The sequence below is a fragment of the Gelidibacter maritimus genome (genome assembly GCF_014062315.1).
Taxonomy (GTDB): domain Bacteria; phylum Bacteroidota; class Bacteroidia; order Flavobacteriales; family Flavobacteriaceae; genus Gelidibacter; species Gelidibacter maritimus.
Genome location: NZ_JACGLT010000009.1, coordinates 132,646 through 174,736 on the forward strand (window position 1 = coordinate 132,646; position 42,091 = coordinate 174,736).

Sequence of the window (42,091 nt, forward strand, 5' to 3'; positions counted from 1 at the left end):
TTGACAAGATCTACAGGCTTAAACTCTACCGGTCGTTCTGCTTCCAAAAAGCCTTTCGTCTTTTTAGGAATAACCTCACCAAATTTATCTAAAATCTCCGTCCAACTCATTAACTCTTCTGGTTGTTTGATTGATTTATTAATTTCTATTTGATGATTATAGCCCTCTTCAATTATTTGGAAAGAAGCAGAAAGAATAAAAATGGTCAAGCCGTTTTGTTCCGCAGTTACCCGTCTTACCGAAAAACTACCACCATCCCGAACGATACTAACGTTATAAACTATTGGCAACTCCAAATTCCCAGCCTCCAAAAAATAGGAGTGCATGGAATGAAGCACACGTTTGTTAGTAATTGTTCTTGAGGCCGCATTAATGGCTTGAGCCAGTACTTGGCCTCCAAAAACGTTAGGGCTACCGACGGATTTGCTAAGGCCTTCAAATTGAGTCTGATTGATTTCCTTTAAATCAAGAAGTTCAATTAAATCTTGAACATTGTTCATATCATGTATTTTTAGCTTTTCAAAGGTATCTAAATGAACTTAAAATGAAAACTAAGACGTCTATTAAATCGTGAAATCCGATGTGTTTGAAGATTTCAGCTTTGCCATTCGATGTTCGATTAGGGATAAATCGTGGTCGTTTTTTTGATTTGCAATAGCATCTTGGTGTAAGTTTCTAATTTCCTCAATGATTTTCTCTTTATAATTTGGATCACAAGTTTCGGCATGCAGCAACAGAAACTCCAGCATCATAAATAATTTTTGGACAACAATAACATCATGCTTACAGTACGTACGCAATGCTGCCATAACGCTGTACAGCAGATCTTCAAATTTCACGGTTTTTATGCTCAAAAACGCATCGTCGTCATCGTCAAACAAATAACTACTGTCTCTTTTCTTCATCCGTAACGTAAACAATTCAGTCATATAGTCAATGGCGTTAATGGCCGTACCCGGATCATTGATACCTGGCGACATGGCTTTTACGGCTATTTCGGTAATTTGTTTAAATGCCAAAACATAGTTCTCTTCTATAAGTTCGTTTTTTGAAAAGTGAAAACAATCCAAAACCTCATCTTTTGCATCGTCATCCAATGCCTCTCCAGAATACTTAAGAAGCGGCAACCCTTTCAGGATATAAGTACCTTTGATTTGCACGATTTCAATTTTAACGTTTTTTTCCTGTGCAAATTCTGCCAAAGCGTTTAAACTCACATCTTGGAAATAACCTGATTTTCTACAATCTACAGGCTTCCAATCTGATGTATCCGGAAACTCAATTTCTGTTGATTTCTCATTGTCAATCAAAGCACTCAATCGTTCGGAAGCCTTATCAAAAATTTTATCCATAATTGTTCCTACCTGTATTTGTTGCGATATGGAATGGATAAAATATATAAATGCAGCCAAACAAACGGTCATAAATACAATGGCCAACAATACCGAAAACCCAGGAAGCTGATATTTGTCGCCGTGTGGTGTTATCGATACCAAAATGAAAATACAATAGAGTAGTGTCGAATTATAAATCCCTAAAATGACTTGATGTCTCCGGTTTGAAATCAATCCCGGAAGTAAACGAGGCGAAAAATTACTGGAAGCCTGATTCAGCAAAATCATCACTAAAGAGAAGCTAAACACCATAATGGAAATCAATCCTCCAATAAACGTGGTCAAAAGATCTCTTGCGGTATCAATATTATTGATGACCAAAAGCGGGGCGTTCTCTACTAAATATTTAGACACACCCCAGCTTTCAAGATAATACATGAAAAAAGCAAATAACAATCCAGCCAAACTGATCAAGGAAGGATAAAACGCAATATTGCTCTCCAATTTGATAATATATTCGAGAAGATTATAAAAATGTTTTTTCATAGATTATGCTAATGTTTGTCTAAATTTATGACAGGATGTTTTTATTAAAAATTCAAACCTAAACCAAATGAAAACCTGGTTCCGTCTTCACCGGTAAAGAGGTTAATTGTTCCAGAAAGCGATTGGGCAGCGGTAATTCTTAAACCCCCACCATAATCATTATGCCATTTTTTGGAATAATCGCCTTTCCACCATACACGCCCGACATCTCCTCCACCAAAAACCGTAACTTGCAAGGGTAATAAACGGGTCTTAAAAGAAGGAAAACTATAACGTAAATCAGCACTTGCTACCATTGAATTCCGTCCTGTAAAACGTTCTGCTCTATACCCTCTCAGACCGGATTCTCCACCAATATTTGCCGCCTGATAAAACAAAAAGTCATTTCCAAAACGAAACTGAGTGCGTACATCCGTTTTAAGGACCAGAGTATTGTCTTTAGTCAGGGAATTATAAAATCCAATATTGGAATTGATAAATCCATAAACCTCATCCACATCTTGAAGATTGGTTTTGGCACCTATATGCAATTTAAAAGTCATCCCTTTGCTTGGATTGATACGGTTATCCGCCGCAAAATAGTCGTACTCCCCCTCCAGACCACCAAAATAATGTCTGTCATAAAATGCTTCATTACTTGACGGTTGATAAGTTTCAATATAGCGGTCAGGAGCATCCTTAACTTCAATACCTTCAAAAAGCGCTCTAAATCCGTAATCACTACCAAAGGCCGATCGTTTCAAAATTCCCACATGTCCGCTATAAATGCTTTTTTTGACGCGATTGAAATCAAACCCATCGGCATCATAAGCGGATTCGTTCCCGAAGCCAAAGAAATTAGTGGTATAAGCGTTGTTTGTGATGGTTCCGCCTACGTTTAAATTCCAGTCATAAAAGAAATTCGCAAACTCACCTTCATAATTCAACTTAAAACCACCGGTTGCGAAAGCATATTTGACATTAAATGCATGTTGTTGAGAAAATGGATTCCGCTGAAATCCATTGACACTATAAACTACTGAACCTCCCAATAAAAGGCCATCATCAGGGTTGTAACTCAAGTTGGGCGTTAGCGCAGTACCAGTGGTTCTATTCTTTTGAAAATTAAATAGATTTAAATTATAAACATCCGTAAACTTAATTTGCGCTCCATTTCTTGCAAGTACCGTATTATCCTTTGATCTATGGTCATAGACCTTAATGCGCCTTCCTTCTTTGATATTGTAGATGTCATTGCCCTGTCCACCTATGATTCGGGTAAAGATTAAATTATTGCCTTTTCCATTGACCTCAAATTGATCATGATCATTTAGACCGTAAATCCAAAGCTCCTTGGTGACGTTCCTATCGAAAATTTTATCTACAAAGGGCTCGCTTATTCCACCATCTTTAAGTCTTGAAATTTTCACCCGAGTCAAACCTTTATCCATACGAGTAATTTCAAAATAATCGTCTTTATCGGTACCGGTCAATACCACCAATTCATTTAAGTAATCATAATACCTATTGGCAATATCTTCCATATTGCCCCGACGTCCTTTCAACTTCACCTTAATATCTTCAATAATACTATCTTGGACTTCTACGGGCACTTTGGTAAAGGCTTCCTCAATCACTTCATCGGTCACATTATCCATTAAAAACTTAGCTTGTTTTATCCAAACATCTCTATCAGATTCTTGAATTAGCACGCGGTCTAATTTTACGCCGGCACTGTTCATCCATTTGATATCCGCCAATTCTTCATCGTACACCTGAAGTTGTCGTGAGGATCCAGAGATAGCTCTTACAATATCCAATAAGGTTCCGTCAAAGTTTGAAAACACCTGATCTCTATCTCGTGGAATAGGCTTATACAATTTATCACCATTTTCTTGGTTAAATTGCGCCCAACGCCACTGGTCCTGATGTCGATCCCAATCGCCAATCAGCATATCAAATAAGCGTGCTCGGATATAGGCATTTTCATCTATCTTATATTTCTCATCTTCCCTTACTTTTTCAATAATATCGTAAGTACTTTCAATATCATCAGCATACCCAAAATTACGTTCATCTGTATAATTTTCTTCAGGGCGCTCTTCAATCATATATAATTGCCCACCATACTCGCTATTGAATTCACCTAAATGTTGATGCTTAGGAATATAAAATATGCTAGGATTGGTATGGTAAATTTCTGCCGCGTGGGCCAAATCCGGAATGGCCATAAACGCATAGGGATGCGCCGCCGTATAGAAGTCCAAAATGAGCGTTTCAATTTCAGTACGCTCAAAATCATCAGCAACATAAGTGTTTTTAAAAAGTACTTTCTCTAAATATTGGGTCGCACTTTTTCGTAATGCTCTCATATTTAACTCTCTTCCATCTTTTGTCTTTAGTCGCAAGGATTTTGTTTGATGACCACCCCCTGCACGCACTACTTCCAGACCTCCATAAAGTGTGTCTAAGGTTGCTACCGGTACCTTAATGGGTTTGCTATAAACACTCCTATAACGATCTCCCAAGAGCATTTTATACACCGATGACTTATCTGTTTCCTCATCTGTATAAATAGAAACTTCAACCTCCTCCGGAAAAGTATCCGCTAATTTGGAAAGGTCATAATGTTCTGTGGGCGGATAGACCTCCTTCTGAAACAACAGATGTGGCTGATTATTTTCTGATCCAAAGTATTGCACCCATGAACTTCCGTCCTTAAACACGGTAAACACTGCAAACCCTTGTAGGCCATAAGCAAATACGCCGTGTGCCTTGAGGTTAACTTGACCTGTTTTTGAACCGGAGCCAGAGACAATTTGTTTGATATTGCCGTTGTCAATGTATTGCAAGGTATGTTCATGACCGGATACAAAAATGATATTGCCATTTTCTGTCGCCAGATTCTCCAATCGATTCATCAAATTGTTATATAGCTCGTTGTATCTATCCTGAATGGAAACGCCACCTTGAGATCTAATCTGTGTGACCAAGGACGCTAAGCCTGGCATCGGAATTCTGTTTTGCATAGGAAACAAATGCTTTTCCAACGCAAATTGACCGCCATGTGTACTGTTGGTGTACATGGGGTGATGCATCGCAAAGACAATGGTTTTTCCTTGGGCTTTTTTAATCTCACCTTCCAATTCAAGCATCAACCGTTCTCGTGTTTTAATGACACAATCTTCGTTTATCGTGGGATGCTGGTCCCAATTTACAAGATACCATTGGGTGTCGATGATTATCAACTGTATGGTTTCACTAACATCAATACTTTCAAGAGGACAGCCATTTTCAGGAAAAAAACTATTTTCGCCGAGCGCGTCCTTAATGTATTGTTCTTGTAAACGGAGTCCGGTTAGCCCATCAGAATACCATTCATGATTGCCCGGAATGAAAATTGTTTGTCCGTCAAAATTTTCAACTGATTTGACTTGAGCATTCAGCATGTTTTCAGCAGCGCCTCTGTACTTATGTTCAATATGAGGTAGCCCAGAAGGGTAGATATTATCTCCCAAAAATAAGGTATAATCGTCTTTGGTTTTTTTATCTGAAATATAGCTATGAAATGCAGTCAAGCCTTGAGACATCCCATTCATTGGCGATAAGCCCGCGTCACCAACTAAATAAAACACTTTGTCCACCTCCTTTTCAGGAAATACATTTTGTTGGTCGTTCGGGTCTAGATATTGCGCTTTAAAAGAGGCACATGCATTAATAAATAAGACGGTGGTAAGAATTAAAAAAAGTTTTTTTATCGTGTTCATTAAGAGTCTATATGATTTTCAGCAGTGCCTTCTGCCTTTAAAAGATTTAAATTAATTTATTTCATGGACATATCACTTGATTTAAAGCTATTTATCAAGAAATTATTTCTGTGTCTATAACAATTTCACTCAATAAGGTTCTATGAACCGGACATCTGGAGGCTATCTCTTTTAATCGTTCTTGTTGCGCAGCGTCCAGGTTACCAACGAATTTAAGTTTCTTTAAAAGGTGATCAAAACGTGTCGGTTTTTCTAAATCGCGCATTAAATCCTCACTATGTTTTTTAGAATAAGTTATGTAAACAAACACTTCCTGAAGACCCCATTCCTTGCGTTCTGCGTAGAGTTTTAATGTCATTGCTGTACATGAGGCTAATGCTGCGCTCAAAAAATCATAAGGTGAAGGACCAAAATCATCACCTCCAAAAGACTTTGGTTCATCTGCTATAAAACTGTGTTTTTCCGTTTGCATGTAGGTTGTAAACTTGTCTTCCAAAAGATTCAAATGCCCTACCAACTGCTCGTCTTCCGTATCTAAAATAGCATGGTTACTGGTATCAAAATAACCTTGAACCCATGCGCCTATCAAATTACCCACATAATTACTATCTTTTTCTTTCAATAATAAATGATCGGCATCATCCAAACTGACAAAACTTTTAGGATGGAATGCATTTATAAAGAGTTCTTGTGCATTATCAATCCCCACGACCTTGTCAAACGGCGCGTGCATAATCAGCAAGGGTCTTCGAAGTTGTTTAGTAATGGCAGGCAAGTCAGTTTTATCAAAATCATCCACAAATTCTTGGTTAATTTTAAAAGGTCTTCCTCCGATATTGACCTTGACGTCCCCTTTTTCTGCGATCTCATCAAATTGATGCGAAAAATGTCGTTTTACATGTACTGTGGTTGAGGGCGCGCCAATAGTGGCGACAGCTTTGACATTATCAAGTTGTGAGGCCGCAACAATAACTGCCGCCCCACCAAGTGAGTGCCCAACAAGTAGTGACGGTGCTTCATAATGCGCTTTTAAATAATCATTAACTGCCAAAAGATCTTCCACATTGGCAGAGAAGTGACTGTCCGCAAACTCACCTTCACTTTGGCCCAAGCCCGTAAAATCAAAGCGCACAACACCAAAACCATGGGCGGTTAAAGCCCTACTGATATTTATAACCGGTTTTAAACTGCTACTACAAGTAAAACAATGAGCAAAAATAGCATAGTTATTAGGCTTTTGATTTGGAGGAAGTTCCAAATAAGCTTGCAATTGAAGACCTTTGGAATTCTGGATATTGAGCTTTGTACTTTTCATAATAAGTTGATTTATTGTTGTAAATGCACCACTTTATCAGGGTTTACGTATTGAGAGAATTGTTGTAATAGCAATTTCAATTTTGGATCGATAAAGGTCTCACAAAATGGTTTTTTAGGATTTTTAAAATAGTAATTTATGAAATTTTCTCTTGATGCTTCAAAATACCTAAACGGTAACACCTTTGTAATTAATTTTTCATTGAAATGATTTTGAAATTTTACCATTAAAGAATTTACAGCTTCTTCTTGACTTGTGTCAAAAGTATAAATTGCGGAACGGTATTTTTGACGCATGGAATGACTGGAACGACTGCTGTGCGTTAACAAATGTATTTCGATTAATGTTTTAAGCGTGATGCATTTGCGATTAAAATGAACGATAACGGCTTCTGACAAGCTATTATTTGAGTTGATAGACGCCACAAATCCCTGTTCCACTTTCTCAACACCAACAAGCGACTGAAAAATGGCTTCAGTACACCAATGGCACCCGCCACCAAAACCAATTTTAGATCTGTTTATGACCATTAAGTTTTATGATTTGATTTCAACACCTTTCCAAAAGGCCACGTAATTTTCTATGGCCTTAGCTTTTTCTGAAACTTCAGGGTAAAACCAAGCAGCATCTTTATTCTGTTTGCCGTCAACCTCGATAGTATAGTAGGAAGCTTCGCCCTTCCACGGACAAGTGCTATGGGTTTTACTTGTCTTAAAAAACTCTTTTTTGATGCTCTCATGCGGAAAATAATGGTTGTTTTCTATGGCCTCTGTGGCATCACTTTCTGCAATAATTGTATTGTTCCATATAGCTTTCATATTCACTTTTTTTATATTTTAATTTTGAATGGACCGCGTTGGCCGCATAGACTTGACGCAATGTTCTCAAAAAATAATCTTATTTGAAACATGAGAAGTCTCAAACGTCAAAATCAGAAAAACGGTTGCTCAAATCGTTCGTAATGACAGGTATAACCGTCTGGTTTTCTCAACAGATAATCTTGATGCTCCGGTTCTGCTGGCCAAAATTTGGAATACGGCTCTAAGGTAGTCACCACCTCGCCATCCCATCGATTGGAAGCATTTACAATATTGATAACATCTTCTGCCTCAGATTTTTCTTCATCATTCTGAAAAAATATGGCAGAGCGGTAACTCGCTCCAATGTCATTGCCCTGCTGATCAACGGTTGTAGGGTTATGGATTCTAAAGAAATAATCCAGAATATGCTTGAACGAGGTCACACTTGGGTCATACGTAATTTCAATACCCTCAGCGTGACCAGGATGGTTTCTATAAGTTGGATGCTCGTTGTCGCCTCCAATGTATCCAACTTCGGTATCTATGACTCCAGGACGGACCCTAAACAAGTCTTCCATTCCCCAAAAACAGCCGCCGGCTATATATGCTTTTTTATTTGTACTCATGATTTGTCTATTGAATTGTTAATTAATTTAATTTTGTTACGCTCACAATGTTCTTAAGAACTACAGGACAACATGGAAGAACCTACTTTGTGTCGTGCCCACTCTGGGCGCTTTGCAAACCATTTCTGATATTCAGGCTGCTCTTCATAAGGCTTTTTCAACATTTGAAATAATTCATCGATGAGTGAATAATCCTCTTGTTCTGCCTTGTCAATCACTAATTGCGCCATATAATTTCGAAGCACGTATTTTGGATTGACGGCGTTCATTTGGGTTTTTCTTTGCGAATCGGACAAGGTTTCTGTTTGTAATCTTTCTCCATACCGATTAAACCAAGCATGCCATTGTTGACGGATGGTATCAGATAGTTCTTCGGGCACATAAAATGCTTCGTTTATAATTGTGAGTCCCTCAGAAGCTCTATCCCTTTTAAAATCACTTAAGTTTCGGAAGAACATGGTCATATCAGTTTCCGTTATTTGTAATAAATCTTCTAAATCCTGCATCAATAACGCATCTGATTCCGATTCAATTCGCAACCCTAATTTGGATCGCATCATCTTTAACGACTGCGATTCAAAATCGGTTGTGTATTTTTTCAAAATAGCTTCCATAGCTTTTGCATCCTCAATCAACGGAAAAAGTGTATTGGCAAGCTGGTATAAATTCCACAGTCCCATATTGGGCTGATTCCCATATCTGTAACGTTTATTCTGACGATCAGTAGTGTTTGGCGTCCAACCAAAATCGAAGCCTTCAAGCCATCCATATGGTCCGTAGTCAATAGTCAAACCAAGTATGGACATATTATCCGTATTTAAAACACCATGCACAAAACCAACCCGTTGCCAGTGGATAATCATATCTAAAGTACGCTCAGAAACCTCAGCAAAAAATTGGAGATAGGTATCTTTGGACGGTTCCCCCAAATGTGAAAAATGCTGATTTATGGTGAAGTCAAGTAAAACTTTCAAATTCTTATGATCTTGTCGAGCGGCGAAGATCTCATAACTTCCAAATCGCAAAAAGCTTGGTGACAACCTACTTACGATTGCTCCCTTTTCATACGCTGGATTTCCGTTGTACAACACGTCACGCAACACCTGATCGCCGGTCAAAGCCAATGATAAAGCTCTGGTTGTAGGTACGCCTAAATAATGCATGGCTTCACTGCATAGATATTCCCTGATTGATGAGCGCAATACAGCCAAACCATCGCCAGAGCGGGAATAGGGTGTTTCTCCAGCACCCTTCAATTGCACCACCCAGTTTTGACCCTCATGTTCTACTTCAAATAAATTAATGGCACGACCGTCTCCCAACTGACCTGCCCAATTCCCAAATTGATGTCCACCGTAACACATGGCGTAAGGTGTGGTGTTTTCCAAAACCTTATTTCCCGTCATGACTTTTAAAAAGGCCTCAGACTTTGCATCAGCTTCTGAAAGGCCCAATTTAGTCAACATGTCAGGCGACACATGCAGCAATTGAGGTTTCGAAGTCGGTTTAGGAGTCACGTATGAAAAACACGCTTCAGTGACTTGACGCCTCGTGTTTTCCAAATTAGAATCTGCCGGTAGTTGAGCGGTGAATTTATCTTTAATATTGAGTTTCATTAATTATATTTTATCTTAAGATCTTTTTGTGACGAATGTCTAGTGAATCAAACATACGCGTCCATTTGCATATTGAAATGTGGGATTTTTGTCATAATCAACAACCTCAAAGTAGGCTCACGAGGCATGAATATGAAACTGTCATTTTTAATCGACGAAAACCTCGAAGCATTAAAGCCCACTGGTGGGAATAGTATTTAACCAATAATGGGATTCCATTTTTCACTATCTCTGGCAACCGATTTTATATAACCACAAACAGCAACGGCTTCATATCCTTCTTCGGTCAACTTCTCAAAAGTTTTTTCAACGAGTATTTTACCAATCCCCTGTCCGCGAATATTGAATGGCACTTCACTGTACTCCAAATACATTTTTCCGTCTTTTAGCGTATAGTCCACAGTTGCGTTTTCGCCATCAACTTCCATTATATATTGCTGATTTTCTTTATCGTGATTCACTTCCATATTTCTGATCTTTTTAATTAAACCTACAGGATGTCCACCTTTCCTCCGAAAGCGGGATATGGTGCAGGTTGAGATTGGACGATTTTATCGGCATACATTTTCCGCAATCGAACCAACTTAGGAGTTATGACTGCACTGCAATAGCCAGCTGTTGGATTGTTGGCATAATAATTTTGGTGAACTTCTTCTGCCTCATGAAATTTTTCTACAGGACTAATTTCCGTCATGATAGGCTTATCATAATACGGCGCGATTTCATTGGCCACAAATCCGGCAGTTTGCTTTTGTTTTTCATTGTGATAATAAATAACAGAGCGGTATTGGGTTCCTACATCTGCTGCCTGTCCGTTCAAAGTGGTAGGATCATGACTGGTCATAAAAATGACCAATAAATCTTCATAACTGATCATAGACGGATCAAAACTTACCTGAACTACTTCAGCATGACCTGTCAACCCAGAACACACTTCTCTATAGGTAGGCGTTCCAGGAACAGTACCACCCATATAACCGGAAACCACGTTCTCAACGCCGTTTATTTCATTGAATATTGCTTCAATACACCAAAAACAGCCACCACCAACCGTCATTAACTGTAAGTTTTTATCTGACATATTCTTCCTTCAATTATTTAAATTGCCTTCTTGGATGTATCCAAAACCATGGATTCAGAATTGACACAATAGCGCAATCCGCTTGGTTCTGGTCCATCAGGAAACACATGTCCTAAATGGGCATCACAAACATTACACATCACTTCTACTCTGACCATTCCGAATGAGGTATCCCTTTCATATTTTATGGCATTCTCCTTAATAGGCTGTGTAAAACTTGGCCACCCTGAGCTGGATTTAAATTTTATAGTGGAGTCAAACAATGGGGTATTGCAACACAAACAATTGTATTGACCTTCATCAAAAACATTGCAATGCGCACCTGTTCCGGGAGCTTCGGTTCCTTTTTGTCTTGCCACTCTATATTGTTCCGGGGTTAACAATTCACGCCATTCAGCTTCTGACTTTTCAACTCTCCTTTCTGGTTTAGGATTTCCTTTTACGGCAAATTCCATCACATTCTTCCATGTAAGCATATCGTTAAAGTATTTTTCTTAAAGTTAAAAAATATTATACGGATTTGGTCGGGTTTTAACGTTTTGCATTACAAATAGTCGTCAATGAATCCAAATTCCTGATTAATTTTTTAGTACTTTGTATGAAAATTTTTTAGATCACATTTATGGCTGATATCATCACAAAAACTGAGGATTTTGTATTTAATCTGTTTAAGGAAGACTTACCCAACACGTTCCTTTATCATAATTTCACGCATACTAAACGTGTATTGCGAAGCGCGAATGAGATCATTGATAATTCTGAGGTTACTGCTGCTGATTCCAAAATCCTCCAACTTGCTGCTTTGCTTCACGATACTGGGTACACCAAGACAAGAGAGGACCATGAAGAAGAAAGTGTTAAGATAGCTACCAAATTCTTAGAAGAACAACAGGTTGAAAAGTCTATTATTGAAGCCGTCAATAAATGTATTATGGCGACTAAATTCAAGGATACCCCAAAAACTGAACTCGAAAAAATAATAAGAGATGCCGATGCCTCTCATTTTGGAAAGGACTATTTTGATGAAGCGAGCGAGTTCTTACGCAAAGAATTGGAATTACAAGACGTAATAACTTATACGACTTCAGAATGGTTGGCCGAAAACATTGAGGTATTGTCACAAAAACATCAGTTTTATACAGATTATGCCTTAAGAAATTGGCAGCAACAGAAAGAGATTAATTTAGCTGAGCTCATCAAATCAAAGAGGAAAGAAAAAAAGAGACATAAGAAAGAACAAATGAAGGCGCGGTATAAGGCAAAAGCCAAAGATGCGAGTCCAGAGCGTGCCATTCAGTCATTTTACAGAACATCGTTGCGAAACCATATTAAACTAAGTGATATTGCAGATACAAAAGCTAACATCCTGTTGTCAGTCAATGCCATTATTATCTCATTAATGCTCTCTACCCTATTTTCAAAATTTGACAATCCAGCCAATCAATTTTTAATTGTACCTACTATTATCTTAATGCTCTCCAGCATTACCTCGATGATTCTATCTATCGTCGCAACACGCCCAAACGTTACCAGCGGCGAATTCACAAAAGAAGATGTAAAGAACCAAAAAGTGAATCTGACCTTTTTTGGTAATTTCCATAAGATGAAACTAGAAGATTTCGAATGGGCAATTACTGAGCTTTTAAAAGATAAAAATTACGTCTATAGTTCGTTGACAAAGGATCTTTACTTTTTAGGAAAGGTACTGGATCGGAAGTATCGCATTTTAAGGGTGACCTATACCGTCTTTATGGTGGGCATGATTATATCCGTAATTGCTTTTGCAGTTTCCTTTAAGTTCTCTCCAAATGCCAATATTGATAATGTTTTAAAATCAGGAGATCAGGCAATAAACATCATAGAACCTCAGCAGAAAACATCCCATAACTATTTTGTTTAGGATTCGATTTCATTCATCAAATCATTATAGGTATAATAATAATCTTCTTTATGGTGATTATATAGGATAGGCACACGTATAGCCTTTAAACCAGCAATACCCTGAAGATCTTCAAGTTCGAGCAATTCAATGGGCGAACCAAATACCTTTTTAAATTGCAGGAACTTAATGTATTGCAAATAAGCTTGCTCGTCCTCTTTTTGAGAGTAAATGATGGTCAATTTGCCATTTACGGTCACACGCTCATTAGTACCTCTTATGAAGGCTTTATCCACACGCTTTTTAATTACTTCATAACTTGCGTTATAGGTACCATAGACATCAAATTGCTTTTCATCTGTTCTAAATTGGATGGTCAAAGGCTTATTGAAGACTAAAATCATTGACGCCACATCAACAGATGAAGGATAATTCTGCCTATTTCTATAAAATTCATTCTCCATTTCGCACATCACCTGGAGTTGCCATAATCGCAAATTATAGAAATAGATGTCATGAAAACCTTGCTCTTTGGTAATAGATTCACCAATATACATATTGTGTTCCACGCCATCCGTTTTATAACGATCAAAATAATGTGGATACATTTGTTGTGCTTCCTCCTGTTTATGATCAAGGATCTGCGTCATGTCTTTATTAATCAAGGCAATGGTGTCGTCATATTTTTTTCGATAGAAATAAATGAGACTTAAACGTTGGTCTATTTTAGCAAAGTAGTTCTCAATATCACCGCGGAGCATCCCATTTTTTTGTTCAATAAACTCGAACAGAGGATGAATTTCGTTTTCAAAAAAACTGCTAATTTCTTGCTCACTATCCACTATGAAATGATGGTCTAAGGTATTCAAAAAGATTTCCAACCGATGCAACAATTGCTCATAAACAGGTAGGTTTTCAATTTCTAATTGTGCTTTAACTATTTCTTTGGACAGATTCAGCTGCAAGGACAAATCCTGTCGGGTGGCTTCATTCCTTGTTTCAGAAGAGCCCATAACGTCAATTTGGCCAAAGAGCGGATAGACATCCTTAAAAGTTATTTCTTCAAAAGCGACATTTTTGCCTTTGGTTCTCCTTTTATCAAGAAAAACCCGGGCCGCCTCTTCAAACCTCCAGGATACACTCGGGTGGATGGACGTGCATTCTTGCTGAATAACAGCCTCTATCAAATGCTTTTCCTCTTCCTTTGACCGCAACAATGAAGACACAATAAAAGGCATGACGTCTCTCAATAAATTGGCATTAACGCTGTTGAGTTCTCCTACTTTATGGGAAACGATTTCAAGTACACCCATCAATTCTCCTTCGCTGGAGATGGGCGCGAAGATGGCACTTTTGATGTTCTGATCATACAGGTTTTTATAAAATGGCTCCTGCGATTTGTGATAACATTGCTCCACATCTAAAACTGAAAAATATTCCTTCTCGGTAATAAGTGATTTGTAAGATTCACCACAGAGCGCACTTTGACAAGGAACGATGGCAGTATCCGTAAGCAGATAACTCTCAACAATCTCTCCTTCAACACGTTCAAAAGTCTGACTTTCCTTATTGTACATTACAAAACCCACTTTCAGGTTTTTAATATTGAATAAAGATTCAAAGGTGACTTGAAAGTCATCAATAAAATTATCATTCTTACGTTTTCCGGAGATCAGCAAGGTGGACTTGATATCAGAAATGGCCCGATCATCGGTAACATCAAAAATATTGTTAATTGTAAACCCTTTATAAATATAACTTTGGGGAGGAAATTTCTCACGCCATAAATCAATATCCTCAAAATTACTCAACAACAATCGGTAGTCTTCTTCTGTAATCTCGGGTGCAGATTCTGTTTTAACAACCTCGGCAAAATCAGCATTGAACAAGATTTTATAGGTCCTTAAAATACCATTGACATCCGGAATCTCATAGAACAATGATCTTCTAAAGCTCATCTGATATCCATAATAGAAATATAAAATGATCGTACAGGCCACCCTGTAATGATCATCCTCGGGCATATTGGAAATTTTTAGTTGAAAATCCGGACCGGCATTTTCAACGATGGATTTGAAGCGGGCGGAAGCGTTGAAATTCAAATCGTGCAAGGGCATAGAGGCCGTCTTGATTTCGTTTAAAGTAAGAACCTGGCTGAAAGAGTCTTCAAGAATAATCTGGATTTCCTTTTGATAGGTTTGCAACAATTTAGGATCACTAAAACCAGCTCTTAGCTCAGGAATTGAATTCCCTGCTTGCAGCACACGCTGCGCTTTTTTGACCTTGAAGGGATCATCACTTTGAGCAAGTGTCTCATAACGCTGCAATAGCTTGTCGAAACTTATTTTGAGCGCTAGCGGTGAATCCAAACCATCATTAATATCTTTCATAACGTTTACGTCTTCTCAAATTTACGACATTTTGAGGAAGCTATAAAAAAGAATCGTGTCGCACTAAGTAAAACTCCACGATTCTTTGTTCAGATAAAATTAATCTATAATAAAGCTCAGCTCTCAGGGCAATGGCTGTTATTTTAATTCCAATAACACGATATCAAATTCAGAGTCTATCAGAACCTGACCATTTTCAACAACTACATCTTGATCAGAGTAGGCATCACGCAAAGGCGTACCATCTTCAAACACTCTACCCACGTTTAATGTTTTAGAACTCTTTGGAAGGTCTAAACCCACAATAACCAAATCTTCATAGTCTTCTTTTTTGTAGCTTCTATAAAACACATACGGACTTTCGGTTATCATTTGATGGATGCCTGCACCAACGGCAGGGTGATTTCTTCTGAATTGCCCCAATTTTTGCCAATGGTCTATAATTGATTTGGTGTTCTCGTCTGATCCAATCTGATCCCAATTCATAAAAGATCTTAAGGTGGCATCACCAACAGTTCCTTCTATTACCAAGGGTCTTGCCGATTCATCGCCATAGTAGGTTTGTGAAGTGCCTGGTGCCAACAATAGTTTTGTGGCGGTTTCAAAGGGTTTTTCCCGTGTGGCATCAAAAGGTTCGCCATCGTCATGTGATGATAAATAGTTTAAAACACCAAAGTCCTTTAAGGGTCCATCAAGCTTGTTCGTGTACTTATTGAATAGGCCTTCATAGTCAAATTTTGCCGCATGGTATTTGAATTCAAAATTGATCAAGCTGTTAAAGGCCTTTTCAAAATAATTAATAGAAGTCCCGCCAAGATCATAGGCTGTTCCAGTCGAAATGCCATAACCATAGACCTCTCCAACCAAATAAAATTCGTTGTCGTCCATCACCGCTTCCGGGTTATTGGTTTTCCATTGGTTAAAAGCAAAATCACATTCTGCTCTGAATTCTGACCAAACACTTTCTTCAACATGTTTTACCGTATCTACACGATAACCATCAATTCCAAACTCAGTAATATAATCAGTTAGCCATTTTATGATATAAAAACGAGGTGCTCTGGGGTGGCCAGTTCGTTCAAAGAAGGCATCCAACTCGGCAACTTCCTGCTCATAACGTCCTTCCGACTTCCATTTCTCAACAAGTTGTGGTGGCAAGTCAACAGGGTCATCGCTTTCTGTTTTAATATCTGGAAGATTTTTGACCAACGTGCATGAAATGGTGGAATCATAGGACGTATAATCACAAGTTGGATCGGTACGCACCCACTCGTCGGGCCATACAGGATCTACTGGAGTAACTGGCCCCGTGTGATTGATGACAGCATCCAACAAAACACGAATCCCTCTTTTGTGTGCCGCAGCAATCAAGACCTTTAAATCTTCCTTGGTTCCAAAATTTGGGTCAATAGCCGTCCAATCCTTGGTCCAGTAGCCATGAAATCCGTAAGTAATGCCGGTTCCTTCATCAGTACCACCATGTATTTGTTCTACAATCGGCGTCATCCAGATTGCGTTGACACCCAAATCGGAGAAATAGCCATCTTCTATTTTTTGTGTGATGCCTTTCAAATCGCCTCCTTCAAAACCTCTTAGTTTGCCGGTTTCTTTGGTCCGATCAAAATTTACATCGTTCGAGGTATCGCCATTATTAAAACGATCCGTCAATAAAAAGTATAGGTTCGCACCTTCCCAAACAAAAGGCTCTTCTTTTATTTCATTCATTGTCATTAATTTACGCTCTTCTTTACAGCTTAATAAAACGAAGCTACAAAGAAAACACCATAATAAATTCCTCATAATTATTCTGTTAAGATTCGGTATTCCCATGGTTTTAGAACAAGCACATTGTCATTCATTTCAATAGGTTCATTAGTCATATAATCCGTGAAATTTCCTTTTATAGGCGCAGAGAATGACTGCTCTTGGTTTGAAAAATTCCCTACAAAAGTGACTGTAATGTTGTTTTTACTCCGTTGAAATGCCAATACTTTGTCATTGGTAGTTTCCAAATCCTTATAGGTTGCTGGATCTTTCCCTCCGTTTAATGCCGGATTCGTATTCTTCAAGGTTCCAAGCTTTTCAAGCAGTGGCCACATCTTTCCTTTTGTTTTTGGAATGGAATCCTTTTCAAAAAACTTCAATCGGTGGTCCATATCATACTCCATCCCGGAATAGATTAACGGCATTCCTGGAATGACATAGCTAAATGCTGTCATTAGTGGCGCAGCGTCTTTCATTCGCTCATTGATAGTTCCATTCCATGAGTTTTCATCGTGGTTGGTCACAAAATTCATAATGATATCATCTTTTTCGTAGATGGACTCAATTTCGGCCCAGCGGTCTTTCCACGCATCCAATCCTTTTTCGCCTTTAGCCATAGCATTCATGACGTGATGAGTGTCCCATCCATAAACCGCGTCGAACAAACCGTCTTTTGCCAATTCAGGTTCCCAAGCTTCAGCCAACATAAAAATGTCTTTTGTACTTCTGAGTTGCGGAATGGCCTCTTGCCAAAAATCTGTTGGAACAGAGGCTGCCACATCACATCTAAATCCGTCAATACCTTCTTCCTTCAACCAATATTGCATGTCAGCAATCATTTCTTTGCGCATGTCTTTATTGTCATAATTCAAATCTGCCACATCCGTCCAATCCGTATCTACAGGATGTGTAATGTTGCCATCTTTATCCTTGGTATAATAATCTGGATTACTTTTGATCCATTCATGATCCCAACCTGTATGATTTGGCACCCAATCCAAAATAACATAAATGCCGTTTTCATGCGCAGTTTTGACCAAATTTCTAAAATCTTCAAGGGTTCCAAATTCTGGATTGATTTTGGTGAAATCGGATACGGCATAATAACTGCCCAGGTATTTGGATTGTTCGGTTTCTGGGAAATCGGAGGCAAATTTACTATCCTCTCCGCCGGTAGCTTTACGTTTGGTTTCGCTGATTGGGAAAATCGGCATCAACCATATCACTTTAACGCCCAGTTCTTTTAACTGCGGAATATCTTTGGTGAATTCATCAAAATGTCCCGAAGGCGAGTATTGTCGAATGTTGGCTTCATAAATAACGGCAGTTTCCAACACGGCATCGGAAATAGGTTGAATGTCTTCTTGAGTCGTTTCTTCAATGAAAGCTTCAACTTTCTTTTCTTCTTTACAAGCAACTATCAGCATAAAACTGAAGATTGCTAAAATGACTTTTTTCATGGTAATTAATTTAATTTGATGTTTAGTTTTAATTCTTTTGAAGTGTTCCATTCTAAAGGAATAGTTATTATTTTTTGATCTTTATTAAAAGTGAAATCCAATTTTTTGCGACTGATCTTAACCGATTTAGGTTTCAGGCTTATGTTGTGAAGGACAAGCTCAATGGATTTTGTTTGTGTTTGAAAATCCGAGCCAAGCTCAGCTTTTATTTCAATTTCAATTTCTTTCGCGCTCACTTTTGATGAAAAGGCCATCAGTTCATAGTGTCCTTTGTCATAGGCATCGGCCGTCAATCCATCATCATTGTACAGTTGGCCTTCACTTTCCTTAACTGTAGCATCATAGAAGAAATGCAATTCAAAAATATGCCCATCGTATTCCTTAGTGCTTTGCATGGGTTTTGCCATAGGAATAAAAGCACCACCACGTACAAATGTCGGAATATGATCTTCGGCAACTTTGACGGTGACACTTTTTCCGCCTTCAAACATTTCATTCGTATAAAAATCGAACCAATTGCTATTTTTAGGGAAGTAAATCTCCTTTTCAGTAATTTGAGATTTAAGAATTGGTGCGATCAAAAAATCATCGCCCCAAAAGTATTCCGAAGCATCGGTTTTGAGTGCTTCTGAATCGTCTTCAAAAAATAATGGTCGCATAAGTGGTGTCCCTTTCGTGTGATTTTGAAAGCTGAGATTATAATTATAGGGCAATAACCTGTAGCGCAATTCGATGGATTTCTTAGCCAGTGCCTTGGTTTTAGAATCCCAGAAAACAGGTTCCGCAGGGACTTCTTCCTGGGCATGCGGACGGTAAATAGGCTGAAAAACACCATATTGCAGCCAACGTGCATACAGTTCAGCATCTTTATTATCGCCGGCAAATCCGCCCAGATCAGAATGCATATAGCCCAAGCCTTGCATACCCATTTGCAGCGCAATTTCAGGTTGACTTTGCAATCCGCCCCAAGTTCTGTTCACATCTCCTGACCACGGAATCATGCCAAATCGCTGAGATCCTGAATAGCCGGCGCGCATCAATATGAAAGGTCTCTGATTGGGAAAATCAGTCTTATAGCCTTCTGCAATTAAGCCTGCCCAATCGTGGCCATAAATATTGTGGACCTCATCTGCTGTTCCTGTAGCATGAATTAACTTTGATGGATGAACTTCTGGTTCGCCCAAATCGCCCCAAACTCCTGTCACGCCCATATCAGCCAATCCTTTGTAAATATCCCAAAACCAAGTTTTTCCTTTCGGGTTATAGATATCGATCAATCCCGTATTTCCAAAATAGAAATCAAACGTGTATGGATTTCCGACAGAATCCTTTGCCATCACATCTTTGTCGACGACTTCTTGCCAGCGCTTGGAGGTAGTCAAAACAAATGGCTCAGTCACCAAAATCGTGTTGACATGGTCAGACTTTAGATCTTTGATCATTTGGGTCGGATTAGGGAAGGAGTCTTTTAAAAACTCCAGATTTCCCATATGCCCTTTAATGTCTTTACCAAACCAAAAAATATCGATGATCACTGCATCCAACGGAATTTGTTCATCCCTAAACTTTTGAACTGTAGCTTCAACTTCCTTTTGGGAATGGTAGCCAAAACGGCTTGAAAAATTCCCCAAGGCCCAACGCGGTGGCAAGGGTTGTTTCCCAGTTAAATCGGTATAATTATCGATCAAATCTGTCCAAGAATCGCCCACAATGACTTGGTAGGTTTTTCTGCCAAAAATGGTTTCATAAGTCAAGGTGTTCTCTTTTTTACTGTCCAAGTCCAAAAATCCGATAGGTGCATTATCAAAATGAACCATATATTGGTTTGACGACATCATGATTGGCATCGTATAGTTCATCAACTCCGAGTGGGTTTCGTAACCGTAATGCGCACGGTTGTACAGTTGCAATCGGTGACCACGACGGTTCATGCCCAAGGCCCTTGCACCACCGCCATAAAGGATTTCATCTTTTGTGATGTTGAACTGGATGGTTTCCAAGCTGTCGTTTTTGACGTAGCCCATTTTTTCTGAAATGATGGGTTTGCCTTTGTAGGAATACGAAATTTGAAAAGGTTGTTTTTGAACGGTAATCGAAATTCCTGGTGTTTTCAATTCAAAGGACGTATCGGTTTTGAGCAATCCTGATTCTACTGTTTCTGGTTTTAAAACAACGGCGTGTGAATTTTCATTGAAAGTCTCGCCGTTAGGAATAAAGGTGGTTTCAACAATACGTTCACTGTAGGGAATAATTTTATAAACACCATCGTGGACTTTTACTTCCAGAACGTTGTTATCGTAATTGATGGATTCAAAAGTTCGGTTTGGGTTTTGTGAGAAACCCAGGAGTGATGATATTAGGGATATTATTAATAGGTGATTTTTCATTTATTATTCGCTTTCAAAATTCAAGTTTTTGCTCAAACCTGACAGGTTTATTCAGAAGTTTTACCCCTTTTTAAATCAGGCTGTTTTTTTAGACCTAACAGGTTTTTGAAACCTGTTAGGTCTGATAACGTCCTATTCGGTTCTTCCCAACAAAAACGTCAATGGAATATCCAAGCGTTTTTGCCACGAAATCTCTGTATGCTCTGCGCCATCAAACTTTAGGTTTCTAAAATTAGATGAATCATAGCCTTTGCCTTTAAAAATCTTGTCGACTCTTGGTGCATATTTCGGATAGAATTTATCCAATGTTTCTGTACCGTAATCAAAATAGAATCGGTGGGTTTTTGGAGAAGGTAAATTAGCCTTCATATATTCAAAAAACGTATCGGCCAATAAATCGCCATCATTAGGATTGGTGCCGGGCCAATGGGTTGATAAGCATGCGGCGGCTCCAAAAACATCAGGATATTCGCAAATAGCATACATTGAAATCAATCCGCCCATACTTGAACCTGCTACAAATGTGTTGTTCCTATCGGTCAACACCGAATAATTGGCATCCACATAAGGTTTTAATTCATTGACTATAAACCCCAAATAATTATCTGAAGTCACGTTATCAAACTTAAAATTGTCCTTCTTGGCCTGCTCAAAAAGTGAATCGCGAACCGACTTAGGCAAGGATTCAAAAGGCTTTTGTGGAAAATACTCACTGTGACGTAAATCGTTGATATTAAAAGGAGCCACCACAATAAAGTCTCTGGTGATGCTGTCGTTCATCAATTGACTTGATGTTTCATCCACTTTCCACTCTTGTTTATTCCAAGTAATCGTGCTATCAAACAACATTTGCCCATCGTGCATATACATTACCGCATATTTTTTACTGTTGGAATAGTCTTCTGGTAACCATATATCAACTTTTCTTGGCGGGATATAATTGGATGGGAAATCATCAATCCGCAACAAACTTCCTCCCGCAAAATCGCCTTCAATGGTTTCTGTTTGAACCTTGGAAGTGTCTGCTGGCTTAATGATAGTTTTCTCTTCTTTTTTAGTTTCACAAGAAAGTGAACTAATGAAAATGACAAGTATGTAAATAATTCTTTTCATCTTTTGTTATAAACCTACAAGGTTTTCAAAACCTTGCAGATTGTTTTTTCGCAAAACTTAGCGGATTATGAATTGGAATTAGTGAAATTTTTTGAGAATTTAAAACTCAATGATCATCGACGTTTTTCCGTCAATAGTCAAAGTGTCCTCCAAAGCTATTCTTTCATCTGATAACATTTCATTTCCATATTTTTCCGCACCAATCATTTCGGCAAAGCGCTTTAAATCTAAAGTTTGAGCTTTAGGATTGTTATTGATGATCACCATCACTTTATCGTCAGTATGGTATCTAAAATACACATAGACATTATTCTCTGGAACAAACTGCATAGTTTTACCAGAATGTATGACTGACTTCGACTTTCGCCAGTTGAAAAGTTTCTTTGAAAATTCAAAAAACTCAGTTTGCTCTGCCGTTCTTCCTTCTGCGGTAAATGCATTCATAGGATCGCCTTCCCATCCACCAGGAAAATCACGACGGATATCACCATCACCCTTCAAGTCTCTATTCCCAACCATCCCCAATTCGTCACCATAATAGACTTGAGGAATCCCTCTAACTGTTGCAATAAGCGTCATAATCATCTTATAGGTATTGATATCCGATCCGTAGATCTCACTGATCCGATTGGTATCATGATTGCCCGCAAACACAAAAATATTGTTGATGTCTGGGTACAAAAAGTCATTCACAAAGTTCTCATAAGCTTTGATCATCCCTTTATCCCACCCTTGCTCATCTTCTGCAAACATTTCCAAAATGGCATCGTGGAGGGTAAAATCCATGACGGTTGGCAAATGGGAATTGTAATTATCAATGGCTCCTATTTTACTGTCTTTTTGCCAATAGGCCATTTGCGCCTGATTATGCATCCAAACCTCACCAGCGATATTGAAATTAGGATACTCGTCCATAATGGTCTTGGTCCATTCTGCAATTCCATCTTTATCATTATATGAATAGGTATCTACACGAAATCCGTCCAGATCGGCAAATTCAACCCACCAAATGGCGTTTTGAATCATATAGGTCAAGACCAAAGGATTTTTCTGATTGATGTCTGGCATAGTCGTATCAAACCATCCATTCATACAAGCTTCCTTATCAGCTTCAGAGGCGTTCGAATCAAATTGGGTGGTCATTCTATAGCTGCTTCTTTGAAATCCGTTTTCGCCATTTTCCCAATAATGAATCCAATCTTTAGATGGCAAATCCTGAATCATCCAATGCTTGCTACCCCAATGATTGGTCACATAATCCATGAGGAGTTTCATATCGCGCTTGTGCATTTCAGATGTCAATCGTTTATAATCCTCATTGGTTCCAAAGCGCGGATCAATTCTATAATAATCGCTCTGGGCGTAAGTGTGATACGAAAAGACAGGCTCATTGTCTTCCAGAAGTGGCGTACTCCAAATGGCTGTCACACCTAAGTCGTCCAAATAATCCAAATGATCAATAATGCCCTGAATATCGCCACCGTGGCGCCCTGAAAGCTCCTCCCGATTCACTTTTTCGAGTGTATCATCCGTGTTATCGTTATCAGGATTTCCATTGGCAAACCGATCTGGCATGATCAAATAAATCAGATCACTGGAATCGAAGCCTTTTCTTTGGGCAGAATTTTCACGACGCGATTTAAACTCGTATGATTTGGTGCTCACAATTTTATTGTCCTCTGAAAATTGAATTTCATAGGTCCCAGGACTTACATTCTTGGTATTGATGGTGACAAAAAGATAATTTGGGTTTTCAGTTTTTTGAATATCGGTAATTTGAATCCTGTTCGAAAAAGCCACGTCAAAGTGCGCGATATTCTTTCCATAAACCATCAATTGAAGTTCTGGGTTATGCATTTCCGACCACCAAAAAGGAGGCTCAATCTTTTCAACCTGCGAAAAAAGTGTCATGCTTAAAAGTAGTATTAAAATGCTCAATAAGTTCTTCATTTTATCTCATTTTTGAAGTTTTCATCAAATCATGATCCGATTAGACGGTTACCATGTCATTCGGCTTTATGGTCACCACTTTTCCGTTGACCAAAATATCCATCGCTTTATCGCCTTCCAATTCAAGTTTTGTCTCGGTTTTACCTACATTTATTTTAAGAATTTGGTTCCTAAAATTGATTTTAAATGAGTAGGAATCCCATTGTTCTGGAATTTGTGGTTTAAAAGACAGTTTATCATCAATGACGCGCATGCCACCAAATCCTTCTACAATACTCATCCAGGTTCCTGCCATAGAGGTGATGTGCAAGCCTTCTTCCACCTCGTGATTGTAATCGTCTAAATCCAATCTTGCGGTACGTACATAAAACTGGTAAGCCTGTTCCATTCTACCCAATTTTGCAGCCTGAATGCTGTGTACACATGGCGAAAGGGAACTTTCATGAACCGTGAACGGCTCATAAAAATCAAAATGACGCTCCAATTCTTCCATCGTAAATTGATCTTCGAAGAAATAAAACCCTTGAAGCGTATCTGCCTGTTTAATGTATGGCGAACGCAAAATCCGGTCCCAGGACCATGTCTGATTGATTGGACGTTCTGATCTTGGTAGATCTTTTACCGTAATCAACTCCTTGTCCAAAAACCCGTCTTGTTGCAAGTATACTTGGTGCTCTTCGGAGTATGGAAAGTATATATTTGACGCAATTTCTTTCCAATCTGATAGTTCACTATCCAACAGTTTCGTTTTATCAACCACACGTTTTAAGTCTGATGCATAATCATCCTTCATTTTTTCAATGATTTCTAACGTGTAATTAAGACACCATTGTGCGGTATAATTGGTATGAAAGTTATTGTTGATATTATTCTCATATTCATTAGGACCGGTTACCCCCAGGATGACATACTTATTTCTGTAAGTGGAAAAGGTGGCGCGTTGCTTCCAAAAACGTGCAATTGCAATCAAAACTTCCAATCCTTTTTCAGGGATATAACTGAAATCGCCAGTATAGCGGTGGAAATTAAAAATGGCAAAGGCAATGGCCCCGTTACGATGGATTTCCTGAAAGGTTATCTCCCATTCGTTATGGCACTCTTCACCGTTCATTGTTACCATTGGGTACAAAGCCGCTCCATCTTTAAACCCGAGTTTTTCAGCATTTTCGATGGCTTTCTCCAAGTGATTGTAACGATAGGTCAATAGGTTTCTGGCAACTTCTTGATCTTTGGTGGCCATATAAAAAGGAATACAATACGCTTCCGTATCCCAATAGGTACTACCGCCATATTTTTCACCTGTAAATCCTTTAGGACCAATATTCAAACGCGCATCCTTACCTATGTAGGTATGGTTGAGTTGCATGATATTAAAACGTATCCCCTGCTGCGCTCTGACATCGCCTTCAATAGTGATATCTGACATTTTCCAGATTTTAGCCCATGCTGCTTTTTGGTCTTCCAACATCTGATCGAAACCAAGTTTTGAAGCTTTACTCAAGGTTTTCTTTGCGACTGGAATTAGATCGTTCTTATCATGGTAGCGATCCACGGTATAGCCTCCAAATTTGGTCAAGGTTAATGTGTCATCCTTTTTGACCTGCGAACTGTATTCGAAAGCGATGGTTTTATCGGTTTTGTTTATGCTTTTATTGGCATTTACAACTTTACCATTTAAACTCAACTGCGTTTGCATAGCGGTACACACATGAAAATTGGTGATCATGGTGTGCGACACAATATACGCTTGATCACCTTCAGAATCGACACTTAAAATATTCCAGAATTTATCATCCCAATTGCTGTCCTCGTTGGTAATTCCGGCATCGAGATATGGTTCAAAAACAATTTGAGCGTCATTATTTAAAGGTGTTATATTGTACTGAATCACGCCAACCTCATCCATATCCAAACTCAAAAAGCGTTTGGTTTCTACTTTTAGGTCGATGGAATTTTGAAGTGTCACCTCAAAACTTCTGGACAACCAACCTTCTTTCATATTGAGTTCCCTTCTGAATTTTCGTACCTCTTTACAGGCTGCCAAATCCAAGGCCTCACCGTTGATTGTGACATTGATACCAATCCAATTAGGAGCGTTGAGCACTTTGGCGAAATATTCTGGATACCCGTTTTTCCACCATCCTACCCTCGTTTTGTCGGGATAATAAACACCGGCCACATAACTACCCTGGAAGGTTTTTCCCGAATAATGCTCTTCAAAATTGGCGCGCTGGCCCATGGCGCCATTACCAATACTAAAAATACTTTCAGAAGATTTGAGACGATCGGCTTCAAAGCCCTCTTCAATGATGGACCAATTGTTTGGTACGATATAATCTTGATTCATTTGTTATAATTATTAAGCTATTCCGAGGATTGAAATAATGGTATTGTCTTATTATAGGGTTCCTTTATTTCGTTCGGAATGACGTTTAGTGTTTTAATTTATTTTTAACCCCAAGGGACGCAAGTTTTTTATCAAGTGCCACAATGAAGTTGTTATTTTTTATTAGTTTTATATCTTAATACTTGATACTTTGTACTTAATACTTGATACTTTGTACTCAATACTTGATCCTACCTGTTAATTAATTCATTTAAAAAATCATCATCCATTTCCGTAAAATCGGAAAAGACATAATCTGCTTCATGAAGCGTGTTCTTATCGCCAATGCCAATGGAAATCATTCTTGCATTGTTTGCCGCTTGAATTCCCGCCACCGCATCTTCAAAAACAATACAATGTTCGGGGGGAACATTTAAATGTTCCGCAGCTTTTAAAAACACTTCGGGGTCTGGTTTGCCTTTGGTGACGTCGTTTCCATCGACGATGACGTCAAACTTTTCGAGGATATTGACTTTTTCCAAGATCATCCGAGCATTTTTACTTGCTGACCCCAAGGCGATATACTGCTTTTTCCCTCTCAGAAAATCTAAAGTTTTAGTGACATCAGGAAGAATTTCCTCTTCGTCCATTTTATCGATATAGGTCAAATAATCATCATTTTTAAACGCCATAAGTCTTGTAAACTCAGCATCACTGATGCTTTTATTTCCCCAAACGAGAATTTTCTCCAAAGATTTGACTCTGCTGACCCCTTTGAGTTGTTCATTTTGATGCTCGGTAAAATCAATTCCGATAGTACCTGCCAGCTTTTTCCAAGCCAGAAAGTGGTACTTTGCCGTATCTACGATCACGCCATCAAGATCAAATATGAATGCTTTTTTAGTCATTTTTTATTGTATTTACTTTGTCATTTACCATTAGCGAAAGAAGTCCTGCCAAGATCATCGAGCAACCTCCAATCAATAAGGCATAAATAGGTTCGTTATTAAAAAACTTGGACACCATAAATCCAAGGATGGAAGCGGCCACCAATTGCGGAATCACAATAAAGAAATTGAATACGCCCATATAATAGCCCATTTTAGAGGCTGGAAGCGCTCCTGAGAGCATGGCATAAGGGACAGACAAAATACTGGCCCAAGCAATTCCGACGCCAATCATCGGTAACCATTCCATGGTGAAGGTAGTGGGATTGGTGATGAAATATAGTGACATCATCCCGAGTCCGCCAGCCACCAATGCCAAGAAATGCGTAAATTTTCGACTGGTTGCTTTTGCCAATAACGGTAATAAGAATGCTACAGCAGCAGCGATAATATTGTAGTTGGCAAACATTTCGCCCACCTGATTCGCACCGGTATTATAATCAATAGATGTGGTATCGGTCGTTTGATAGATATGTTCAGTAACGGCCGCAGTGGTGTAAATCCACATTGAAAACAACGAAAACCACGAAAAAAACTGAACCCAAGCCAATTGTTTCATAACCTTTGGCATCATCTGAAAATCATTCATAATATTCACAAAACCATTTCTGACTTTGTTGGCCTGCAAATACCCTGATACAATTAGGGCTATTCCACCAGAAGTGATCAATCCAAAAGTGAGCACATAGAGATCCTTTTTCAGATCAAAATTATATACCAAGTAACTGGACAACAAGCCAATGAACAAGATAATAAAGCCTTTGATCAGATGTGACTTTCCATTTTTTTGGTACCATTCTTCAGAAAAACTTTCACGTACAGGTTTGAATTCCTTTTCCTGCTCTTCAAAAATCTTCATTTCTTCAGGGGTGTATTCCTTAGATCTTAGGACCGTCCATAATACGGCTAGAAAAAAAGCAGCCCCACCGATATAAAATGAATATTTGACCGAATCTGGAATAATTCCCTCCGGCGCCGTATTGGCCACACCAAAATAAGTAAGGATCAATGGCAACTTAGAAGCCACATAGGCACCAATACCAATAAAGAAACTTTGCATGGCGAAGCCTTTGGTTCGTTGCTCATCCGGAAGATTATCTCCAACAAAGGCACGGAACGGTTCCATGGATACATTTATGGACGCATCCAAAATCCAGAGCATTCCTGCTGCCACCCAAAGTACGGGCGAATTGGGCATGACGAACAAAGCCAACGAAGCAAAAATAGCGCCTATCAAAAAATATGGTCGTCGACGTCCTAAACGAGAATGCCAAGTCTTATCACTTAAATAACCAATAATGGGTTGTACAATTAAACCCGTCAATGGCGCAGCCACCCAAAGAATTGGAATATCATCAATCTCGGCTCCTAAAGTTTGGAAAATACGGCTAACGTTGGCATTTTGTAGGGCAAAACCCATTTGGATTCCCAGAAAACCGAAACTCATGTTCCAAATTTCCCAAAATCCAAGCGTACGCTTTTTCATCAAAGTATATTTAAATTAATACTATTGATAAGCGATAAAACTTATCAAAACTTATTTTTAAGAAGTGAAAATAAAGTTTTGATTATGTGGTAAAGATAGTAAAATTTTTAAATCTGCAATACTTTTTTGGTGTTACCCTAATTTCTACGGGTTATGAATTTGATATTTTAATGTGCCCTTGAATGGGAAATTCTACGGCCTGCCTATATAATCAGTGTCTATTGGACGGTTTTCAAAAATTGATTTTAATCTTATGTCTTAAGTTTCTAAGTCTTAAAATCATATTCACTGTAAATCAATTGCCTACCAGCGTCGAAAAAGAATTTCTTATTTGGTGGAGTTTCTTTCAACGAGTTCGGTTTCAATGACAATGGTAGTGTACTGCTCTTCTTCGGCTTCACGCTCAAGATTGTCTATTAGTAATCCTGCCGCCTTTTCCCCCATATCTTGTCCGTGCTGATTGACTGTCGTTAAACTGGGCGTAGCGTGCTTAGAAAGCACTCCATCAGTAAAGCCAATAAATTGAATCTCGTCTGGGATTTTCATACCCAAATTACGGGCAACTTTCATAGCGATAATGGCATATAGCTCATTTACGGCAAAAACACCATCGATGTTTTTATTGGTGTGAAATAAGCCCTCAATCTCCTTTTCGAGAGATTCCAAATGGTCTTCAGAAACCAGTTCGTCATCCACTTTCAGAATCAAATCGGTATCTGGAGTAATTCTGTAATCTTCTAAAGCCTCCAAATAGCCCTGAGTTCGAAGTTTACCGACACTGACGTAGTCTTTTGTAGTAATAATAGCCACGTTTTTACAACCATTGGAAAGGAGTTTTGAGACCGCTTTTTTCGAACCTTTTACGTCGTCAATGATGACTTTATCACAATGAATGTCATTTACGATACGATCAAACATCACAATTGGCATCCCTTGGTTAATGGTTTCCTTGAAATGATGATAATCTTGTTGCTGTAATGTTTCTTTCGCAATGGAGAGGATAAAACCGTCAATACTGCCATTGGCCAACATTTGCAGGTTGATCACCTCTTTGTCAAAGGATTCATTGGAAAGCCCGATAATCACATTATACCCTCTTTTGTTTGCAACCAATTCAATGCCCCGGATAACCTTGGAAAAGAAATGATGCACAATTTCGGGAATAATGACTCCGATAGTTTTGGTTTTTCGGTTTTTCAGACTTAGTGCTATATTGTTAGGCCTGTAATTATATAGCTTGGCAAAAGCCTGCACTTTTTGCCGGGTATCTTCACTGATTTCAACACTGTCTCTCAGCGCCTTAGATACTGTGGAAATTGAGACATCCAGCTCTCTTGCTATTTGTTTTAAGGTGATTTTTTTCTTCATGATATCGTCTTGCCAAAATAGGATTTTTAAACGTCAATAATCTAATTAAAATTAATAACAAATTCAACAACGCAAGCTAAAGTTATAGCATTGTTACTAATTGCTCTATTTTTTTGATTATATTTAGGTTACTTCCCCAAAACACAAAAAAGTTGTCAACACGAAAACGTTTTCGCTAAAAATATGGCAACGAAATTTCTCAAATTCAATTTTAAATTACATAAGTTTAACCCAAGAAGTGAAAATATAAGTGAATTATTAATACAATCAACTTTAAAAATAGTGTATGAAAACATTTATGAATAGCTTAATGTTATTGGTATTTTTAATACCCTCAGTCATGTGGTCTCAAACCACTGTTTCTGGGACTGTAACTGATCAAGCTGACGCATTACCCCTACCGGGAGTAAATATTGTAATTAAAGGAACTACCACAGGAACGACTACAGATTTTGAAGGTAACTTCAGCATCAGTTTAAATAACGGCGATGTTGTTGTGTTTTCTTATGTTGGATACCAATCTCAAGAAATCATCTATACAGGACAATCGCGACTGAACGTTGTGCTTATTGAAGATACCGCCCAATTGGACGAAGTCGTCTTGATTGGATATGGATCTACCACTAGGCAAGACGCAACAGGTGCTGTGGAAAAAGTAGGTGAGAAAGAATTTAATCAAGGCGCCATTGTATCTCCAGAGCAATTACTGTCAGGTAAATCTGCCGGTGTACGGATCACATCCGGAGGTGGTGATCCTGGGGGTGGCTCAGAAATTAGAATTAGAGGTGGTGCATCGTTATCAGCAAACAATTCGCCTTTAATTGTTGTCGATGGATTGCCATTGGATCAACGTGGCGTACAAGGTGTAAGAAATCAATTGAATGCCATAAATCCAAACGATATTGAGGATTTTGTGATATTAAAAGATGCTTCTGCAACTGCCATTTACGGTTCGAGAGCTTCAAACGGTGTGATCTTGATTACCACTAAAAAAGGAAAAACCAATGCACCGCTAAAAGTGGAATACGACTTAAAAGCGTCTGTGGCCACGGTAAACGATTATGTAGATGTACTTTCAGCAGATCAGGTGAGAGCTATCGCACTGACGGATTCCAATTATGACGCAAGTTTATTAGGGAACGCCAGCACCAATTGGCAAAAACAAATCTATCAAACTGCTGTTGGCGCCATTCATAACATCACCATTTCTGAAGGTTATGAGAATTTTAATTTCCGTGCCAACATTAACCACACTTCACAACAAGGGATTTTAACGGGCGATTTATACGAGCGGAATGCTATCAATCTTTCAGCCGTCAAACGACTTTTAAACAATAATTTAAAATTGACCTTAACTACAAAAGGTATTTTAGATGACAACAAATTTGCCGATCACGGTGCTATTGGTGCAGCAGTAGGATTTGACCCAACCCAGAGTGTTTACAATGCTGATGGATCATATTTTCAGCATGTGGGGCAAAACCTGGCCTTTACCAATCCTGTTTTTACATTGGACAACAATAATAACAGGGCCCGAAACAAAAGAAATATTACCAATTTCAATATCGATTATAACCTGCCGTTTTTGGAAGGCTTAAAATTCAATTTGAATGCAGGTCTTGATTATTCTGAGTTATCAGGAAAGCAGTACAGCCCTTCCAGTCCCAACAGACCAGGAAGTATTAATTACAGAAATTTTTACGATGGTTTCAACAGAAACACCTTGCTTGATTTCTATTTTAATTACAAAACAACCTTAGAGTCCATCAATACAAATATCGATTTAACAGCAGGTCATTCATACCAGGAATTTTACATCAAATCTGATCGTCGTGAAACCGAAACCTCAGGAGCATTGGTGGAACGTCCAATCATAATCAATAGAAATGCATTGGAATCTTATTTTGCACGTGCAAGTTTCGATTTTGATAACAAATACTTATTGTCCCTATCCTTTAGACGTGATGGGTCTTCACGTTTTGGACCAGACAACCGATGGAGTAATTTCCCAGGAGTTTCGGTCGGGTGGAAAATGACCAATGAAGAGTTTCTACAAAACTCATTCTTTTCAAATTTAAAATTGAGAGCAGGTTGGGGTAAAACAGGACAACAAGAAATTGGTCAAAACTATGGCTATTTAGGCGTCTATACTCCGGGTAGATCAGACGCGAGTGTCCAATTTGGCTACGTCAATGGGGTGCCACAATATATAAACACCCTGCGACCTGAAGAATTTGATGAAAACCTCAAATGGGAAGAGACTTCACAATACAACGTTGCTTTAGATTTTGGCTTCTTTAATGAGCGTTTAACCGGAACTGTAGATGCTTATTACAGAGAAACTACAGATTTGTTGGCAACCATTCCAACGGCTGCAGGATCAAACCTTTCAGATTTATTAACCACCAACGTGGGGTCTGTGTTGAGTAAAGGTATTGAGTTCACTCTAAACGGTGGACTTGCCCGATCTGATGATTTCAATTGGGACATGAGCTTTAACGTGACTTTACAAGAAAATAAAATCACCAAATTGAGCTTAGGAGAGGATCCAAACTTTTTCATAGCTCAAGGCGGCATTAGTGGTGGTGTAGGCAACAACATACAGTTGTGGAGAGAGGGCTTAGACCCCTCTACTTTTTATGTGTTCAGACAAGTTTATGATACCGATGGCAAACCAATAGAAGGGGCTTATGTTGATGTCAACGGCGATAACCAAATTACCGAAGCAGATAAACAAGCCTATAAAAAAGCATCTCCTGATGCCTACATGGGATTCACTAATACCCTAAATTATAAAAACTTAGATTTTAGTTTTACGTTTAGAGGGAGCTTTGGAAATTATATGTATAACAACGTCGCTTCTGATAGAGGAAATATTACCACGGTCAATGATGCACCAGGTCAATATTATGTAAACGCCCATTCAAGCGTCTTGGACACAAATTTTAAAAAGCAGAATCTATTTTCTGATTATTATATCGAAAGGGCAGATTTTGTGAAGTTGGACAACGTTTCATTGGGGTATTTAATTCCTGGTGAAAAAATAAACTTGAGAATGTCTTTAACGGCAACCAATTTATTGACCATAACGAAATACGATGGTTTGGATCCAGAAATTTCTAATGGAATAGACAACAATTTCTACCCAAGACCACAAACTTTTGTATTGGGACTGAATTTTACATTTTAATATCATGAATAATATTAAACACACTCTTATGTTAAGAACAATGAAAAACATCTTTCTTGCCTTCACCATTGTGCTTTTTGCACAATCCTGTGAGAGCGATTTAGATTTGCAACCAGAAGACAACCGTCTCACAGCGGATGCGGCCTTTGAGGAGCCTGGAGCATATAAAGCTTTTTTAGCCAAGTTATATGCGGGGATCTCTGTCAGTGGACAGGAAGGACCTGCTGGAAACCCTGATTTAACCGGGTTAGACGAAGGATTTTCCAATTACTTACGCTTGTATTGGTCCATGCAGGAACTTACAACAGATGAAGCAATTATTGGATGGAACGACGGTACAATTAAAGACTTACACTCACAGACCTGGACTTCAGGAAACGAGTTTATCCGCACCATGTACAGTAGAATATTTTATCAAGTAGCGCTGACCAACGAGTTTTTACGTCAGACTTCAGATGGCAAATTAAACGATCGTGGGGTGGATGACAGCCTACGCTCCGAAATCCAAAACTATCGTGCAGAAGCACGTTTTATGCGCGCCCTTACGTATTGGCATGCTCTTGATTTATTTGGAAACGTACCGTTCGTTACTGAAGAAGATCCAATTGGGGCCTTCTTGCCCCAACAAATCAATCGTGCAGATCTCTTTACTTATATAGAATCTGAATTACTGGCTATAGAAAATGAAATTGTAGCAGCAAGACAGAACGAATACGGACGCGCCGACCAAGCTGCGGTTTGGATGTTGCTTTCTAAACTTTATTTAAATGCTGAAGTGTATACAGGGTCGCCGCGTTATGCGGAGGTCATTACCTATACAGAAAAAGTGATTGGTGCTGGATACACAATTCCAACGAATCCGTATTACCATCTATTTTTAGCTGATAATGACACTAATGGCACACAGTCAGAAGTAATTTTTCCAATTACTTTTGATGGTCTGCATACACAATCCTTTGGAGGTATGACCTTCTTAATCCACGCCGCAGTTGGCGGGAGTATGGATCCTGCAGACTATGGTATTAATGGTGGATGGGCAGGTTTGAGAACTACCTCTGCTTTAGTAGAACAATTTCCAGGCGAAGCCAATTCTGCCGACGGAAGGGCTTTGTTTTACACAGATGGCCAAACTAAAGAAATCAATAATACCTCAACCTTTACTCAAGGATACGCGGTAGAAAAGTTCAGAAACGTGGATGTCAACGGTGTTGCGGGGTCAGATCCTACAGGCGACATTCCTGATACGGATTTCCCAATGTTCAGATTGGCTGATGCCTACCTTATGTATGCAGAAGCATTTGTGAGAGGAGGTGGCGGCAATGCTGCAGATGCAGTAACCTATATCAACCAACTAAGAACAAGAGCTTATGGAAACACTACAGGCAATATAAATCAGGCCGATTTGACGCTCAATTTTGTTTTGTCTGAGCGTTCAAGAGAATTATTCTGGGAAGCACACAGAAGAACAGATTTGATCAGATTCGGTCAGTTTTCAGATCAAGGCATCTGGCCTTGGAAAAGAAACGTGCCTCAAGGTGCAACTACAGAAGCATTCAGAGATCTTATGCCTTTACCTGCAACAGATTTAGGCATCAACACTAACTTAGAACAAAACCAAGGATATTAAAAAAACGAACACATGAAAAATTTTAAAATATTTAGCTTATTTATTTTAGCCATGATTGGGCTAAATTCCTGTGAAACTGATGACGACGTTGTTTTCATAGCTCAAGAACCAGGTGAATTTGTTTTGACAAATTCCATCTTACCTGAATACGTATTAACCTCATCAACTGGAAGTAATCTTGGTGAGCGTTTTACTTGGAACAGTGCCGATTTTGGCGTTCCAACAAACGTGTCGTACGACTTGCAACGCTCTGTTATAGGCGACTTTAGTGATGCTGTTTTGGTAGGTACCACTGGAGGTAACGAAATTGCAATGACCATTGGCCAGATGATGGCCGTAGCGGCTGAAGCTGGACTGGATAACAATCCTGCCACTCCAGAACCAAACACGGGCTCTTTTTCTGTACGAGTACGCGCATACGCTGGTGGCGGGGGTAGCAACACAGAAATATTCTCTGACACCAAAACCATATCTGTAGTCCTTCAAGAAGCACAAACAGGTGGGAGCGGTATTTCGGAATCTACTTGGGGAATTGTTGGAGGCGCCTATAATGATTGGGCTGATACGGGAATTCCAGATGGTAAATTCTATACCACGTCAACCGAAAATGTGCTCGTTAGTTATGTGTCATTATTAACTGGCGAAATTAAATTCCGTGAAAACAACGCCTGGGACAATAACTTAGGTGATGACGGTGCCGACGGTTCACTTGAGGATGGTGGCGCGAATATCGAAGTCACTGAAGGCGATTACAAAATCACCTTAAACCTTAATGATAACACCTATACCATCGAAGAATTCTCTTGGGGTATCGTAGGTGATGGGTATAACAATTGGGGAGAAGATGGTATGCCAGATGCCAAATTTTATTATGACTATTTGACGGATACCTTTAAAGTTGGTGTAAGACTGATTGATGGAGAGATCAAATTCAGAACAAACAACGAATGGGGCAACGATTTTGGAGACAATGGCCTTGATGGCACATTAGACGCTGGAGGTGATAACATTGAGGTTACTGCCGGACATTACGCGATAACTTTAGATTTCAATTCCAATACTTATACCATTGAACAGACTGATATTTGGGGCATTGTTGGATCAGGTTATAATGATTGGGGTAATGACGGTCCTGACTTTGCATTAACTGAAGTGCAGCCAAAAATTTGGATTGGCGACATAGCGACTTTTGTAGATGGAGATATAAAATTCCGTCTCAATAACGCTTGGGACACTGACTTTGGCGATGATGGAGCTGATGGCACATTAGAAGCCGGTGGTGATGATATTGCCGTACTGGCTGGTAAGTATCGTATAAGAATGGATCTTAACGACAATACCTACAAGCTCAATAAAATAGAGTAATCTTTTAAAGTAAAAAGGCTGTTAGAAATGACAGCCTTTTTTTTAATTTAAACGGAAATAAACATGAAACATCTCTACCTTAAATTACTTTTTTTAATTCCATTATTTACGTTCGCACAACAGCAGAACGTGACCTATTCGGTTACCCCCTCTCCTTTTGAGGAAAGCCAGAATATTACCTTGACCTTTAACGGCAACAGCATCAATGAAGCCGCATGGCAAGTGACTGACAACTCTCTTTATTTATGGTCATGGTCTTATGACCTCAACCTTTCTAATGAGCAGAATTCACCAACAAACGGAACTTGGGAAGCTTCCAATGAGGCCAATAAATTGACCTATGACAGTGGCAATGACACCTATAGCATTTCTTTTACGCCAAGCACGTTCTATAACAGAACAGGATTAGGGCGCATTGGATTTTTAATAAAAGCGAAAGATGGTTCTGGGGATAAAAAATCGCAGAACATTTTAGTCGACGTAGGAACATTCCAAGTGGTATTAAGTCAGCCAACAGCAGGATCAACAACCATTATCAATTCTGGAGAAAGTTTGAGTATTACTGCACAAAACACTGGTGGAAATGCCACTTATGTTTTAAAAGAAGTTGGAAATCCAACGCCCATCAATACCCAAACGGATATTTCAAATTACGCTTTTACGCGAACCAATATTACACAAAATACCAATTTTGAATTGGAGGTCACCTTAAACGGAAATACCATAGTCAAAAAATTCTCAGTTCTTGTAGACCCAGGATCAAACATAGGAATTATGCCGATGACCTATCAAGACGGAATTACCTATTTGAGTCCGACAGAAGCGGTCTTGGTGCTGTATGCTACAGGTAAGGATTTTGTCTATGTTGCCGGAAGTTTTAATAACTGGCAACCGGACGCCACTTACGCCATGAAGAAAGATCCCACACGCAACAATAAATTTTGGATAAGACTTACCGGATTGACACCAGGGCAGATAGAAACCTATCAATATTGGGTGGTCGATAAAACACCGATTGCCAACTCGCCTAGTATGGTGAAAACAGCCGATCCTTATTCAACTTTAGTGCTATCACCTTATGACGACCCTTATATTCCAGCATCCACCTATCCAAACTTGCCAGCCTATCCAGCTGGACAGGAGCGCGAAGTTACTGTTTTACAAACCGACCAAGCAGCTTACAATTGGCAAGTGACTAATTTTACCAAACCTGATAAAGAAGATTTAGTGGTGTATGAAGTATTGATCAGGGATTTTGGCTCCAACCGAAATTTTCAAGATCTGATTGATCGCATCGATTATTTTAAAAAACTAAATATCAATGCCATTGAGCTATTGCCGGTGATGGAATTTGAAGGTAACGAAAGTTGGGGCTATAACACCTCTTTCCACATGGCATTGGACAAATTTTATGGTACAGAAAATAAGTTTAAGGAGTTTATTGATGTCTGTCATCAAAACGGGATCGCAGTTATATTAGATGTGGCATTAAACCATGCTTTTGGAAGAAATCCGATGGTACGCATGTGGATGAACGATCCAGACGGCGATGGTTGGGGCGATCCAAATACTGAAAATCCTTATTTCAATACCACCCCAAGACATAGCTATAATGTAGGTTCTGACTTCAACCACTCGAATCCAAGAACAAAGGAGTATGTCAAGCGTGTTGTAAAACATTGGATTGAAGAATTTAAAATTGATGGTTTTAGATGGGATTTGACCAAAGGTTTTACGCAAAACTGTACCGCGAATGATGAGGGCTGCACCAATGCCTACCAAGCTGATCGTGTGGCTGTTTTAAAAGAATATGCCGATTACTCATGGTCCTTGGATCCAACCCATTACGTTATTTTTGAACATTTAGGTTCTGAAAATGAAGAAAAAGAGTGGGCCAATTACAGATACGATGAAGGGAAAGGAATCATGATGTGGGGGAATATGAATCATGCTTACAACGAATTGACCATGGGATATACGTCCGATATAAGTGGGATTGGTCATAAATCAAGACCTCAATTTCAAGGGCCACGTGTTATAGGCTATGCTGAAAGTCATGATGAAGAGCGATTGATGTACAAGAATTTAATGTACGGAAACAGCACCAACAGTTCACATGATGTGAAGGATTTAAACACCGCATTGTCAAGAATGTCAGCTTTAGGTGCGGTTACACTCACCGTCCCAGGTCCAAAAATGATCTGGCACTTTGGCGAATTAGGGATGGAAAACTCCATTTTTACTTGTAATGATGGGTCTGTCAACGATCCGAGTGGAAACGATGGTGATTGTAAATTGGACACCAAACCACAGCCGCAATGGACACAAAACTGGACAGGAGATATCAACAGAAATACAATTTATAATGTTTGGGCGAGAATGATTGAATTAAAGACCACTGAACCGGTATTTAAAGGCGATTATACGATGACCTCCAATAACTTAACGCCATCCATTGAAATTTTTGACAATACTTTACCTGCAAGTGCACTTAACAAGGTGGTTGTTTTGGCAAATTTTGATGTGACTGCCCAAACGCTGAATACTACAATACCTTCAGGACAAACTTGGTATGATTTGATGGATGCAAGCGGAAGCACCACTTATAGCGATGGCACTGTAACGATTGCTGCAGGGCAGTTTAGGATTTTCGGTAATCAAGCATCAACCTTGAGTACGGACGTCTTTGATAATGTTTCGGGATTCACCATTTATCCAAACCCCACAAATGACACTTTTAAGATTAATAAAGAAGTCCATCTGCTTGATGTTTATGATATAACTGGCAAACGTATCAAATCGTTTAAAGGTGATTTTACTAAAACGGATAGTTTTGACATTTCCGATTTGAAACAGAGCATTTACTTGATACAAGTTGAAAATAAAAATGGACAAGTTTTAACTTCAAAGTTAATAAAGATGTAGTCTTTAGATGATTTGCTAAATATAAAGCTTCTCAGAAATGGGAAGCTTTTTTCTTTTTGAAAAATCAATTACTATGTTCCAAAACCTCTTTAAGCACCACAGCTTGATTATGCTCTTTATCTTTTGCGCCAAAGAGTAAAGTGACTGTTTGATCTTTCGTCTTTTGTCTTAATTTCTTTAAAGTCTCGGTTTGGGCTTCCAGTTCTTTTTTATATTTCTTAGAGAAGTCATCAAACTTATCGGGGTCGTGGTCAAACCACTTTCTAAGTTCGGTAGAAGGTGCCAAGTCTTTGTTCCATTCGTCCAATTGAGCATCTTCTTTAGAAATACCTCGGGGCCAAATTCTGTCCACCAAAATACGGTAGCCATCACTTTTTGATAGCGATTCATAAATCCGTTTTATTTCGATTGGTTTCATCCCGACTAAAATTCCTCCTTGACAATTTGTCCCTTCTTTACATTCAAATTGGATAATTGTTTCTCTACAGCCTCCATCATCGGTGGTGGTCCACAGATATAAAAATGTTTGTCATAGGCAAGTCCACAGTTTTTTAAAAATTTCTCAGTGATATGTCCATGCTCAACACCCTCAACCGTTTCTTGAGATAAAATATTAATAAAATTATTTCCTAACAGCTCTCGGAATTCATTTTTGAGAATGATATCATCTTTGGTCTTATTGGCAAAAATGAGTTTATTATCTCCCAATTTGTTCTGCGCCTTCAGATTCCTGATAATTGAAATAAATGGCGTGACGCCCGCGCCACCAGCAATAAATGTGCCTTCGCCTTTATAGGCAATGGCCCCAAACACCTCGTTGATAATCAAATGATCACCAGCTTCTAACGACCGTAATTTATTGGTAACTCCTTTTCGTGATGGGTAGGTTTTGATCATAAATTCGAGATCCTGATCTTCTGGCAGCGAGACAAATGTAAATGGCCGTCCTTCATTTTCCCATCCTGACTCATTTATAAATATTTCCGTCGCTTGCCCTGACTCAAAGTTCATCCCGTCTGGTTTTTCGACCACAATATGCAACACATCATGTGTAGCGTAGCCAATCGATTTTATGGTTACTTCTTGATTTTTCATTGTTTCGCTGCTTTAATAATTATTGAGTGGGCTTATATTTTGAAAGGTCTTGTTTGTAATGCACCTATCCATTAGAGTATAAAAAACCATAAAGGATACAAAAAATTTGATGTTTTTTATTTGTTATTCATGCTTTATTAAACTTCGGAGATTGGTTAAAGCCCCTGCTCTAGCAAAACCATAACATTTACTGAAAAATGAAACTATAAAGTATCTCCTGCAGATATCGCAAAAACGAGCAGCTGTTAGCATCTTAACTTGGCAAACGACAGCCCTGAAACCTGTGGCTAAACTCTTTAACTGACTACCTTCCAAGCTCCTATACCGACAAACCTACATCTTCGTCCATTCGCCGCTTCAACAGCCCGCCCGTACCATCCGCCTGGATGGATTCATTCAGGCAAGAAATGGTACGTTCGGGCAGGTCAATAATCTGTACTTCCCTGAATAGAGTTGACCGTTTTTTAGTTATTTATTTCATTGTTAAAAATAGTTATTTTTGGTCTATCTTCAGGTTTCAAGGTCGACCAATATTCCTCAAAATTGTTTGGGCTCATTTTTGGTAAATTTTTATGGGTTCTTATTTCATTGTAATTTTTTACAGCTTTTGCTACACATTGTTTTAACTGAAGGAATGTTTCAGGTTTCCAATAATCTAGATACTCTTCCTTTATAGTTCTGTTGATACGTTCCGCATATGCATTGTCCAATCCACTTAAGGACATACTTATCTTGGTTCCATTGCTTACCAATAAATCTATATACCTATGATAAGTGTATTGGCTTCCTCTGTCCGAATTATGAACCTCAGGTGCATTATTTTCCTTTAGCGCCATTTTAAGAGCTTCTAAATTGGCTTGGGCCCGCATGTTATCCGATACTATAAATCCAACAATCTTTTTTGTATAAACATCTATTATGAACACAGCGTAATAGTGTTTGCCATTAAGTGGCAAATAGGTTATATCCGATTGTCATAATACGTTTGGTGCGTTTATTCTTAAGCCTTTTATTAGATTGGGATAAAACTTCTTGCCTGCTATTGTTGTACGTTTATAATTCTTCTTCCTTTTTATCCTGTAACCGAGATCCATCATGGTTTCTATAAACCGATCCCTACCTATAAAATCCGGATTTAATATATCGTACATCTTTTCAACTCCACAACCAGGATGGTCCTCCCGAAGATCATCTGCCTCTAAAATTAATTGAGACACTCGGCCATCGAAAACTGCTTGTCGCCGTGCATACTGACTGACAGCTTGTTTACTTATGCCTATGGTGTGATAAAGCTGGTTCATACTAAAGCTTATTTTTTCTTTATGTGTCCTGAACCAGTTGATTGTGGAGTGCTGAAGTTTTTTTTGATATCTATATTTAAATCGTCCTTTGCGATATCAATCATCTTCTCCAAATAATCTATCTTGATCTGTTTGCGCCCAACTATGGCTTCAAGCTCCTTTATTCGAGCCTGTTGTTCTTTCATCTTCTGGGTGCTACTGTTTTTCATCTCTACAATTCTTGAACCTTTTTCATTAAAGGTAGAAAATTTATGAATCCATTTGTAAATCGATACATTACTTATATTATGCAATTTCTCCAACTGAGTTACACTGAATTCTCCCGATTCAAAGTCTTTTACAATTTGTAGTTTAAACTCATCCGAATAAATGCGTTGCTTTTTCAATAGTTTAATGTTTGCTTTCATAAGTTTACACTTTGTTTAAAGTGGTCAACCTATACTAGGGACATACA

Annotated in this window: 31 protein-coding genes (1 of these 31 cut by a window edge); 5 read left to right on the plus strand and 26 right to left on the minus strand. The window is 38.8% G+C overall.

The window, feature by feature from the left end; genetic code table 11:
* The 11 genes from H3Z82_RS12390 to msrB form a co-directional block, all read right to left on the minus strand.
* Nucleotides 1–500 carry the 5' portion of an acyl-CoA thioesterase gene (locus H3Z82_RS12390; protein WP_182205825.1) on the minus strand. It extends 361 nt beyond the left edge of the window, so 500 of the gene's 861 nt are visible here — the first part of the coding sequence; it begins with the start codon at nt 498–500; the stop codon falls past the left edge of the window.
* A gap of 63 nt (nt 501–563) precedes the next feature.
* Nucleotides 564–1,880, minus strand: a complete 1,317-nt coding sequence (locus tag H3Z82_RS12395; RefSeq protein ID WP_182205826.1) for a DUF2254 domain-containing protein — start codon at nt 1,878–1,880, stop codon at nt 564–566.
* A gap of 44 nt (nt 1,881–1,924) precedes the next feature.
* The gene (locus H3Z82_RS12400; protein ID WP_182205827.1) at nt 1,925–5,626 is read right to left on the minus strand and encodes a metallophosphoesterase; all 3,702 of its coding nucleotides are present in this window, start codon (nt 5,624–5,626) and stop codon (nt 1,925–1,927) included.
* Between the two features lie 94 nt (nt 5,627–5,720).
* Complete coding sequence (locus H3Z82_RS12405) at nt 5,721–6,941, minus strand: bifunctional alpha/beta hydrolase/OsmC family protein (protein WP_182205828.1); 1,221 nt, start codon at nt 6,939–6,941, stop codon at nt 5,721–5,723.
* A gap of 11 nt (nt 6,942–6,952) precedes the next feature.
* The gene (locus H3Z82_RS12410) at nt 6,953–7,471 is read right to left on the minus strand and encodes a peptide-methionine (S)-S-oxide reductase (RefSeq protein WP_182205829.1); all 519 of its coding nucleotides are present in this window, start codon (nt 7,469–7,471) and stop codon (nt 6,953–6,955) included.
* Nucleotides 7,472–7,477: 6 nt separating this feature from the next.
* On the minus strand, nt 7,478–7,759 hold the full coding sequence (locus H3Z82_RS12415) for a DUF427 domain-containing protein (RefSeq protein WP_182205830.1): 282 nt from the start codon (nt 7,757–7,759) through the stop codon (nt 7,478–7,480).
* Nucleotides 7,760–7,872: 113 nt separating this feature from the next.
* Complete coding sequence (gene msrA / locus H3Z82_RS12420; protein WP_182205831.1) at nt 7,873–8,367, minus strand: peptide-methionine (S)-S-oxide reductase MsrA; 495 nt, start codon at nt 8,365–8,367, stop codon at nt 7,873–7,875.
* Nucleotides 8,368–8,420: 53 nt separating this feature from the next.
* Nucleotides 8,421–9,983: a protein adenylyltransferase SelO gene (locus H3Z82_RS12425; RefSeq protein ID WP_182205832.1), complete on the minus strand. Its 1,563-nt coding sequence runs from the start codon at nt 9,981–9,983 to the stop codon at nt 8,421–8,423.
* A 197-nt stretch (nt 9,984–10,180) separates the two neighbouring features.
* Complete coding sequence (locus tag H3Z82_RS12430; RefSeq protein ID WP_182205833.1) at nt 10,181–10,450, minus strand: GNAT family N-acetyltransferase; 270 nt, start codon at nt 10,448–10,450, stop codon at nt 10,181–10,183.
* Nucleotides 10,451–10,473: 23 nt separating this feature from the next.
* Entirely contained in the window at nt 10,474–11,064 is a 591-nt protein-coding gene (msrA, locus tag H3Z82_RS12435) for a peptide-methionine (S)-S-oxide reductase MsrA (RefSeq protein WP_182205834.1), read from the minus strand.
* Between the two features lie 17 nt (nt 11,065–11,081).
* Nucleotides 11,082–11,540, minus strand: a complete 459-nt coding sequence (gene msrB / locus H3Z82_RS12440; RefSeq protein WP_182205835.1) for a peptide-methionine (R)-S-oxide reductase MsrB — start codon at nt 11,538–11,540, stop codon at nt 11,082–11,084.
* A 146-nt stretch (nt 11,541–11,686) separates the two neighbouring features.
* Here msrB and H3Z82_RS12445 point away from each other — a divergent pair, with 146 nt between their 5' ends.
* Nucleotides 11,687–12,964, plus strand: coding sequence for a Pycsar system effector family protein (locus H3Z82_RS12445; RefSeq protein WP_182205836.1), 1,278 nt, complete (start codon nt 11,687–11,689; stop codon nt 12,962–12,964).
* Here the strand turns inward: H3Z82_RS12445 and H3Z82_RS12450 are convergent.
* From H3Z82_RS12450 to H3Z82_RS12495, 10 genes are all read right to left on the minus strand, one after another.
* A complete protein-coding gene (locus tag H3Z82_RS12450; protein WP_182205837.1) occupies nt 12,961–15,333 on the minus strand; it encodes a GAF domain-containing protein in 2,373 nt (790 codons plus the stop codon). The two genes, H3Z82_RS12445 and H3Z82_RS12450, sit on opposite strands and share 4 nt — an antisense overlap.
* 138 nt (nt 15,334–15,471) lie before the next feature.
* Nucleotides 15,472–17,133 (minus strand): alpha-amylase family glycosyl hydrolase, encoded by a 1,662-nt coding sequence (locus H3Z82_RS12455; RefSeq protein ID WP_182205838.1) that lies wholly within the window; start codon nt 17,131–17,133, stop codon nt 15,472–15,474.
* Nucleotides 17,134–17,135: 2 nt separating this feature from the next.
* Nucleotides 17,136–18,557, minus strand: coding sequence for an alpha-amylase family glycosyl hydrolase (locus H3Z82_RS12460; protein WP_182205839.1), 1,422 nt, complete (start codon nt 18,555–18,557; stop codon nt 17,136–17,138).
* A gap of 5 nt (nt 18,558–18,562) precedes the next feature.
* Nucleotides 18,563–20,944 carry a glycoside hydrolase family 31 protein gene (locus tag H3Z82_RS12465; RefSeq protein ID WP_182205840.1) on the minus strand — a complete coding sequence of 794 codons (2,382 nt, stop codon included), beginning with the start codon at nt 20,942–20,944 and terminating at the stop codon, nt 18,563–18,565.
* Between the two features lie 132 nt (nt 20,945–21,076).
* Nucleotides 21,077–22,057 carry an alpha/beta hydrolase gene (locus tag H3Z82_RS12470; protein WP_182205841.1) on the minus strand — a complete coding sequence of 327 codons (981 nt, stop codon included), beginning with the start codon at nt 22,055–22,057 and terminating at the stop codon, nt 21,077–21,079.
* Between the two features lie 99 nt (nt 22,058–22,156).
* Complete coding sequence (locus H3Z82_RS12475; protein ID WP_182205842.1) at nt 22,157–24,007, minus strand: glycoside hydrolase family 13 protein; 1,851 nt, start codon at nt 24,005–24,007, stop codon at nt 22,157–22,159.
* Nucleotides 24,008–24,047: 40 nt separating this feature from the next.
* On the minus strand, nt 24,048–26,354 hold the full coding sequence (locus H3Z82_RS12480) for a glycoside hydrolase family 65 protein (protein WP_182205843.1): 2,307 nt from the start codon (nt 26,352–26,354) through the stop codon (nt 24,048–24,050).
* Between the two features lie 230 nt (nt 26,355–26,584).
* A complete protein-coding gene (gene pgmB / locus H3Z82_RS12485; RefSeq protein ID WP_182205844.1) occupies nt 26,585–27,241 on the minus strand; it encodes a beta-phosphoglucomutase in 657 nt (218 codons plus the stop codon).
* Nucleotides 27,234–28,766: an MFS transporter gene (locus H3Z82_RS12490; protein ID WP_182205845.1), complete on the minus strand. Its 1,533-nt coding sequence runs from the start codon at nt 28,764–28,766 to the stop codon at nt 27,234–27,236. The genes pgmB and H3Z82_RS12490 overlap by 8 nt, the downstream gene beginning before the upstream one ends.
* A 327-nt stretch (nt 28,767–29,093) precedes the next feature.
* Nucleotides 29,094–30,134, minus strand: coding sequence for a LacI family DNA-binding transcriptional regulator (locus tag H3Z82_RS12495; protein WP_182205846.1), 1,041 nt, complete (start codon nt 30,132–30,134; stop codon nt 29,094–29,096).
* Between the two features lie 286 nt (nt 30,135–30,420).
* Between H3Z82_RS12495 and H3Z82_RS12500 the strand changes: the two genes are divergently transcribed.
* The 4 genes from H3Z82_RS12500 (at nt 30,421) to H3Z82_RS12515 (ending at nt 39,241) form a co-directional block, all read left to right on the plus strand.
* Nucleotides 30,421–33,324, plus strand: coding sequence for a SusC/RagA family TonB-linked outer membrane protein (locus H3Z82_RS12500; protein WP_182205847.1), 2,904 nt, complete (start codon nt 30,421–30,423; stop codon nt 33,322–33,324).
* 28 nt (nt 33,325–33,352) lie between these two features.
* The gene (locus H3Z82_RS12505) at nt 33,353–34,951 is read left to right on the plus strand and encodes a RagB/SusD family nutrient uptake outer membrane protein (RefSeq protein WP_182205848.1); all 1,599 of its coding nucleotides are present in this window, start codon (nt 33,353–33,355) and stop codon (nt 34,949–34,951) included.
* A 12-nt stretch (nt 34,952–34,963) separates the two neighbouring features.
* Entirely contained in the window at nt 34,964–36,316 is a 1,353-nt protein-coding gene (locus tag H3Z82_RS12510) for a SusE domain-containing protein (RefSeq protein ID WP_182205849.1), read from the plus strand.
* A 63-nt stretch (nt 36,317–36,379) separates the two neighbouring features.
* A complete protein-coding gene (locus tag H3Z82_RS12515) occupies nt 36,380–39,241 on the plus strand; it encodes an alpha-amylase family glycosyl hydrolase (protein WP_182205850.1) in 2,862 nt (953 codons plus the stop codon).
* Between the two features lie 64 nt (nt 39,242–39,305).
* Here the strand turns inward: H3Z82_RS12515 and H3Z82_RS12520 are convergent, their stop codons facing one another.
* The 5 genes from H3Z82_RS12520 to H3Z82_RS12540 form a co-directional block, all read right to left on the minus strand.
* Complete coding sequence (locus tag H3Z82_RS12520; RefSeq protein ID WP_182205851.1) at nt 39,306–39,659, minus strand: DUF488 domain-containing protein; 354 nt, start codon at nt 39,657–39,659, stop codon at nt 39,306–39,308.
* 5 nt (nt 39,660–39,664) lie between these two features.
* Entirely contained in the window at nt 39,665–40,336 is a 672-nt protein-coding gene (locus H3Z82_RS12525) for a ferredoxin reductase domain-containing protein (RefSeq protein ID WP_182205852.1), read from the minus strand.
* Nucleotides 40,337–40,800: 464 nt separating this feature from the next.
* Nucleotides 40,801–41,301 carry a DDE-type integrase/transposase/recombinase gene (locus H3Z82_RS12530; protein WP_317172459.1) on the minus strand — a complete coding sequence of 167 codons (501 nt, stop codon included), beginning with the start codon at nt 41,299–41,301 and terminating at the stop codon, nt 40,801–40,803.
* A 9-nt stretch (nt 41,302–41,310) separates the two neighbouring features.
* On the minus strand, nt 41,311–41,637 hold the full coding sequence (locus H3Z82_RS12535; protein WP_182205708.1) for a hypothetical protein: 327 nt from the start codon (nt 41,635–41,637) through the stop codon (nt 41,311–41,313).
* Nucleotides 41,638–41,645: 8 nt separating this feature from the next.
* The gene (locus H3Z82_RS12540; RefSeq protein ID WP_182205709.1) at nt 41,646–42,044 is read right to left on the minus strand and encodes a transposase; all 399 of its coding nucleotides are present in this window, start codon (nt 42,042–42,044) and stop codon (nt 41,646–41,648) included.
* Between the last annotated feature and the right edge of the window lie 47 nt (nt 42,045–42,091).

What these genes read in the sequence shown, in the direction of transcription:
- msrB (WP_182205835.1), bottom strand. Translation starts at nt 11,540, where the DNA reads ATGCTTACATGGAAGAATGTGATGGAATTTGCCGTAAAAGGAAATCCT.
- msrA (WP_182205834.1), bottom strand. Translation starts at nt 11,064, where the DNA reads ATGTCAGATAAAAACTTACAGTTAATGACGGTTGGTGGTGGCTGTTTT.
- H3Z82_RS12515 (WP_182205850.1), top strand. Translation starts at nt 36,380, where the DNA reads ATGAAACATCTCTACCTTAAATTACTTTTTTTAATTCCATTATTTACG.
- H3Z82_RS12520 (WP_182205851.1), bottom strand. Translation starts at nt 39,659, where the DNA reads ATGAAACCAATCGAAATAAAACGGATTTATGAATCGCTATCAAAAAGT.
- pgmB (WP_182205844.1), bottom strand. Translation starts at nt 27,241, where the DNA reads ATGACTAAAAAAGCATTCATATTTGATCTTGATGGCGTGATCGTAGAT.
- H3Z82_RS12425 (WP_182205832.1), bottom strand. Translation starts at nt 9,983, where the DNA reads ATGAAACTCAATATTAAAGATAAATTCACCGCTCAACTACCGGCAGAT.
- H3Z82_RS12475 (WP_182205842.1), bottom strand. Translation starts at nt 24,007, where the DNA reads ATGAAGAACTTATTGAGCATTTTAATACTACTTTTAAGCATGACACTT.
- H3Z82_RS12465 (WP_182205840.1), bottom strand. Translation starts at nt 20,944, where the DNA reads ATGAAAAATCACCTATTAATAATATCCCTAATATCATCACTCCTGGGT.
- H3Z82_RS12430 (WP_182205833.1), bottom strand. Translation starts at nt 10,450, where the DNA reads ATGGAAGTGAATCACGATAAAGAAAATCAGCAATATATAATGGAAGTT.
- H3Z82_RS12540 (WP_182205709.1), bottom strand. Translation starts at nt 42,044, where the DNA reads ATGAAAGCAAACATTAAACTATTGAAAAAGCAACGCATTTATTCGGAT.
- H3Z82_RS12480 (WP_182205843.1), bottom strand. Translation starts at nt 26,354, where the DNA reads ATGAATCAAGATTATATCGTACCAAACAATTGGTCCATCATTGAAGAG.
- H3Z82_RS12500 (WP_182205847.1), top strand. Translation starts at nt 30,421, where the DNA reads ATGAAAACATTTATGAATAGCTTAATGTTATTGGTATTTTTAATACCC.
- H3Z82_RS12395 (WP_182205826.1), bottom strand. Translation starts at nt 1,880, where the DNA reads ATGAAAAAACATTTTTATAATCTTCTCGAATATATTATCAAATTGGAG.
- H3Z82_RS12535 (WP_182205708.1), bottom strand. Translation starts at nt 41,637, where the DNA reads ATGAACCAGCTTTATCACACCATAGGCATAAGTAAACAAGCTGTCAGT.
- H3Z82_RS12405 (WP_182205828.1), bottom strand. Translation starts at nt 6,941, where the DNA reads ATGAAAAGTACAAAGCTCAATATCCAGAATTCCAAAGGTCTTCAATTG.
- H3Z82_RS12415 (WP_182205830.1), bottom strand. Translation starts at nt 7,759, where the DNA reads ATGAAAGCTATATGGAACAATACAATTATTGCAGAAAGTGATGCCACA.
- H3Z82_RS12495 (WP_182205846.1), bottom strand. Translation starts at nt 30,134, where the DNA reads ATGAAGAAAAAAATCACCTTAAAACAAATAGCAAGAGAGCTGGATGTC.
- msrA (WP_182205831.1), bottom strand. Translation starts at nt 8,367, where the DNA reads ATGAGTACAAATAAAAAAGCATATATAGCCGGCGGCTGTTTTTGGGGA.
- H3Z82_RS12490 (WP_182205845.1), bottom strand. Translation starts at nt 28,766, where the DNA reads ATGAAAAAGCGTACGCTTGGATTTTGGGAAATTTGGAACATGAGTTTC.
- H3Z82_RS12525 (WP_182205852.1), bottom strand. Translation starts at nt 40,336, where the DNA reads ATGAAAAATCAAGAAGTAACCATAAAATCGATTGGCTACGCTACACAT.
- H3Z82_RS12410 (WP_182205829.1), bottom strand. Translation starts at nt 7,471, where the DNA reads ATGGTCATAAACAGATCTAAAATTGGTTTTGGTGGCGGGTGCCATTGG.
- H3Z82_RS12455 (WP_182205838.1), bottom strand. Translation starts at nt 17,133, where the DNA reads ATGAGGAATTTATTATGGTGTTTTCTTTGTAGCTTCGTTTTATTAAGC.
- H3Z82_RS12450 (WP_182205837.1), bottom strand. Translation starts at nt 15,333, where the DNA reads ATGAAAGATATTAATGATGGTTTGGATTCACCGCTAGCGCTCAAAATA.
- H3Z82_RS12505 (WP_182205848.1), top strand. Translation starts at nt 33,353, where the DNA reads ATGTTAAGAACAATGAAAAACATCTTTCTTGCCTTCACCATTGTGCTT.
- H3Z82_RS12445 (WP_182205836.1), top strand. Translation starts at nt 11,687, where the DNA reads ATGGCTGATATCATCACAAAAACTGAGGATTTTGTATTTAATCTGTTT.
- H3Z82_RS12400 (WP_182205827.1), bottom strand. Translation starts at nt 5,626, where the DNA reads ATGAACACGATAAAAAAACTTTTTTTAATTCTTACCACCGTCTTATTT.
- H3Z82_RS12460 (WP_182205839.1), bottom strand. Translation starts at nt 18,557, where the DNA reads ATGAAAAAAGTCATTTTAGCAATCTTCAGTTTTATGCTGATAGTTGCT.
- H3Z82_RS12470 (WP_182205841.1), bottom strand. Translation starts at nt 22,057, where the DNA reads ATGAAAAGAATTATTTACATACTTGTCATTTTCATTAGTTCACTTTCT.
- H3Z82_RS12510 (WP_182205849.1), top strand. Translation starts at nt 34,964, where the DNA reads ATGAAAAATTTTAAAATATTTAGCTTATTTATTTTAGCCATGATTGGG.